This window comes from Cryobacterium tepidiphilum (genome assembly GCF_003716325.1).
Taxonomy (GTDB): domain Bacteria; phylum Actinomycetota; class Actinomycetes; order Actinomycetales; family Microbacteriaceae; genus Cryobacterium; species Cryobacterium tepidiphilum.
The window spans coordinates 1-57671 of record NZ_RDSR01000015.1; the positions used below are offsets into that span (position 1 = coordinate 1).

Genomic DNA, 57671 nt, shown 5'->3' on the forward strand with positions numbered 1-57671 from the left:
AAACCTACGTTGGTGAACATGCCTCAAGTGTAGCAAGGATAGAAGAAGAATGCGAGAGAAGTTCACACAAAGTTGAAGACGTTTTTCGTCGCATCCGTTGTCGACGCGGTTGTTCCCGCGCGCGCGGGCGGGAGGGGCAGGCGGCTCGTGTGCGGGCACCTGGAGTTCAGGCCCACAGGAGCGGGAAGTTCAGAAGCGAAAATCGGGACATGCCGCCGGAGACGCGCAAGTCGGATGGGGCAAGCCTTGAGGGTCACCGGAGTGAGGCCTACTCTGGGCGGCGATGGAGTGGTTCGGCAGCGGCGACTACGAGCTGGCGCGGCAGGTCCTGCAGCGCGGTGTCGCCGCCTGCTACCTGATCGCGTTCATTTCGGCGATCAACCAGTTCCCGGCGCTGCTCGGCGAGCACGGGCTCCTCCCGGCGCCGCGCTTCCTCTCCATCGTGAGCTACAAGCAGTCGCCCAGCCTGTTCCACTGGCGCTACTCCGACCGCCTGCTGCTGGTGCTGTCGTGGGCGGGGCTGGTGCTCGCGGCATCCGTTGTTCTGGGCCTGCCCCAGCTGGCGCCGGCCTGGGTGCCGCTCATCGTCTTCCTGGTGATCTGGGCGATCTACCTGTCGATCGTCAACGTCGGGCAGACGTTCTACTCGTTCGGATGGGAGAGCCTGCTGCTGGAGGCCGGCTTCGTCGTCGCGTTCCTCGGCTCCGACCGGGTGGCCCCGCCGATCACGATCATCATTTTCCTGCGCTGGCTGGTGTTCCGCCTCGAATTCGGGGCGGGCATGATCAAGATGCGCGGCGGTGAGGAATGGCGGGACCTGACCGCCCTGTTCTACCACCACGAGACCCAGCCCATGCCCAATCCGCTGAGCTGGTTCGCGCACCACCTGCCCCGGTGGTTCCACCGCCTCGAGGTCATCGGCAGTCATTTCGCGCAGCTCGTGGTGCCGTTCTTCCTGTTCGCGCCGCAGCCGGTTGCCTCCGTCGCCGCGCTCGTCGTCATCCTCACCCAGCTCTGGCTGGTCGCCACCGGCAACTTCGCCTGGCTCAACTGGATCACCATCGTGCTCGCGTTCGCCGCCATCGACGACAACGCGTTCGGCCTGATCTTCCCGGTCGACGAGGGCGCGGCGCCGGAACAGGCGCCGCTGTGGTTCGTGGTCGTGGTGCTCGCCGCCACCATCTTCCTCCTCGTGCTCAGCTACCGGCCGCTCCTGAACCTCTTCGCCCGCCACCAGCTCATGAACGCGAGCTTCAACCGCTACCACCTCGTCAACGCCTATGGCGCATTCGGCACGGTCACCAAGGAGCGCTTCGAGGTCGAGGTCGAAGGCAGCGACGCCGACAAGCCCGGTGAGGGCGATTGGGTGGCCTACGGGTTTCGCGGCAAGCCCGGCGACCCCAAGCGGATGCCGCCACAGGTCGCGCCCTATCACCTGCGGCTGGACTGGCTCATGTGGTTCCTCGCCCTGGGGTCACCCGACACACGCTGGTTCCAGGTCTTCATCCTCAAGCTCCTGGAGGGTGACCGGAAGACCCTCCGCCTGCTGCGCGTCAATCCATTCCCCGACGCGCCTCCGCGGTGGATCCGGGCGCGGGTGTTCCTTTACCGGTTCTCGACCGCGGAGGAGCGCCGCCGCGACCACGTCTGGTGGGAGCGCACGGAGGTGGGCCTGATCGTCGCCCCGACGTCACTCGGCGGCCAACGCCGACGCTGACGCCCTTGCGACGCGTGCGTACGGGCGTAGCGTCGAGACCCAGAGACCCATAGACCCAGAGACCCAGAGACCCATAGAAACCAGAGACACCGGTCCAGGACCGGGAAGGCAGGAATCATGCGAGCACTCACCTGGCAGGGCACCGGCTCGGTCTCGGTGGAGACCGTCCCCGACCCGGCCATCCTCGAGCCGACCGACGCCATCATCAAGGTCACCTCGACCGCCATCTGCGGATCCGACCTGCACCTCTACGACGTGCTCGGCCCCTTCCTCGACAAGGGCGACATCCTCGGCCACGAACCCATGGGCGTCGTTGTGGAGGTGGGCAGCGCCGTCACCTCCCTCACGATCGGCGACCGGGTGGTCATCCCCTTCAACATCGCCTGCGGCCACTGCTACATGTGCCAGCGCGGACTGCAGTCGCAGTGCGAGACCACGCAGGTCCGCGAGCAGAACAGCGGCGCGGCTCTGTTCGGCTACACGAAGCTCTACGGGCAGGTTCCCGGTGGGCAGGCCGAATTCCTGCGGGTGCCGCTCGCCGACTACAACCACATCCCGGTCGGCCAGGAGTACCCCGACGAACGCTACCTGTTCCTGAGCGACATCCTCCCGACCGCGTGGCAGGGCGTGCAGTACGCGAACGTGCCGGATGGCGGCTCCCTCGGAGTGATCGGGCTCGGGCCCGTCGGCCAGTTCGTCTCCCGCGTCGGCCGGCAGCTCGGGTACGAGGTATTCGCCGTCGACCCGGTGGCCGAACGCCGGGAGATGGCCGAGCGCCACGGTATCCGCACCTTCGACCTGCACGACGACATCGCCACCGAGCTGCGCGACGCCACCGACGGTCGCGGGCCCGACAGCGTCGTGGACGCCGTCGGCATGGAGGCGCACGGCTCACCGGCCGCCGCCTTCGCCCAGGCGGCCGTCAACGTGCTCCCGGATGCCGTGGCCAAGAAAGCCATGAAGACCGCGGGCGTCGACCGGCTGGCCGCGCTGCACACCGCGTTCGACATCGTGCGCCGGGGCGGCACCGTCTCGATCAGCGGCGTCTACGGGGGACAGGCCGACCCGTTCCCCATGCTGCGGCTCTTCGACAAGCAAGTGGCCATCCGCATGGGCCAGTGCAACGTCAAGAACTGGATCGACGACCTGATGCCCTACGTGGAGAACCCGGCGGACCCTCTCGCCATCGACGACCTCGTCACGCACCGCGTGGCGCTCGACGACGCCGCGCGAATGTACGAGATCTTCCAGAAGAAGGAGGACGGCTGCATCAAAGTCGTGCTGAAGCCCGAACTGGACGCCGCCTGATCGGCGGCCCACACCCACCCCTCACCAGCAACCGAAAGGACCACCATGAGTGACATCAACACCGGACGCCCACAGGACCAGCGCGGAATCGGCGTGGACGACCTCCAAGAGAAGGCCGTCGAGCAGGAGACCGTGACCAACGACGCCGTCGCGGGCGAGACCGTGCTGCCCGGCGTCGCACTGGATGACGACGTCGATCTTCGCACCGGCGGCGCCACCGACCAGATCAACCCGCCCGACCGGGTCGAGCCGATCTACGACGAGCACGACCGGCAGACCGAGGAGCCCGTGCAGCTCGGCGACGAGCCGGACGACGACTCCGACAAGGGCTGACGCCCCAGCCGGACGGCTGACGCGACGGACGCCGGGTCAGTGGGCGTGGCCGTGGCCCCGCAGCTTCTCGATGTCGCGGCGTTCCCGCTTCGTGGGACGCCCGGCGCCCCGGTCGCGCACCGGCACCAGCGGAACCTCTTCGCGAGGCGGTGGCGGCGGGGTGTTGTCGACGAAGCACTCCGCGGCCACGGTCGCGCCCACCCGCTTCGTTACCACTCTCGACACCACCACGATGCGGTCGAAGCCGGCTGACCGCACGCGCACCTCGTCGCCCACCCGCACCGACTGTGCGGATTTCGCCCGTTCGCCGTTGACCCGCACGTGGCCCGCCCGGCAGGCGGCCGTGGCGAGAGAGCGGGTCTTGAACAGCCGCACCGCCCACGCCCAGCTGTCGACGCGGGCGGTGGCGGGGGGATCCATGCCACGCGCTTCCATGCCACGACTCTAGGCCACGTACGCCGGCGACTATTCTTGGGAAGTGACCACTGCTTCCGACTACGTCGAATCCCTCCTCGCCTCCTACCCGGACTTCCCGCAGCCGGGCATCCTCTTCCGTGACCTCAACCCGGTCTTCGCCGACGCGGCCGCGTTCCGCAGCATCGTCGACGAGATCATCGACCACTACCGCGGGCAGTTCGACGCGGTCGCCGGCATCGAGGCGCGCGGCTTCCTGCTGGCCGCGGCCCTCGGCTACGCAGCGGATGTCCCGGTGCTGGCCGTGCGCAAAGGAGGCAAGCTCCCGGGAACGGTGCTGACCGAGGAGTACGACCTGGAGTACGGCTCCGCCCGGCTGGAGCTTGAGGTGGGACAGCTTCCCGCCGGCAGCCGCGTGCTCGTGCTCGACGACGTGCTGGCCACCGGCGGCACGGTCGCGGCCACCAACCGGCTCGTCGAGCGCGCCGGCTACCGCCTGGCCGGCGTCGCCGTGGTCGTCGAGCTCTCGGACCTGCAGGGACGCGAGCACATCGGTGACGCCCCGATCCACGCCATCCTCTCGCTCTGACCTGCACGCGAATCGTCAGTAGTGGTCGCTGAAACTCGATCTTTCCGACAACACGTACGGTTTCGCGTGAGGGGAGTGGGGCATGCTGGAGACATGACGGGCAGCGGGGACGCGTGGGTGTACGGCCCTGACGGGCGCAAGTTCTGGGGGCGCTTCGGCGCGGCCGGGCTCCTGGTGCACGACCAGGCCCGCGGCATCCTCCTGCAGCACCGGGCGCTCTGGAGCCACCACGGCGGCACCTGGGGACTCCCCGGCGGCGCCCGCCACCGGCAGGAGAGCGCCGTCGAGGCGGCGCTCCGCGAAGCCTCGGAAGAGGCCGGGGTGCCGCCGGAGGCGGTGGACGTGCGCTTCGAAACCGTGCTCGACCTCGGGTTCTGGTCGTACACGACCGTGGTGGCCGTCGCGACGGCAAGCTTCGACCCGGTGATCAGCGACCCGGAGAGCCTCGACCTGCAGTGGGTGCCCGCCGACATGGTCGACTCCCTGCCGCTGCATCCGGGTTTCGCCGACGCCTGGCCCGCGCTCCGCTCCCGGTTGGGGCGTTAGCGCGTCACTCGCGCACGACCTCGGACGGCGACTTGTCGGGCCGCCACCCGCGCCACGACGGCTGGCGCAGCCGCCCCGAGCCGGTCCATTCGGCGAACTCCACCTCGCCGACGAGCGTCGGCTCCACCCAGTGCGCCTCACGGGCGTCGGCGGCCGGGATGTCGGTGAACGGCGTGGTGCGCGCCCGCAGCCCGGCGAAGCGCTCCCGCATCTCATCGAGGTCGCGGTCCTGGAACCCGGTGCCGACCTTCCCCACGTACCGCAGCCCGTCCGGGCCGGGAATCCCGAGCAGGAGTGAGCCGACCGTCCCCGCGCGGCGGCCGCTCCCGGGCTTCCAGCCCCCCACGACGACCTCCTGCATGAGGTGGTGCTTGATCTTGATCCACGCACCGGAACGCCGGCCGACGCTGTAGTCCGAGTCGCGTTCCTTGGCCAGGACGCCCTCCAGGCCCAGCTGCCTGCTGGTGTCGAACGCGTGCGCGAAGTCGCCGTCGAACGCGGGCGGCACCTGGACGGCCCCCGCCGACGCCACCAGCTCGTCGAGCACGCGGCGCCGCGTGTCGTAGTCCTCCCGCACGCACGGCTCGCCGTCCCGTTCCAGCACGTCGAACACCAGGTACCGCACGGGCGTCTTCCGGGCCGCCGCCCGCACGTCACCGGGCGCCGTGAGCTTCATGCGCGTCTGCAGCAGGCCGAAGTCCGGCCGCCCCGATGGGTCGAGGGCGACGATCTCGCCGTCGAGCACCGCTGAGCGGGCATCGACGTTCGCGAGCAGGTCATCGGCGAGGTCGGGGTACGAGACGGTGACGTCGTTGCCGTTCCGCGTGACGAGGCGCATGCTGCGCCCTCCGGCATCCGTTTCGACATAGGCCAATGCGCGGATGCCGTCCCACTTCATCTCGAACGCCCAGTCGGCGGAGTCGTGCAGGTCGGCCTCGTCGCCCGGGGTGGCGAGCATGGGGGAGTAGCTGCGGCCGGCCGTCGACGAGCCGGTGCGCGGGGGAAGAGCCGGCCGTCGCGCCGGCTCTGCCCGCTGGCCGGCGGCGGGCGGTTTCGCCTCGTGCTCGGGCCGCATCCGGTGGATAAGCCAGTTCTTGGCGTCCTTGCCCTGGCCGCCGGTGTGGATGAGGGCGACGCGGGTGGGGCCGCCGAGACCGCCGCCCTCCCGGCCGTGCAGGGTCGCGATGACCTCGTTCTCGCGCCACTTCTCGAGCTCGTACACGCCGCTGTCCCAGATGGTCACCTCGCCGCCGCCGTACTCGCCGGCGGGTATCGTGCCCTCGAAGCTGCCGTACTCCAGCGGATGGTCCTCGGTCTGCACCGCCAGGTGGTTCTTCTTCACGTCCGTCGGCACACCCCGGGGGAGCGCCCACGAGACGAGCACACCGTCGTGCTCCAGCCGGAAGTCCCAGTGCAGGCGCCGGGCGTGGTGTTCCTGGATCACGAAGCTCTGCCCGGTCGACGCCGCGGGGGCGAGGGCGGGCACCGGCTCCGGCGTCTTCTCGCGGTCACGCTTGCTCCGGTACAGCTCCAGGCGATCCCCGGGGGCGCCGGGGGCGAGGCGGGCAAGCGGATCCGGCCGGTGCGCCATCCGTTCGATCACCTGCTCGTAGTCGAGGTGGGCGAGGCCTGGTTCGGCCAGCTCCTCCCAAGTGCGCGGGACGGCGACCGTGGGGTGCGCCCGTCCGCGCAGCGAGTACGGGGCGATGGTGGTCTTGGCCGCGTTGTTCTGGCTCCAGTCCACCAGCACCTTGCCGGTGCGCAGCTCCTTCTTCATGTCGCTGACGACGAGGTGTTTGTGGTCGGCCTCCAGCGCGCGCGCCAACTCGTGGGCGATGTCCGACACCTGCGTCGACGTGTAGCGGCCGTCGAGGGCGGCGTACAGGTGGATGCCCTTGCTCCCGCTGGTCACCGGCATCGGTTCCAGCCCCATGTCGTGCAGGATCGGCCGTGCAAGCCTCGCCACCTCGGCGCACTCGGGCAGGCCGGCGCCGGTTCCCGGGTCGAGGTCGAGCACCAGCCGGTCGGGGTTGGCCGGGTTGCCGTCGGCCCCGAACCGCCACTGCGGCACGTGGATCTCGAGGGCGGCGATCTGCGCCAGCCAGGTGAGCGTCGCCAGGTCGTTGACCAGCGGATACACGATGGTCCGGTTGGCGTGCCGGATCGTGCCGCGCGCCACCCAGTCCGGGGCCGACTCGTCGAGGTTCTTCTGGAAGAACATGCTCCCCGGCTCCTCAACCGTGCCGACGCCGTGCACCCAGCGCTTGCGCGTGGCCGGCCGCCCGGCAGCGTAGGGGATCAGGAACTCGGCGACGGCGGCGTAGTAGCGCAGCACATCCGACTTCGTCGTGCCCGTCGCCGGATACAGCACCTTGTCGAGGTTGGTGAGCTTGATCCGGTGCCCGTCGACGCTGACGACCTGGCTGCTCTCGACCTGGCTGCTCCGGGAAGGCATGGCACCAGCATGCCCCCTCACCTGCACTTTCGGTACCGCCAGCGGCGTCGAAAGGGCATGGCCGGATACGCCGACATGGTGTCTACTGGGCGTATGAGATCGATCTGGAAGGGCGCCATCACGTTCGGGCTCGTCAACGTGCCGGTGAAGGTCTACAGCGCGACGGAGGACCACGACATCTCGCTGCACCAGGTGCACGACAAAGACGGCGGTCGCATCCGCTACCAGCGCCGCTGCGAGGTGTGCGGCAAGGTCATCACCTACGAGCACATCGACAAGGCGTACGACAACGGCGACAAGACGGTCATTCTCACCGATGAAGACCTCAAGTCACTCCCCGAGGAGCGCAGCCGGGAGATCGAGGTCGTCGAGTTCGTGCCGAGCGACCAGATCGACCCGATCATGTTCGACCGGAGCTACTTCCTGGAGCCGGACAGTAAGTCGTCGAAGGCGTACGTGCTCCTGCGGCGAACCCTGGAGGCGACGGATCGCACGGCGATCGTTCATTTCGCCCTGCGCCAGAAGACGCGCCTAGCCGCGTTGCGGGTGCGCGGCGACGTGCTCATGATCCAGACGCTGCTCTGGAACGACGAGGTGCGGGAGGCGGACTTCCCGTCGCTGGGCGAGGAGGTGCGGGTCTCCGACAAGGAGCTTGAGATGTCCTCGGCCCTCGTCGACTCCTTCGCGTCGGACTTCACGCCCGACGAGTTCCACGACGAGTACCAGGCGGAACTGCGCGCACTCATCGACGCGAAGCTGGAGCAGGGCGACGCCGTCGACACGGAGCAGACCTTCGGCGAGGAGCCCGAGGAGAAGGAGGAGGGCGGTGAGGTCCTCGACCTCATGGAAGCGCTCCGCCGCAGCGTCGAACGCAGCCGCGACGCGAAGAAGGAGGCAGGGCCCGGCACCACGGCGACCGCCGCCAAGGGCACCGCCGCCAAGAGCGCGGCGGCGAAGGGCGCGGCGGCGAAGGGCGCGGCGGCGAAGGGCGCCAAGAAGCCCGCCGCCTCCCGCACGACCACCACGAAGGACGCGGGCGCCGACGAGAGCGCCGAGGCGCAGACGAGGAAGAAGAAGTCCACCGCCTGACGGGTCCGGGCAGACCGCTCCGGATAGACTCAGGGGCTGTGGCGCAGGGAGCGGCAGTGGATGACGAGACGGACCAGTCCGGCGAGCAGGTGAGCTCCCGCATCCTCACCGTTCCCAACGTGCTGAGCGTGTTCCGGCTCCTGCTCATCCCGGTGTTTCTCGTCCTGCTCGTCCAGGGACACGACGCGGCCGCGCTCCTCGTCATCGCCGTCGCCAGCGTCACCGACTTCCTCGACGGGTTCCTCGCTCGCCGGCTCGGCCAGATCACCCGACTCGGCCAGGTCCTCGACCCGGCAGCCGACCGCCTCTACCTCTTTGCGGCGCTCCTCGGCCTCGCCTGGCGAGAGGTGGTCCCGTGGTGGTTCGTGATCATCGTCGTCGCACGCGACGTGTTCATGCTCGCGCTCGGCATCCTGCTCACCAGCGAGGGCTCGGGACCGCTGCCGGTTCGGCGCATCGGCAAGGTGGCCACCTTCTGCCTGTTCTTTTGGTTGCCGCTCGTCATGCTCGCCTACGCGGCACCGGTCGTGGCCTGGGCGGAGCCCCTCGGATGGGTTTTCGGTGTTGTCGGCGCGGTCCTGTACTGGTGGGCCGGAATTATCTACGCTGTTGAGACGGCACGTGTGATCCGCACCCGGCGCGGCGCACTCGGCATCACATCCGATACGCTGGACCACTAGGAGGTTTACGGTGGTTGATTCCCATGAGCAGAACGAGCGTGATCGGCGCGTCACGCCCGAGAAATCGCCCGAGAACACCGACACCACGCTGACGTTCAGCCAGGAGTTCGCCTCGCAGCTCGCCGCGATGGAGAGCTCCGTCTCGGTGGAGGAGCAGGAGGCCATCTCCGCCCTGCCGTCCGGTTCCGCCCTGCTCGTGGTGCGCCGCGGCCCCAATACGGGGGCGCGATTCCTGCTCGATGCCGACGTCACGACCGTCGGCCGCCACCCGGATGCCGACATCTTCCTCGACGACGTCACGGTCTCGCGCCGGCACGCCGAGTTCCTGCGGCACGGCCGCGCATTCGAGGTCAAAGACCTCGGGTCGCTCAACGGCACCTACTTCGACGGCACCCGCATCGACTCGGCGCTCCTGTCGGACGGCGCCGAGGTGCAGGTCGGCAAGTTCCGCCTCACCTTCTACGCCTCGCGGCGCGACCTCAGCCAGCTGGCGAGCGAGTAATGCCGGCGTCCTCCGCCCGGGCTGTCTCGACGGGCGCTGCGCCGCTGCTCAGTATCGGCCAGGTGCTGGCCAGGCTCACCCCGGAGTTCTCGGACCTCACGCCCTCGAAGCTGCGCTTCCTCGAGGAGCAGCGCCTGATCTCGCCGGCGCGCACCGAGTCCGGCTACCGCAAGTTCTGCGCGGCCGATCTCGACCGGCTGCGCCTCATCCTCTCGATGCAGCGGGATCACTATCTGCCGTTGAAGGTCATCCGCTCGTACCTGGAAGAGCTCGACGCCGGCGGGTCGCCGACGCTGCCGGGCGGTGTCACCCCGGGGCCGTCCATGCTGACCGCTGTGCGCCGGTACACGCGTGACGAACTGGTGCGCGAGGCGTCGGCGTCGGCGTCGCTGCTGCACGACGCCATCGCCGCGTCCATCATCCTGCCCGCCGACCACTTCGGCGACGACACCGTCAAGGTGCTGCGGGCGCTCGTGGAGCTGCAGCGCAGCGGCATCGAACCGCGGCACCTGCGCGGCTTCCGGGCCGCCGCCGAGCGCGAGCTGGGGCTCATCGAGAGCGCGCTGGTGCCGCTCGCACGCCGCAAGGACGCCTCCAGCCGGGCGCGCGCCGCGGAGATGGCCGTGGAGATCGCCGGCCAGCTCGAAGTGGTGCGCAGCAGCCTCATCCGCTCGGCCCTCGGCCGTCTGGGCGGCTGAGCGCGTAGAATGGCCGGATACCCGCCGGGCACTCTCCGACACGCCCCCGCAGAGCGTTGATCGGGGGACACGGTATCGATAGCGTGGGGAACGCGGCTGACCCGTGCCGCTTCAAACTTCGGAAGGCGATCGAATGAGTGACGTGACGGCCCACGACGCCTCCCGATACGACAGGGGAATGCTCTTCACCGACGGCATGCCCGAGCTCGACGAGAACGCCGGCTACCGTGGCGCCGTCGCCGCCCGCGCCGCGGGCATCAGCTACCGCCAGCTCGACTACTGGGCCCGCACCGGACTCGTCGAACCGACCGTGCGCGGGGCGGCCGGTTCCGGCTCGCAGCGACTCTACGGCTTCCGCGACATCCTGGTCCTGAAGCTCGTCAAGCGGCTCCTCGACACCGGGATCTCCCTCCAGCAGATCCGCACTGCGGTGAACCAGCTTCGCGAATCCGGAATTCCCGACCTCGCCCAGACCACGCTCATGAGCGACGGCGCGAGCGTTTACCTTTGCACGTCCAACGACGAGGTCATCGACCTCCTGGGGCGCGGCCAGGGCGTCTTCGGCATCGCCGTGGGCAAGGTGCTCCGCGAGGTCGAGACCACGCTCGTCGACCTCGGCACCCAGGTCGTCGACCCGGCCGACGAGCTGGCCGCCCGCCGTACCGCCCGCAAGATTTCCTGACGCACGCTCCGCGCTCCGCGCTCCGCGCTCCGCGCTGTCTGTGCCCGTGAGGGGACACCTTTACCTAGTGTTCCGACGCCTGCACTAGGAGAAGTTGGCACCTCACGCGCGTGAGGGGGACGGCGCGAGGGGGGACGGGGCTACGCCTCGACGGGCTGTTCGGCGTACTCGCCGATACGCCCGGTGCGGAGGATCCGCTCCAGCAGCTGGTCGAAGTAGCGCGCCATCTCCTGTGCACTGTCGCCGGGCCAGACGTGCAGCGGCTTGGCCGCGCCCTGCGCCTGCTGCAGCGAGGTGCGCTCGGGCAGCTGCGGCGACAACACGAGCGGTCCGAACATGTCACGCAACTCCTTGATGCGGAACTGGTGCTCGAGCGACGCCGTGCGCGCCCGGTTCACGATGATGCCAAGGGGCTGAAGGCGGGGGCTCAGGCCACGACGGATCTCCTCGATCGCGCGCAGCGCGCGGTCGGCGGCCGCCACCGAGAACAGGCCGGGCTCCGTGACGACGGTCACCCGGTCGCTCGCCGCCCACGCGGTGCGCGTCAGGGCGTTCAGCGACGGCGCACAGTCGATCAGAACGAGGTCGTATTCCTTCTCCACCGTGGAGAGGGCCTCTTCCATCTTCCAGATGTCGCGGATGCTCGGGTGCGGCCCGTCGAAATTGATCGCCGAGGGGCTGCCGATCATGACATCGATCGTTCCGGCGCGTCCCCGGGTCCACCCGGAGGGGGCGATCGCGGCCCGCACCGTCTTCTCCTTGGGGGAGGCGAGCACGTCCGCGACATTCAGGCGACCGGTCAGGTCGATGTCCATGCCGGTCGAGACATCCGACTGCGGGTCGAGGTCGACGACCAGGGTGCGGATCCCGCGGGCGAAGGCGGCGGACGCCAGACCGAGGGTCACCGTGGTCTTTCCTACGCCTCCTTTGAGGGAGCTCACGCTGAGAACATGCACAAGTAGATACGTTACCTTCACTAGTCTTAGAGAACCTAACCGTTAGCTGTGTGCCGCTCCACGCTCGAAAGGTTCCTATGTTTTCGAAAATCCTCGTTGCCAACCGTGGCGAAATCGCGATCCGCGCCTTCCGGGCCGCTTACGAACTGGGCGCGAAGACCGTCGCCGTGTTCCCCTACGAGGACAGGAACTCCCTGCACCGCCAGAAAGCGGATGAGGCGTACCAGATCGGCGAGCCGGGTCACCCGGTGCGCGCCTACCTCGACGTCTCGGAGATCATCCGGGTCGCGAAGGAGAGCGGCGCCGACGCCATCTACCCCGGCTACGGGTTCCTCTCGGAGAACCCGGAGCTGGCCGAGGCGGCCGCGAAGGCCGGCATCACCTTCATCGGCCCGGGCAAGGGCGTGCTGGAGATGGCCGGCAACAAGGTCACGGCCAAGGAGCACGCGATCGCCGCCGGGGTGCCGGTGCTGAAGTCCACGCCCCCGTCGAAGGACATCGACCTGCTCCTCAGTCAGGCGGATGCGATCGGCTTCCCGATCTTCGCGAAAGCCGTCGCCGGCGGCGGCGGCCGCGGCATGCGCCGCGTCAACTCGAAGGACGAACTGCGCGGATCGCTCGAAGAGGCGATGCGCGAAGCGCAGAGCGCCTTCGGCGACTCGACGATGTTCCTCGAGCAGGCGGTCCTGCGACCCCGGCACATCGAGGTGCAGGTGCTCGCGGATGCGACCGGCGAGACGGTGCACCTCTTCGAGCGTGACTGCTCCGTACAGCGCCGCCACCAGAAGGTCATCGAGATCGCGCCGGCCCCGAACCTCTCCGACGAGATCCGCCAGCGCCTGTACCGCGACGCCGTCGCCTTCGCACGGTCTATCGGCTACGTGAACGCCGGCACGGTCGAGTTCCTGCTCGACACCGCCGGTGAGCGCGCCGGGCAGCACGTGTTCATCGAGATGAACCCGCGCATCCAGGTCGAGCACACGGTCACCGAAGAGGTGACCGACGTGGACCTGGTCCAGTCCCAGATCCGCATCGCAGCGGGGGAGACCCTGGCCGACCTGGGCCTTGGCCAGGACGACATCAAGCTGCGCGGCGCGGCCCTGCAGTGCCGCATCACGACGGAGGACCCCACCGCCGGGTTCCGGCCCGACACCGGGCGCATCACCACCTACCGCTCGCCCGGCGGCGCCGGCATCCGCCTCGACGGTGGAACAATCAACCCGGGCGCGCAGATCAGCCCGCACTTCGACTCCATGCTGGCCAAGCTCACCTGCCGCGGCCGTGACTTCGCCGCCGCCGTGCGCCGGTCGCGCCGTGCGCTGGCGGAGTTCCGCATCCGCGGCGTCTCCACCAACATCGCCTTCCTCCAGGCGGTGCTCGAGGACCCGGACTTCGAAAGCGGCAACCTCAGCACCTCGTTCATCGACGAGCGGCCGCAGCTGCTCTGGGGGCACGAATCCCGGGACCGCGGCACCAAGGTGCTGAACTGGCTCGCCGACGTCACCGTCAACCAGCCCAACGGCGCCGCCGTGACGACCGTGCAACCGAGCGCGAAGCTGCCCGCCGTCGACCTCAGCCAACCGGCGCCCGCGGGCTCACGGCAGCGCCTGCTGGAGCTCGGTCCGAAGGGGTTCGCCGACGCCCTGCGGGCGCAGACGGCGCTTGCCGTCACCGACACGACCTTCCGCGACGCCCACCAGTCGCTGCTCGCGACCCGGGTGCGCACCCGCGACCTCGTGAACGTCGCCCCCTACGTCGCCCGGCTCACCCCGCAGCTGCTCTCGGTCGAGGCCTGGGGCGGCGCCACCTACGACGTCGCGCTCCGCTTCCTCGGGGAGGACCCGTGGGAGCGCCTGGCCGCGCTGCGCGCCGCCCTGCCCAACGTCAACATCCAGATGTTGCTGCGCGGTCGCAACACCGTCGGCTACACGCCGTATCCCACCGAGGTGACCGACGCCTTCGTGCGCGAGGCGGCGGCGACCGGCGTCGACATCTTCCGCATCTTCGACGCCCTGAACGACGTGTCGCAGATGCGGCCGGCCATCGACGCGGTGCTCGCGACGGGGACCGCCGTGGCCGAGGTGGCCGTCTGCTACACCGGCGACCTGCTCGACCCCGCCGAGGACCTCTACACGCTCGACTACTACCTCGGCCTCGCCGAGCAGATCGTCGACGCCGGCGCGCACATCCTGGCGATCAAGGACATGGCGGGCCTCTTGCGGCCCGCCGCAGCCGAGAAGCTCGTGGCCGCGTTCCGCGACCGATTCGACCTCCCCGTGCACGTGCACACGCACGACACCGCCGGCGGCCAGCTCGCCACCCTGCTGGCGGCCAGCCGCGCCGGCGCCGACGCGGTCGACGTGGCCAGCGCCGCGATGTCGGGCACGACGAGCCAGCCGTCGGAGTCAGCGCTCGTGGCGGCGCTCGCGCACACCGAGCGCGACACCGGGATCCCGCTGCAGAACGTGCTCGACCTCGAGCCCTACTGGGAGGCCGTCCGCACGGTCTACAAGCCCTTCGAGTCGAGCCTCCCCGGCCCCACCGGCCGGGTGTACAAGCACGAGATCCCCGGCGGCCAGCTCTCCAACCTCCGCACCCAGGCGGTGGCCCTCGGCCTCGCCGACCACTTCGAACTCATCGAAGACATGTACGCGGAGGCGAACCGCATCCTGGGCCGGGTCCCCAAGGTGACGCCGTCGTCGAAGGTCGTCGGCGACCTCGCGCTGTACCTCGCCGCGGTGGAGGCGGATCCGAAGGACTTCGAGGAGAACCCGGGCAAGTACGACGTCCCCGACTCCGTCGTGGGCTTCATGGCCGGTGAGCTGGGCGACCTGCCCGGCGGATGGCCCGAGCCCTTCCGCAGCAAGGTCCTCGAAGGCCGCACGGTGCGCACCGGCGTGACGGAGATCACCGCCGAGGAACGCGCCGCCCTCGACGGCGACAGCGCTGGTCGGCGCCGCATGCTCAACCATTTGCTGTTCCCCGCGCCCACCCGCCAGTTCGAGCAGTCGCGCGAGCTGTTCGGAGACCTGTCGGTGCTCGACACCATCGACTACCTCTACGGGTTGCGGCAGGGTGACGAGCACGTCGTCGAGATCGCGAAGGGTGTGCGGCTGTACGTGGGCCTGGAGGCCATCGGCGAGGCCGACGACAAGGGCATGCGCACGGTCATGACGATCCTCAACGGGCAGCTGCGCCCGGTGTTCGTGCGTGACCGCAGCATCGCCGTCGAGACCAAGGCGGCCGAGAAAGCGGATGCGAACCAGCCCGGTCAGGTCGCCGCGCCGTTCTCCGGGGTGGTCACCCTGCAGGTGCAGGAGGGCGACGCCGTCACGGCCGGCCAGAGCGTCGCATCCATTGAAGCCATGAAGATGGAGGCGGCCATCACCTCGCCTGTCAACGGAACCATCGAGCGCCTCGCCATCCCGAAGACCCAGCAGGTCGACGCGGGCGACCTGCTCGTGGTCGTCCGGCCGCGCTAGGCATGCCAAGGCCCGAACACGAGGAGATCACACCGGTGACCGAGAAGCCCACGGGCGAGAAGAACCCGCAGCCGGGTGTGCTGTCGGAGGACGACGAGTACAACGGCGAGCTTCCGCCGCAGGCCGACCTGCCCGCCGCCCTCCCGGAGAGCCTCACCGGGGCGATCGTCATGCCCACGCACCCGGTGGCGGCCCGCCGTGCCGGCTCGGCTGTGGCATCCGTCGTGCAGAGCGACACGGCACCGGCGCTCACGAGCTCCGTCGAGATCGACACCACGGCGATCGCGCCGTCGGTCGCCCTGACGGAGGCGGCGTCGGCCGCGGAGAGTGCGGCCAGGCGGGGACGGGCGCGCCCGATGCGCCTCGGCGACCCGGAGACATCCGCCATGCTCACGGCGGACCGCCTGCTCGAGGTGAACCGCAAGACCCGGCGGCCGCCGCGCGGCGGCTGGAACCGGTTCGTCTACAGCAGCACCTTCCACCTCGTGAACCGCGGCGACTCGGCGAAGGTGCGGGCGAAGCTCGAACTCGATGAACGCATCCAGAAGCACTTCGAGGGCGGCACGCGCTTCGTGCCGGTGCTCACCCGCAAGGGCGGGGTCGGCAAGACCACGGTCACCACGCTCCTTGGCATGGCCCTCGCCGACGCGCGCAACGACCGGGTCATGGCCGTGGACGCCAACCCCGACCGCGGCACCCTGGCCGAGCGCATCGGCGCCCGCAGCGACGCGACCGTGCGCGACGTCGTCTCCAAGGCGCCATCCATCGGCGGCTTCACCGACTTCTCCGCGTTCGTGTCGCGTGACGCGACCCGCCTCGACGTGCTCGCCTCCGACAGCGACCCGATGCTCTCCGAGGCCTTCGACGAGAACGACTACAACGTCGTCGCCGACCTCGCGTCGCGCTACTACTCGCTCGTGCTCACCGACTGTGGCACGGGCATCGTGCACTCCGTCATGCGGGCGACCCTGCAGCGCGCCGACTCGATCGTGATCGTCTCCGGCGGCAGCGTCGACGAGGCTCGGCTCGCCTCCGAGACGCTCACCTGGCTCGACGCCAACGGATACGGTGAGCTGGTTTCGAACGCGGTGGTTGCCCTCAACACGGCGACGCAGGGCACGAACCTGGTCAAGCTCGAGGAGATCGAGGCGCACTTCCACTCCCGCGTGCGGCAGATTGTGCGCATCCCATACGACCCGCTGCTGGCCGCCGGCAGCGTGGTGACCTGGTCGGAACTGAAGCCGCTGACCCGTTTCGCCGCGCGCACCCTCGCCGCCCTCGTGGCCGAGGGACTGCCCGCAACCCGCAGCCTCTGACCCGCTCCCGCACAGAACAGGAACACCCGTGCCCGAACGCCCGATCCGCCTCTTCGGCGACCCGGTCCTGAAGACCGTCTCCGACCCGATCGCGACCATCGACGACCGGGTCCGCCACCTCGTCGACGATCTCCTCGACAGTGTGCGGCTCCCGGGGCGCGCGGGCGTGGCGGCGGCACAGATCGGCGTCAACCTGCGCGCGTTCAGCTACAACGTCGACGGCGACGTCGGCTACATCCTGAACCCCGTCCTCGTCGAATTGTCGGGGGAGCCTGAGCTGGTTGACGAGGGCTGCCTGTCGGTGCCCGGTCTCTGGTATCCGACCCGGCGGTATCCGTTCGCCCGGGCGACCGGAATCGACCTCGACGGCGCGGCCATCGAGGTCTCGGGCACGGGCGTGATGGCGCAGGCGCTGCAGCACGAGACCGACCACCTCGACGGGCTGCTCTACCTGGACCGGCTCGACAAGGAGAACCGCCGATCCGCGATGAAAGAGGTGCGCGAGTCGGACTGGTTCTGACCCGCACGCCGGTGGGCAGCGGATGCCGCACGCGGCTTATTCGCGGATCGAGATGCCCTCGGTCACCGGCGACCCCTGGTACATGCTCTCGATCTCGGGGGCGAAGTCGCGCAGGATGATGTTGCGCTTGATGCTGAGCTTGGGCGTCAGGTGGCCGCTGGCTTCGGTGAGCTCGGTGGCCAGGATGACGAACTTGCGGATCGACTCCGCCCGGGAGACGCGCTGGTTCGCGGCGTCGACGGCGCGCTGCACCTCGGCGCGCACGGCCGGGTTCTCGGCGGCCTCGGCCAGCGACATGCCGGCGTCCTCGCGGTTGTTGTTGAGCCACACGGGCAGCATCTCGGGATCCAGTGTGACGAGGGCGGCGATGAAGGGCTTCTGGTCGCCGACCACGACGACCTGCCCGATGAGCGGGTTGGAGCGGATCGGGTCCTCGAGGGCCGCAGGCGCGACGTTCTTGCCCGCGGCGGTGACGATGATCTCCTTCTTCCGACCGGTGATGGTAAGGAAGCCGTCGTCGTCGAACGCGCCGATGTCACCGGTCTTGAACCAGCCGTCATCGAACGCGGCCGCCGTCGCATCCGGGTTGTTCCAATACTCCTTGAAGACGTCGACGCCCTTGATCTCGACCTCGCCGTCGTCCATGACGCGCACCGAGACGCCGGGCAGGGGCGGTCCGACGGTGCCGATCTTCGACTCGCCCGGCCGGTTCACCGTGGCGGGGGCGGTGGATTCGGTGAGGCCGTACCCCTCGAGGATCTCGATGCCGAGGCTGTGGAAGAAGTGACCGAGGTGGGCGCCGAGCGGAGCGGAGCCGGACACGGCGTACCGCACATTGCCGCCGAGGGCGTCGCGGAGCTTGCGGTAGACGAGCTTGTCGAACAGGGCGAACTTCAGCCGGTTCGACAGCGGCAGGGCCTCACCGGCGGCGCGGGCGCGGGAGTGTTCGACGGCGACAGCGGCCGCGGCCCGGAAGATGCGGCCCTTGCCGGCCGCCTCCGCCTTCTGTTCCGACGAGTTGTACACCTTCTCGAAGACGCGCGGCACGGCCAGCAGGAACGTCGGCTTGAACGAGCCGAGGGAGGGCAACAGCTGCTTCGTGTCGGGCTGGTGACCCACCCGCACACCGGCGTGCACGCACAACACGGCGATGAAGCGGGCGAAGACGTGGGCGAGGGTGATGAACAGGAGGGTCGAGGCGCCGCGCTCGTCCTGGAGCACCAAACGCAGCCCGATGGCGGAGTTGGCCGCCGTCTCGACGAAGTTCGCGTGGGTGAGCACGCAGCCCTTGGGCTTGCCCGTCGACCCTGAGGTGTAGATGAGGGTCGCGATGTCGTCGCCGCCCGCGAGCCGGCGTCGCCGTTCGATCTCGGCGTCGGACACGTCGCGGCCCTGCGCCACGAGCTTGTCGAGGTCGCCCAGGTCGATCTGCCACACGTTCCGCACGGCGGGGAGTTCCGGGTGCACCTCGTCGAAGCGCGAGAAGTGCTCCGGCGTCTCCACGATCATGCCCGTGGCGCCGGAGTCGCTGAGGCTCCAGTGGATCTGGCTGGGGGAGTTGGTCTCGTAGACCGGCACCAGGATCGCGCCCGCGAACCACACCGCGAAGTCGATGAGCGTCCACTCGTACCGGGTCTTGCAGACCAGGCCGATTTTCTCCCCGGGTTCGATGCCGGCGGCGACGAGGCCCTTGGCCAGGGCCACCACCTGGTCGTAGAACTCCCGGGTGGTCACCGGGTCCCAGCCTCCCGCACGCGGCACCGAGAACAGCACGAGGTCGGGGGACTCGGCGAGACGGTCTACCAGCAGGTCGGTGACGTTGGCGTCCGGGCGGGGCGCGACCACGGCGGGTGCGTCGATCTGTTTCACGGCGACTCCTTCGGTACCGAGGGGTGTGCTGGCTCGAGGTGTCGCACCGCAAGCGGGCTGTCCCGGACGGCAAACTCGTTTACTACACTCTAGAGGGTGCAGGCAGCCGGTTCCGGTGTTGTCCGCCGTGTCCGTGTTCCCTCCACCGTGACGAAAGGCGCCGCTGTGCATGCCATAGGAATCGACATCGGCGGCACCAAGATCGCCGGTGCCCTCGTCGACGACGACGGCACCATCATCCGTGCCGACCGGCAGCCGAGCCCGGCCACCGACCCCGGGCAGATCGAGGACGTCGTCGTGGCCATGGTCACGGCCCTCGCCGAGGGCGAGGACGTGACCGGGGTGGGCGTTGCGGCAGCAGGGTTCATCGACGCCGCCGGCTCCACCGTCTACTACGCGCCCAACATCAACTGGCGCAACGAACCGTTCAAGGACAAGCTCGAGGCGCGCCTGCCGTTTCCCGTGGTCATCGAGAACGACGCCAACGCGGCCGGCTGGGCGGAGTTCCGTTTCGGCGCCGGCCGCGACGCCACCGACATGGTGATGCTCACCATCGGCACGGGCGTCGGCGGCGCCGTCGTCGCCGACGGCACGCTGCTCCGGGGCGGTTTCGGCTCCGGGGGCGAGCTGGGGCACCTGCGCCTGGTTCCCGGCGGCCTGCCCTGCGGATGCGGCGCCCACGGCTGCCTGGAACAGTACGGCTCCGGCCGCGCCCTGCTCCGCATCGCCGGTGAACTGGCGGATGCCGGCGGCATCGGCCTGCCCCTCGCCGCCGCGCGCGACGCGTCGGGCACGCTCACCGGCGCCGAGGTCGGCCGGCTCATCATGGAAGGCGACCAGGGCGCCGTGTCCGCGCTCCGCCAGCTGGGAGCCGCGCTCGGGCAGGCGGCCGCCAGCCTCGGCGCGGTGCTCGACCCGCAGCTGTTCGTCATCGGCGGGGGAGTGGCCGACGCCGGCGACCTGCTGCTCGATCCGATTCGGCAGGCCTACCTCGAGCACCTTCCCGCGCGGGGGTACCACCCGGAGGCGCGCTTCGCCATCGCCGAGCTCGTCAACGACGCCGGCGTCGTGGGCGCCGCCGACCTCGCCCGGGTGCACGCTGCGAAGCGCCTGTCCCCGGCATCCCACTGACGACCGGCAAGGAGCAACGATGTTCTACTGGCTGATGAAGAACATTGTCGTCGGGCCGTTGCTGCTGGGGGTTTTCCGGCCGTGGGTGATCGGGCTCGAGAACATCCCGAAAACGGGCGGCGTCATTCTCGCGAGCAACCACCTGTCGTTCATCGACTCGATCTTCCTGCCGCTCGTGGTGCGCCGCCGCGTCGCGTTCCTCGCCAAGAGCGAGTACTTCACCGGCACCGGCCTGAAGGGATGGGCGACCCGCCAGTTCTTCAAGGCCACCGGGCAGCTGCCGATCGACCGCTCCGGCGGACGCGCCTCGGAGGACTCGCTCAACACGGGCCTCCGCGTGCTCGGCGGAGGCGGCATCCTCGGCATCTATCCGGAGGGGACGAGGAGCCCGGACGCCCGCATGTACCGGGGCCGCACCGGAGTCGCGCGCATGGTGCTCGAGGCCGGCGTCCCCATCGTCCCGGTCGCGATGATCGACACCGAGAAGGCCATGCCCACCGGCACCCGGGTGCCGAAGGTGCGCCGCATCGGCATCATCATCGGCGAGCCGCTCGACTTCAGCCGGTTCGACGGGATGGAGGGCGACCGGTTCGTGCTGCGCGCGATCACCGATGAACTCATGTACGAGCTGCAGCGGCTGAGCCACCAGGACTACGTCGACGTGTACGCGTCGAGCGTCAAGGAGAAGCGCGCGAACCTTTCGCGATAAGCTGCCACAGTCGTGTTCCAAGCGATCACCGATAAGCGAACACCGACACGAGAACACCGACACCTGCCGAGCATCGGCGCTCGCCCGGCGGCACCCGGCCGCCCGGCTCCCGCGCGGCCTTCGCGCGCCCCGGATAGTGACAAACAGGAAGAAGCCCAGTGGTAGACCCCACCGAACCAGTCGTGGCCGCAGACGAGTCTGTGATTGCCGGCCTGGACTATTGGCGCACCCTTCCTATCAAGCAGCAGCCCGACTGGACCGACACGGATGCCGTGGCCGCCGCATCCGCTGAACTGTCGGCCCTGCCGCCGCTCGTCTTCGCCGGCGAGGTCGACATCCTGCGCAACCGGCTCGCCCAGGCGGCCCGCGGTGAGGCGTTCCTCCTGCAGGGCGGCGACTGCGCCGAGACCTTCGCGGGGGCCACGGCCGACCAGATCCGCGCCCGCGTGAAGACCGTGCTGCAGATGGCCGTCGTGCTCACCTACGGCGCGTCCATGCCCGTGGTCAAGATGGGGCGGATGGCGGGGCAGTTCGCCAAGCCCAGGTCCAGCGATTTCGAGACCCGCGGCGACGTCACGCTCCCCGCGTACCGCGGCGACATCGTGAACGGCTACGACTTCACCCCCGACTCCCGGCAGGCCGATCCGTCGCGCCTGGTGAAGGGGTACCACACGGCGGCGTCGACCCTGAACCTCATCCGCGCCTTCACGCAGGGCGGGTTCGCCGACCTGCGGCAGGTGCACAGCTGGAACCAGGGCTTCGCGGCAAACCCGGCGAACCAGCGCTACGAGAAGCTCGCCAAGGAGATCGACCGCGCGATCAAGTTCATGATCGCCTGCGGCGCCGACTTCGACGCCATGAAGCGCACCGAGTTCTACACCAGCCATGAGGGCCTCCTCATGGACTACGAGCGGCCGATGACCCGCATCGACTCGCGCACCGGCACGCCGTACAACACGTCGGCGCACTTCATCTGGATCGGGGAGCGCACCCGGGACCTCGACGGGGCCCACGTCGACTTCCTGTCGCGCGTGCGCAACCCGATCGGTGTGAAGCTCGGCCCGACCACGAGCACCGACGACATGCTTCGGCTGGTCGACGCGCTCGACCCGCACCGCGAGCCGGGCCGGCTCACGTTCATCACCCGCATGGGCGCCGGCAAGATCCGCGACGCCCTGCCCCCGCTCCTGGAAGCGATCAAGGGCAGCGACGCGCAGCCGCTGTGGGTCACCGACCCCATGCACGGCAACGGGCTGACCACTCCGACCGGATACAAGACGCGCCGGTTCGATGACGTGGTCGACGAGGTCAAGGGCTTCTTCGAAGCGCACCGGGCGGCGGGAACGCACCCCGGCGGCATCCATGTCGAGCTCACCGGCGACGACGTGACCGAGTGCCTGGGCGGCTCGGAGCACATCGACGAGGCCACCCTCGCGACCCGGTACGAGTCGCTGTGCGACCCGCGCCTGAACCACATGCAGTCACTGGAGCTCGCGTTCCTCGTGGCCGGGGAGCTCGCCGCCCGCTAGGCCCGCCTGCGCCGCATCGACCGTGCGCGGCCGTGCTGGCTGCGGGAAACTCGGGCGGCGGGTCAGAACGACGGAGTCAGCGACACCGTGCTGCCCGGCGGCGCGAGCGTGCCGGCGGCGGGGTCCTGCGACTGCACCTTGAGCAGCGGCGCGACCGCGTCGGCGCCGGGGTTGTAGGTGAGCGTGAACCCGAGGTCCGTCAGCTTCTTCTTGCCGTCGTTCCAGGGCAGGCCAACGACGTTCGGCACCTCCACGGGCTCCGGACCCTTCGAGACCGTGAGCACGAAGGTGTCGCCCTCGTGCACCGCGCCGTCCTCGAGGTGGTGGGCGGAGATGACGCTGCCCGCCGGGATCTCGGCGTCGTACTGTTCGTCGCCCGACTGCGCCTTCAGCTTCACATCGTCGAGGATCGAAATCGCGTCGTCGACGGTCTCACCGGTCACGTCGGGCACGGCGCCGAGCGACACCAGCAAGTTGATCTTGAGGTCGATGAAGTAGCTGCCGCCGCCGGAGATCTCGCTGTCGTCGCTGGCGCGGTACGCGGCGAGCACGACGTTCTTGTCGGCGTCGTCGCTGAACTGGGTCTGCATGCTCCCGACCTGCGCGTGGGAGGCGACGATGGCCTTCTTCGCCGCGTCGACGCTCAACCCCGCGAGCTTCGGCAGCGTGATCGGCTGCGGTCCCTGCGAGATGTTCAGGGTGACGGCGCTGCCCTTGGGCACGTGAGCGCCCGGCCCCGGCTCCGTGTCGACCACGTGCCCCTTTTCGACCGTGCTGCTGAACGCCTTGCCCGCTTTCGCGGTGAGACCCTGCTCGGTGAGCCGGGCACTGGCCTGGTCGAGGGTGAGCGAGGCCAGTTTCGGCACCAGCACCTCCGAGCCGGGGCCGCTGCCGAAATACCAGCCGGCCCCGCCGATCGCGGCCGTCACAAGCAGGATGAGGGCGATCAGCCAGTACCCCGAGCGCCGGCGCCGGCGCGAGCGGGCGGCCAGGAGCACGCTGCTCTCCGGGAGATCGGGCTGCTCCGCCGTATCGGAGGGCACCAGGGCGGCCGGTGCCAGTCCGAACACCTGGGTGGCGGCGTCGGCGTCGACGGATGCCGTGGGCTGGCCGAGTCCCGACGGCAACACCATGGTGTGCGCCAGGCCGTTCGCACCCGTGCCGCGCGCGCCGGATTCGACCTCGCGCAGCCGCTGCAGCATCACGCCGGCGTCGCGCGGGCGGTCTTCGGGATCGCGTGCCGTCGCCCACCGCACGAGCTCGTCGAGCTCGTGCGGCGTCGACGGAACCCGGCTGCTCGGCGGCGGCACGGTGTCGTTGGCGTGCTGGTAGGCGATCTGCATCGGCGCATCGCCCACGTAGGGGTGGTCGCCGGTGAGCATCTCGAACAACATGATGCCGAGGGCGTAGATGTCGCTGCGCGCATCCGCGATGCCCCTGGTGATCAACTCGGGGGAGAGGTAGGCGATGGTGCCGAGGAGCGCCTGCCCGGTCGCCGTGTTGTTGCTCGCCGCGCGGGCGAGACCGAAGTCGCCGAGCTTGATGCGGCCGTCGTCGGCCAGCAGCACGTTCTCGGGCTTGAGGTCGCGGTGCACGATGCCGGCCCGGTGCGCCGCGGCGAGGCCGCTCAGTATGGCCTCGAGGATGTCGACGGCCTGCTCCGGCGTGAGCTTGCCGTAGTCCTTCAGCAGGTCACGCAGGGTGATGCCCGGCAGGTACTCCATCACGAGGTACGCCATGTCGGCGTCCTGGCCCTGGTCGAAGACGTTGACGACGTTGGGGTGCGCGAGCCGGGCGGCCGACCGGGCCTCCTGCACGAAACGGCTCTTGAACGCCTGGTCGTCGGCGAGGTGACCGTGCATGACCTTGATCGCGACCCGGCGTTCCAACCGGAGGTCGGTGGCCAGGTACACGGTGGCCATGCCGCCGCGCGCGATGCGGGAGCGCACCTGATAACGGCCGTCGATCAGACGGCCGATCATCGCATCGGTGGAGCTCTCAGTCACCCGTAGAGTCTAAGGATCGCGGCGGCCCACAGCGGACCCAACACTCTGATTGCCCGGTTTCGTGACCAAGTCGGGATGCATGCGGCCTAACCCAGTTCCTCCAGCCAGCGTCTCGCCGAGGCCTCCCACTTGGCGTAGTGGTTCGGGAAGGCCGAGATCTGCACCGCCTGGGCGGCGTCGTTGACGCTCATCGATTCCCAGCCGTCGATGTCGAAGAGGCCCCTGGTGGTTTTCGTGCCCGGGCGGCCGGCGCCCTGGAAGAAGGCGCGGGTGGCATACGTCGCGTCCATGACCTGGTCGGGTGATCCCCACCCGGTCGAGGGTCGCTGCTGGAACAGTCCGAGCGAGTCGCGGTCGCCGTGGTCAAGGTTCAGCAGCCCCGACTCCTGGGCGGCCGTGGCCAGCGCCACCACGAGCGCCGCGTCGTCGGCCCCGACCTCCCGGCCGACCGCGATGATGGTGCGGGCGTTCTCGCGCATCTCGTCGGTCAGGGCCTCGGCGGGAACCGACGAGGGCAGCGGCGCCGCGGATTCGGCCGCGGCCGTCACGCCGTCCGGCACGATGATCGACTGGCCCGGGAAGATCGTGCTCGACTCGTCCAGTCCGTTGGCGGCCAGCACGGCGGCGGTCGAGACGCCGTAGGCGTCGGCGATGCCGCTCACGGTATCGCCGGAGGCGACCGTGTGCGTGACGCCCGCACCGGCCGCCGCCGGCGCCGCGACGGGTTCGGGGGCCGCGTCGGCGAGCACCAGCGTCTGGCCGGGGAAGATCAGCGTCGACCAGCCCAGGCCGTTCATCGCGAGAACGGATGCCGTCGGCAGGCCGAAGCGGGCCGCCACGTCGGCGACGGTGTCGCCCTCGACAACGGTGTACGTGTGTGGGGCGGGTGCGCTCTGCGCCGCGCGCTTCGTGAGCGCGCCCCGGCCGGACTGGTCCTTGGCCTTCGCCGGCTTCTTCGTCGCGGCCTGTGCCTCCGCGGGAGCGGCCGGGTGCAGCACCATGGCGACCGCGCTCACGAGCGCCAGCGGCAGGGCGAGCGCCATCCGTCGGCGGCGGGAGGTGCCACGCGCCGGGCGAGGGGAGCCCGCTTCCGTGTCGGCGGCGGGGCTGGTGGCGGACGATTCGGAGGGTGACATGAGCAGTCCCTGTGAGTTCGTGGACGGACTCGGGTTCGGGCACAGCCTAACCCGAACCCTCCCGACCGGCCCGGAGGCGCATCGATTCGCCCCGGGTGTTTTGCTGAACCCCTCCGGCATGGCACTCTTAATGCCGTGACCGACGCGTTTGATGAGCATCAGTGGCTGACCATTCCCGACCTCGTTGAGCGCCTCGGCATCTCCCAGGGCCGGGTGCGACGCCTCATCGAAGACAAGCACCTCCTCGCGGTACGCCGAAACGGCGTGCTCGCGGTGCCCGAGATCTTCCTCGACGGCGCCGAGCCGCTCGGCGAACTGCGTGGCACGGTCTTCGTGCTCGGCGACGACGGCTTCACCGATGACGAGGCGATGCGCTGGCTGCTCGAGGTCGACGACGTGCTCGGGGTCGCCCCGATCGACGCCCTGCGCGCCGGGCGCAAGACCGAGGTGCGTCGCGTCGCCCAGGCCCTGGCCTAAGCGGCCCTCAGGCTGTGCGGCGGGTCACCGTCACGGCGAGGTCGCGTAGCTCCGTGCGCGCATCCGCCAGCAGCGGGGCATCCGTGATCGCCGACAGCGCCTCGGCGACGTAATCGGAGATCATCCCCTCGACCTGGTCGACCGCGCCGCTTCGGCGGATGAGCTGCTGCAACGCGGCGATCTGCGCGTCGCTGAGTCCGGGGTCGCCGAGGCCTGCGTCGAGCTGCGTCCGTTCGGCCTGGTCCAGTCCCTGCCGGGCGAGTGCGACGAGGACCGTTCGCTTTCCCTCGCGGATGTCGTCGCCGCTCGGCTTGCCGGTCACCTCGCTGTCGCCGAAGACACCGAGAACGTCGTCGCGGAGCTGGTAGGCGATGCCGAGCGGCAGCCCGAACCGGCGGAGCGCCTCGAGCTGCTCGCTGTCGGCGCCGGAGAGGGCCGCACCGATCACGAGCGGCGCCTGCACGCTGTACTTCGCCGATTTGAACGTGATGACGCGGAGCGCCCGCCCGAACAGCTCCGATTCCGGCTGCACCAGCCAGGCACGCTCTTCCAGGATGTCGAGGTACTGGCCCGCGGTCACCTCGGTGCGCATCGCGTTGAACAGCGTCCGCGTGCGCCGTGCCGACGCCCGGTCGGCGAGCCGGTCCAGTCCTTCGTCGAGGAGCTCGTCACTCCAGCCGAGCAGCAGGTCGCCGAGCAGGATACCGGCGGCGCGCCCGTATTCGGGGCCGTTCCCGGCCCATCCGCTCGCCTCGTGGATGCCCTCGAAGAGCCGGTGCGCGGATGCGCCGCCTCGGCGGGTGTCTGAGTTGTCGATGATGTCGTCGTGGACGAGGGCGGCGGCATGGAACACCTCGAGCGCCGTGGCACAGGAGACGGTGGCGGCCAGCGCGTCGCCCTCCTGCTCGGCGATGCTGCGCGCTCCCCAGTAGCAGAACTGCGCGCGGAACCGTTTGCCACCGCTGAGAAACTGCCGAGAGAACTCTGACAGGGGGACAAGGTCGGAGCCGATCGCGGCGAGAATTGGTTCGCGTGCGGTGAGGAACTCGTCGATGCGGGAACGAACCAGGTCCACCAGGGGAGTGCTTTCAGCCACGCGCCTAGCCTAGCTATGGCAGCAGGACTAGAATCAGATGTGATCTGCTCGATCCCGTAATGGAGGGAATGAGATGCCACTTTCGGAGCAGGAGCAGCGACTCCTCGATGAGATGGAGCGCAGTCTCTATCACAATGACGCCGATTTCGTGGCGACGGTGGGCGCCACGCGCTTGCGACCCAACTACCGCTCGATCGCCGTGGGCGTTCTGGTCGCAGTCGTCGGCATCGCCGCCTTGATCGCCGGCGTCGCACTGCAACAGCTGTGGCTCGGCATCCTCGGTTTCGTGGTGATGTTCGGGGGCGTGCTCATTGCGTTGAGTCCCGCCAAGACGATCCGCACCGTGTCGAAGTCGCGTGCCGGTCGCTCCGGAACGAAGCAGGGTTTCATGGACCGGTTGAACGACCGCTGGGACCGTCGCCAGGACGAGCAGCACTAGACCCTCCACCTTCCTCCACCAGAAAAGGGTTGATCTTCGGATCGGCCCTTTTTTCATGCCCGCGCATGCCCGCCCGTGACAGCGGATGGCCGGCGAGGCGGGGCGTGGGGCCCGTGAGGTGCGGAGAATGCGCCTTCTCGGGCGCCGGAACGGCTCCCGCGGGGCACTCCGCGACCCCTCCGATTCCCTCCACCAGCGACTGCCGCGTCTTTTCAAGGCAATTGCCCAGTATTTTCTCGCGAAAACGGCTCTTTTCGGGCTCCGGTGGTGCATAGTGGAGTAAAGTGGAGCAGAATTCAGCCGCGTGGAGCGAAAGGGGGCGTGCATGTTCCTCGGGACCTATGCCCCCAAGCTCGACGAGAAGGGGCGCATCATCCTTCCGGCGAAGTTCCGCGACGAACTCTCCACGGGCGTCGTGATGACACGCGGCCAGGAACGCTGCATCTACGTGTTCGGCAATCGGGAGTTCGAAGAGATGCACGAGAAGATCCGGCAGGCGCCGATCACGAGCAAGCAGGGCCGGGACTACCTTCGCGTGCTGCTCTCCGGTGCCTCGTCGGAGACCCCCGACAAGCAGAACCGGGTCACCATCCCCGCCAACCTCCGCGAATACGCCGGCCTCGACCGCGAGCTCACGGTCATCGGCGCGGGCAGCCGCGTGGAGATCTGGGACAGCGAAGCCTGGGAGGCCTACCTGGCCGAGCAGGAGACCGCATTCGCCAACACCGCCGAGGAGGTGATCCCGGGACTCTTCTAGTCCCTGTCGCCTGACTCCCAGCCGTTCAGAGCCCTGGCGCACTTCCCCGGTGCCAGGTCGAATGGATGGGGATCAGGAAACAGGGCCAGGCCCGTCACCATGAACCACAATGACATCCACACCCCGGTGCTCCTCGAGCGTTGCCTCGAGCTGCTCGCCCCCGCGGTCGAGAAGCCCGGCGCCGTCCTCGTCGACGCCACCCTCGGCATGGCCGGCCACGCCGAGGCGTTCCTCGAGCGCTTCCCCGACCTCACCCTCGTTGGCCTCGACCGCGACCTCGAGGCACTCGCCATCGCCCGCGAACGGCTGAAGCCCTTCGCCGGCCGCGTGCACTTCGTGCACACCGTCTACAACGGCATCGACGACGCGCTCGCCCAGCTCGGCATCGACGAGGTCCAGGGTGTGCTCTTCGACCTCGGCGTCTCGTCGCTCCAGCTCGACCGGGTCGAGCGCGGCTTCTCGTACTCGAAGGACGCGCCACTCGACATGCGCATGGACGACACGTCCGAGCTCACCGCCGAGCAGATCCTCGCCGACTACAGCGAACACGACCTCCGGCGCATCTTCCGCGACTACGGCGAGGAGAAGCTGGCCGCCCGCTACGCCCGCGCTATCGTCGCCGCCCGTGAAACGGAGCGGCTGGTGCGCTCCGGACGCCTCGTCGAGATCATCACCGCCGCCACCCCCGTCGCCGTGCAGCGCGCCGGCCACCCCGCCAAACGGGTGTTCCAGGCGCTGCGCATCGAGGTGAACCAGGAACTGGCCGTGCTGGAGGAAGCGATCCCCGCCGCACTCGACGCTGTCGCGGTCGGCGGCCGGATCGTCGTGATGGCCTACCAGTCGCTCGAAGACCGCATCGTCAAGCGGATGCTCGCCGCCGCGTCGGGCTCCTCGGCTCCCGCCGGGCTTCCGGTGGAGCTGCCCGAGCACCGCCCGCTGTTCAGGCTGCTGGTGCGGGGCGCGGAACTGGCCAGTGACGAAGAGAAATCGCGCAACCCGCGCGCCACCCCCGTGCGGCTCCGTGCGGCAGAACGACTCAGGAGGGCAGAATGAGCGACAATCTCGCACGCGTGATGAGGCCGAGCTGGCTGGGGGACGCCGCACCCGCCGAGCCCGAGCGCCGCCACATCGAAATCGTCACCTCCCGACAGCAGCGCCGCGCGCGCCCGAAGGTCATGTACGCCGTCACCGCGGTCGCGGGCATCGGTGCCATCGTGGTCGCCCAGCTGCTGCTGAGCGTGGGCATCTCGCAGGGCGCGTACACCCTCTCGACCCTCGCGTCCCAGAAGGTCGAGCTCGGGCGCACCGCCGCCAGCATCAACGAGGACCTGGTTCGCCTGTCCTCCCCGCAGAGCCTCGCCGCCAACGCCGCCGCGCTCGGCATGGTCACCAACGCGAACCCGGTGTACCTGCGGCTCTCCGACGGCGCGGTCCTCGGCGCCCCCGCCGCCGCCGAGGAAGACGGCTCCACGGCCCTCGTGCCGAACTCGCTGCTGGCCGGCGCCCCGCTCGTCACCGCCGCCCAGCGCGCAGCGGATGCCGCGAGCACCGGCGTGGCCGCGGCCGGGACCGCGAAGACTTCGGTAGCTTCTCCCGTAGCACCAGCAGCGGCCGGCGCGGAGGACGGACTGCCGTCGCCCACCACACGATAGTCAGGCGGTAGCCGCCAGGTAAGGATCCACGTGTCGCACCACCCCACAGGCAGCACGGCGACCTCCGGGCACGCCGGCCCGCGCGGCCGGTCGGGCAGGCGCCGCATCGCCGTCACCATCAGCACGCTCGTGCTCATCATCGCGCTGTTCGTGGTCAAGCTCGTCGACATCCAGGTCGTGCGCGCCGACACCCTCAACGCCCAGTCGCTCGGCAACCGCTCGGTCGAAGACACCCTCTACGGCTCCCGCGGCGATATCCTCGCCGCCGACGGCAGCATGCTGGCGGGCGCCGTCATGCGCTACGACGTGACCCTCTCGCCCAAGAACGCGGCTCCGTGGAAGCGCACCGTGAACGGCACGGAGACCACCGTCACCGTGCCAGAGGCCGCGGCCGAGATCGGCGCGATCGTCGGGCAGAGCCAGGCGCAGGTGCTCGCCATCATCTCCGATGCCCTCGCCGACAACCCGGAGTCCGACTTCGCGTTCGTCGCGAAGCAGGTCGACGTCGACGCCTTCCGGGCCCTCGACAAGCTCGCCGTGCCCTGGCTGTACTTCAAGGCGCACCCGAGCCGCGTGTACCCGAACGGGGCCGTCGCCGGCAACCTCGTCGGATTCGTGTCCTCCTCGGGCAAGGCGCAGGCGGGCCTCGAACTCGGGCAGGACGCCTGCCTCGCCGGTGAGAACGGTACGGCGGTGTACGAGCGCGGCGGCGACGGCGTTCCCATCCCGGGCAGCAGCGTCACGACGAAGCCGGCCGAGGACGGCGGGGACGTTCTCACGACCATCGACTCGGACCTGCAGTGGTACGTGCAGGAGACGCTGGCCACCCAGGCGCAGGCGACCGGGGCCGCGTGGGGAACGGTCGTCGTGCAGGAGGCGAAGACCGGCAAGCTGCTGGCCGTCGCCGACTATCCGACCGTCGACCCGAACAACGTGGGAGCGGCCGACGCGGAGGACCGCGGATCGCGCGCGTTCACGGCCTCGTTCGAACCCGGCTCGACCTTCAAGGCCCTGACCGCGGCATCCGTCATCGACGCCGGCGCGGCCACCCCCCGCAGCCAGGTCGTCGCCCCGTATCGCTACCTTCCGCCCAACGGCGCGAACATCAACGACAGCGAGGAGCATGAGAACGAGAACCTCACCCTCACCGGCGTGCTCATCGAATCCTCCAACACCGGCATGTCCAAGTTCGGCGAGAAGCTCACCGACAAGCAGCGCTTCGACTACATGACCCGGTTCGGCGTCGGTTCGAAGTCCGAGGTCGGCTTCCCGTCGGAGGACCCGGGGATCCTGCACCCTTACAAGGAATGGGACCCGCAGACCAAGTACGCCACCACGTTCGGCCAGGGCCTCACCACCACGGCCATCCAGATCGCGAGCATCTACCAGACCATCGCCAACGACGGCGTGCGGATGCCGGTGCAGCTGGTCGAGGGCTGCCGGGCCCCGGACGGCACGCTCACCGAGGTGCCGTCGACGAAGGGCACCCGGGTGATCTCCGCCGAGGCGGCCCACCAGACCAGCGACATCCTGGAGAACGTCTACGCCCACGCCTGGCTCCGCGACGTCTGGAAGATCCCCGGCTACCGGGTGGCCTCGAAGACCGGTACCGCACAGATGCCCGACGGCCACGGCGGCTACTCGCACGGCTACCTGGTCTCGGTGTCGGGCTACGCCCCGGCCGACGACCCGGAATTCGTCGTGTCGGTGAGTCTCGCAGATCCTGTTAAAATGAATTCGTCTGCGGCCTCGGCTCCGATCTTCCAGAAGGTCATGAGCCAGGTGTTGAAGAAGTACCGGGCAGTTCCCTCGGGGACAGCAGCGCCTGTCCTCCCTGCCACCTGGTAAGGCTGTTACCTGGCGAGGCTGTGTTCCTCCAAAGAAAGTGAATTTGTGACCGATTTGGTGGCTTCGGCTCTCCGTCCTCAGCATCCGGTCCCTCGATCTCTGTCCGAGCTGGCCCGGGAATTCGATCTCGAACTGCGCGGTGACATCGACGGCCTCGAGGTGACGGGTGTCAGCCTCAGCTCGGCGACCGTGCAGCCCGGCGACCTCTACGTCGGCGTGCCCGGCCGCCGCAGCCATGGTGCCGCCTACGCCGCCGCCGCCGCCGAGGCGGGAGCCGTAGCCGTGCTCACCGACGACGCCGGCGCCACGCTCGCCGCGGAGAGCGGCCTCCCCGTGCTGGTCACCCCCGACGCGCGCGCGGCACTCGGCGCGGTCGCCGCCTGGATCTACCGCACCGACGAGTTCGCCGCCACCCTGTTCGCCGTCACCGGCACCAACGGCAAGACCAGCGTCGTCTACCTGCTCTTCGCCATCCTCCGCCAGCTCGGCGTCGTCGCGGGCCTCACCTCCACGGCGGAGCGGCGCATCGGCGACGAAGCCGTCACGAGCTCCCTGACCACCCCCGAGGCCAGCGAACTCCACGCCCTCCTGGCCCGCATGCGGGAAGCCGAGGTGCGCGCGGTCGGCATCGAGGTGTCTGCACAGGCGCTCACGCGGCACCGCGTCGACGGGCTGGTGTTCGACGTCGCCGGCTTCACCAACCTCAGCCATGACCACCTCGACGACTACGAGAACATGGACGAGTACTTCCGCTCCAAGCTCGAGCTGTTCCAGCCCGATCGCTCCCGCCGCGGCGTCGTGACCGTCGACTCCGCGTGGGGGCGCCGCGTCGTCGACGAATGCCGCATCCCGGTCACCACCCTCACCACGCGCGCCACCGAGGAGGCCGACTGGCGCATGACGGTGCTGGAGGAGCGCGCCTCGTACACCGAGTTCCTCCTGGAGGGGCCGGAGAACAAGCGGCTCCAGACCCGGGTGCCGCTGCTCGGCTGGTACATGGCCGCCAACGCCGCGCTGGCGATCGTCATGCTCGTCGAGTCCGGCTACGACCTCGAAGCCATCGCCCACACGCTCGACCGCGACGGCGGAATCCAGGCGTATGTGCCCGGCCGCGCCGAGCGGATCTCCGGTGAGCACGGCCCGCTCGTCTACATCGACTACGGGCACAGCCCCGACGCCTTCCTCAACACCCTGGAGGCCGTCCGCGCGGTCGCCGAGGGCCGCGTGATCATGGTCTTCGGCGCCGACGGCGACCGCGACACGACCAAGCGCGCCGACATGGGCGCCATCGCGGCCCGAGGAGCCGACGTGGTGGTCGTCACCGACTTCCACCCGCGTTACGAAGACCCCGCGGCCATCCGCGCCACCCTGCTGGCGGCGGCGCGGGAAGCGGTCCCCGACGGGGAGTTCCACGAGGTGCCCGACCCGCGCGCGGCGTTCCGCATGGCGCTGTCGCTCGCCAAGGAGGGCGACGTGATCCTCTACGCCGGCCCCGGCCACGAGGACTACCACGAGGTCGCGGGGGTCAAGATCCCCTACTCCGCCCGCGAGGACTCCCGCCAGGCGCTGCGCGAAGCCGGGTGGCTGTCATGATCGCCCTGACCCTCTCCGAGATCGCCGGCGTCACGGGCGGCTCGCTCCGGCCCGGCGGCGGCCGCGACGCGGCATCCGTCGTCGACGGCGTGGTGACCACCGACTCGCGTGAGATCACAGCCGGCGGCATCTTCGTGGCCAAGCCGGGCGAGGTGACCGACGGCCACCTGTTCGCACCCGCAGCGGTCGACCAGGGCGCAGCGCTGCTCATCGTCGAACGCGAGCTCGACCTGCCCGTCGCGCAGGTCGTGGTGTCCGACGCTGTCGCCGCTCTCGGCGCCCTCGCCACCCTGGTGGTCGCCCGGGTGCGTGCGCTCGGCCGGCTGAAGGTCGTCGGCATCACCGGCTCGAACGGCAAGACCACGACGAAGAACCTGCTGCGGGCCGTGCTCGAGCGGGTCGGACCCACGGTGGCGCCCCGCGCCTCGTTCAACAACGAGGTCGGTGCTCCCGTCACCATGCTGCAGCTCACCGAGGACACCCGGTTCCTGGTGGCCGAGATGGGCGCGAGCGGCATCGGGGAGATCGCCCGGCTGGTGCGGATGGCCCGCCCCGACATCGGCATCGTGCTCAAGGTCGGCCTGGCCCACGCCGGTGAATTCGGCGGCATCGAGGGCACCGTCCGGGCCAAGACCGAGATGGTCACCGACCTCGAGCCAACGGATGTCGCGGTGCTGAACGCCGACGACCCGCGCGTCGCCGGCATGGCGGCACACACCCGCGCCCGCGTGCTCTGGTTCGGCCACGGCGCCGACGCGGCCGTGCGCGCCACCGACGTGACCGTCTCCGCCGCCGGGACCGGGTTCACGCTGCACCTGGCCTCCGGGCAGAGCCGGCCCGTCGTCTTCCGCGTGCTCGGCGAGCACCACGTCATGAACGCCCTCGCGGCGGCCGCCGCGGCCGAGGAGCTCGGCGTGCCGATCGACGACATCGTCTCCGCGCTCGAATCCGTGCAGACCGCCGAGCGCGGGCGCATGGAGGTGCTCGGCCGAGCCGACGGCGTCACCGTCATCAACGACGCCTACAACGCCAGCCCCGACTCGATGATGGCGGCGCTGAAGACCCTCGCCCAGATCGCGCGCCCCGGCCAGCGCACCATCGCCGTTCTCGGCGAGATGAGCGAACTCGGCGAGTTCTCCGGCGAGGAACACGACCGCATCGGGCTGCTCGCCGTGCGCCTCAACATCGCGCAGGTCGTCGTGGTCGGCCGCGGCGCCCGGCGCATGCACATCAGCACCATCAACGAGGGATCGTGGGACGGCGAGTCGGCCTACGTCGACACCGCCGACGAGGCGTTCGAGCTCGTCACCGCCACCGCGCGCCCGGGCGACATCGTGCTCGTCAAGTCATCGAACGCCGCGGGCCTGATGGCCCTCGGCGACCGCCTGGGGGAGTCCTTCTCGTGAAAGCACTCCTCATCGCCGGCGCCATGTCGCTGGTCTTCACCCTGGTCCTGACACCCCTGTTCATCAGGTTGTTCCACCGCCTCGGCTGGGGCCAGTTCATCCGCGACGACGGACCCGAGAGCCACCACGCCAAGCGCGGCACCGCCACCATGGGCGGCATCATCATCATCCTCGGCACCGTGGTGAGCTACTTCACGGCCATGCTCATCGCCGACGAACCGATCCCGCCGTCGCCGCTGCTCGTGCTGTTCATGATGGTCGGACTCGGCATCGTCGGCTTCATCGACGATTTCCTGAAGACCCGCAACCAGCGCAGTCTCGGCCTCGGCGGCTGGGCGAAGGTCCTCGGGCAGGTCATCGTCGCCGGCGGGTTCGCCTGGCTGTCGCTGCAGTTCCCCAACGAGGCCGGGCAGACGCCCGCATCCACGCACATCTCGTTCATCCGCGACCTGCCGCTCGACTTCATGCGCCTCGGCACCGTCGTCGGCAGCGTGCTGTTCATCATCTGGATCTGCCTCATCGTGACGGGCACGTCCAACGGCGTCAACGTCACCGACGGCCTCGACGGCCTCGCCACCGGCTCATCGATCCTCGCGATCGGGTCGTTCGTCGTGATCGGCTTCTGGCAGTACAACCAGTCGCTGCCCGGTGGAGTGAACCCGGTGGACCTGTACCGGGCGTACGACGTGCGCGACCCGCTCGACCTCGCGATCGTGGCCGCCGCCATCGTCGGCGGTCTCATCGGGTTCCTCTGGTGGAACACCCCGCCGGCGCGGATCTTCCTCGGCGACACCGGCTCGCTCGGAATCGGCGGCGCACTCGCGGCCCTCGCCGTGCTCAGCCACACGGAGCTCCTCCTGGTGCTCATCGGCGGCCTGTTCGTCATCGAGACCGGCTCCGTCATCGTGCAGCGCGCGTACTTCAAGGTCACCCGCGGCAAGCGCATCTTCCTGATGAGTCCCATCCATCATCATTTCGAGCTCAAGGGCTGGGCGGAGGTGACCGTCGTGGTGCGGTTCTGGATCATCGGCGGGCTGCTCGTGGCCGCCGGCGTCGGTTCGTTCTACCTCGAGTGGCTGTCGAGCAGGCCATGACACGGCTCGATACGCTCACCAGCTGGCACGCGGACTGGACGGGCCTGCGCGTCGCCGTCCTCGGGCTCGGCGTCACCGGCTTCGCCGCGGCCGACACCCTCACCGAGCTCGGCGCCGACGTCCTCGTCGTCGCCGCAGACGCCCCCGACGAACGCGCCACGCTCCTCGACGTGATCGGCGCGCGCCTGGTGCAGGGCGACCTCCGCAGCATCCCCGATGAGCTTCGCGCCCACCGCCCGGAGCTCGTCATCGTGTCGCCGGGCTTCCACCCCGACCACCCGCTGCTGCAGTGGGCGGCCGCGGAACACGTGCCGGTGTGGGGAGACGTGGAACTCGCCTGGCGCCTCCGCGACAAGGTGGGGGAGCCGGCCGAGTGGGTGCTCGTGACGGGCACCAACGGCAAGACCACCACCGTGCAGCTCACGGCCACCCTGCTGGCCGCCGCCGGCAAGCGGGTCGCGCCGTGCGGCAACATCGGCATCCCCGTCCTCGACGCCATCCGCGACCCGCAGGGCTGGGACGTCCTCGTCGTCGAGCTCTCCAGCTACCAGCTGCATCACCTGCCGCGCACCGGCCCCGGCTCGCTCCGGCCCTGGGCCAGCGTCTGCCTCAATCTCGCCGACGACCACATCGACTGGCACGGCTCGGCAAAGGCCTACCGCGACGCCAAGGCCACCGTCTACGCCAACACCCGCATCGCCTGCGTGTACAACAAAGCGGATGCCGCGACCGAGGAGATGGTGCGGGAGGCCGACGTGCAGGACGGTGCCCGCGCGATCGGCTTCGGCCTCGGTACGCCGGGGCCCAGCGACTTCGGCGTGGTCGACGGGATCCTCTGCGACCGCGCGTTCCTGGATGAGCGCCGCGACATGGCCCTCGAGCTCATCACCCTCGAGGAACTGCACGCCGTCGGGCTGTCCGCCCCGCACATCGTCGCCAACATCCTCGCCGCCAGCGCCCTCGCCCGTTCGTTCGGCGTCGAACCGCGCGTCATCCGTGCCGCCCTGCTCGAGTTCAGCCTCGACGCGCACCGCATCCAGGTGGTCGGCGCCGCACGCGGCATCCGCTGGATCGACGATTCCAAGGCCACCAACCCGCACGCCGCAGACGCGTCGCTCCGCGCGTTCGACAGCGTCGTCTGGCTGGTGGGCGGCTTGCTCAAGGGTGTCGACATCGACGACCTCGTGCGCACCCACGTCAGGCGCCTCCGCGCCGTGGTCATCATCGGCGTCGACCGGGCCGCATTGCGTGACGCATTCGCGCGACACGCGCCCGGGCTGCCGGTATTCGAGATCGACGCGGATGACACTGAACAGGTGATGCCGCAGGCCGTCGGCCGCGCGGCGGAGGTGGCCCTGGACGGGGACGTCGTGTTGCTCGCACCGGCGGCCGCCTCGATGGACCAGTTCGAGAGCTACGTGGAACGCGGCCGGTTGTTCACCGAAGCCGTGCAGGACTATTTGGGAGGTGAGGCGGATGACGACGAGTCCGCCTCGGGTGGGGGCGCCTAAGCTCCCCGCATCCGCCACCGGAGCCGACGAGACGGCCGCCGTGGGCTCGGCCAGGATCAACCTCGGCAAGGTCTTCACGAGCGAATCGGCGAACTTCTTCCTGCTGCTCGGCACGACGCTGTTCCTCGTGGTGTTCGGGCTGGTCATGGTGCTGTCGTCGTCCTCGGTCGACTCCTACCTCGAGGACGCGGGCTTCTTCGGAGGCCTCCTGAAGCAGGGATTCTTCGCCATCCTCGGTGTCCCGCTGATGCTCGTGATCAGCCGGATGCCGCTGACGTTCTGGCAGCGCATCGCCTGGCCGGCGTTGCTGGCCGCCGACTTCCTGCAGTGCCTCGTGGTGTTCACGCCGCTCGGCATCGAGGTCGCCGGCAACACCAACTGGCTCTCCATCGCCGGATTCCAGTTCCAGCCGTCGGAGATGATCAAGATGGCGCTCGTCATCTGGCTCGGCATGATCCTCGCGCTCAAGCAGAACAAGCTCGAGGACTGGCGGCACGTGTTCATCCCCGTCTTCGGCGTCGGCGGTGGCTCGGTCATGCTCGTCATGATCGGCGGCGACCTCGGCACCGTCATGATCATGGCCGGCATCCTCTTCGGCGCGCTGTTCTTCGCCGGGGTGCGGCTGCGGCTCCTCGCCGCCCCGCTCGCGATCGGCGTCATCGGCGCCGGGCTCATGGCCCTCTCCAGCTCCAACCGCATGACCCGCATCCTGAGCTTCCTCGGCACGGGCTGCGACGAGATCGACGGCACCATCTCGGCGGCGTGCTGGCAGCCGCTGCACGGCACCTGGGCATTGGCCAACGGCGGCATCTTCGGTGTGGGCCTCGGCAACTCCAAGGCGAAGTGGTCCTGGCTGCCCGCCGCCGACAACGACTACATCTTCGCCATCATCGGCGAGGAGCTGGGCCTCATCGGCTGCATCGTCGTGCTCCTGCTCTTCGTCATCCTCGCGATCGCGTTCATCCGCGTCCTGCGGTCCTCGGCGAGCGTCCAGGTTCAGGTGACGACCGCGAGCGTCATGGTGTGGATCATCGGGCAGGCGCTCGTGAACATCGCCGTGGTGCTCGGCGTGTTCCCCGTGCTCGGCGTTCCGCTCCCGCTCATCTCCGCCGGCGGCACAGCGCTGCTCACGACGCTGGTGGCGATCGGCATCGTGCTGTCGTTCGCCCGCGAGCCCCGCCGGGCCGCCGACACCCCGAGGGCGGATGCGTCGTGACCACCTACCTGCTCGCCGGCGGGGGGACCGCCGGCCATGTGAATCCGCTGCTCGCCACGGCCGACTACCTCACCGCGCGCGAGAAGGATGCGACGGTGCTGGTCCTCGGCACCGCCGAGGGCCTCGAATCCCGGCTGGTGCCCGAGCGCGGCTATGAGCTCCTGGTGATCCCGCGCCTGCCGTTCCCGCGCCGGCCGGGCCGCCAGGCCGTGAGCTTCCTGCCGCGATTCAACCGCACGGTCCGCCAGGTCGAGCAGGTCATCCGCTCGCGCAGCATCGACGTCGTGGTGGGCTTCGGCGGATACGTGTCGACGCCCGCCTACCTCGCCGCACGCCGCGCCGGGGTTCCCATCGTCATCCACGAGGCGAACGCCAAGCCAGGGCTCGCCAACCGGCTGGGCGCCCGCTACACCGGCCACGTCGGCGTCGCCTTCCACCACACGCCGATCCGGAACGCCACCTTCGTGGGCATGCCGCTCCGCCGGGAGATCGAGCAGCTCGACCGGGTCGCCGCCCGCCCGGTGGGCGAGGCCTTCTTCGGGTTGTCGGCCGAGCGCCCGACGCTCCTCGTGACCGGGGGCTCGCTCGGTGCCAGGCGGCTGAACGCCACCCTCGTCGCATCGGCCGAAGCCGTCATCGACGCCGGCTGGCAGGTGCTGCACATCACCGGCAGCAACTCCGAGGTCACCGACCCCGGCCTGCCGGACTACCACATGATCTCCTACTGCGACCGGATGGACCTCGCCCTCGCCGCGGCGGACTTCGCGGTCTCCCGGGCCGGGGCGGCGACCGTGAGCGAACTCAGCGCTCTCGGCATCCCCGCCGTCTACGTTCCCTACCCGGTGGGCAACGGCGAGCAGCGATTCAACACGGCCGACGTGGTCGGCGCCGGCGGCGGCCTCGTCGTCGACGACGCGGACTTCCTCCCCGTCTGGGTGGGTGCCGAACTCCTGCCCCTCCTCGCCGACCGCGCCGGCGTGGCCGGGATGGCGCGCCGTGCGGCGTCGGTCGGCGTGCTCGACGGGTCGGCCAGGATGGCGAGCCTGATCCGGCAGGCAGCGGGCAGCGCGTAACCTTGTCAGGACACGTTCGGGGTAGCCCCGGGCGTGCCAGAGAACGCACGCACCGACCACGAAAGAAGGCCTTGTGATCAAGCCCGACCTGGACCTGGCCGTCCCCGACGACCTCGGTACCGTGCACTTCGTCGGGATCGGCGGCTCCGGAATGAGCGGGATCGCGCGGCTGTTCCTCGCCGCCGGCCACACCATCACCGGCTCCGACGTGCGCGAGTCCTCGAACACCGAGGCCCTGCGCGAGCTCGGCGTTCCCATCGCCATCGGGCACGATGCGGCGAACGTCGGCGACGCCGACACCCTCGTCGTCACGGGGGCACTCTGGCAGGACAACCCCGAGTACCAGCTCGCCCTGCAACGCGGCCTGCCCGTGCTGCACCGCTCCCAGGCGCTGGCCTGGCTCATCAAGCAGCACCGCCTCGTTGCGGTGGCGGGCGCGCACGGAAAGACCACCTCCACGGGCATGATCGTCACCGGGCTCCTGGGTCTCGGCCAGGACCCGAGCTTCGTCAACGGCGGTGTCATCGAATCCCTGGGCGTCAGCGCCGCTGCTGGCTCAGACGACCTCTTCGTCGTCGAAGCGGACGAGTCCGACGGCTCCTTCCTGCTGTACAACACCGCCGTGGCGCTCATCACCAACGTCGACCCCGATCACCTCGACCACTACGGCTCGCTCGAGGCGTTCCAGGCCGCGTTCGTCGACTTCGCGCGCGACGCGACCGAGCTCGTGGTCGTCTCCTCCGACGACGCCGGGGCACGACGCGTCACCGACCTGCTGCAGGCCGGGCACACCGGACAGCACACGCAGCGCGTCGTCACGTTCGGCGAGGATCCCGGCGCGGACGTTCAGGTGCACTCGGTCGTCACCGACGGTCCCGTGAGCTTCTCGGTGCGCTGGGAGGGCCGGGACTACACGGCGACGCTCCGCGTTCCCGGCCGCCACAACGCCATCAACGCCGCGGGCGCCTTCGCCGTGCTCGTCGGGCTCGGTTTCGACCCGGCGGCGTCGCTCGAGGCCATTGCGGCCTTCGGCGGCACCCAGCGTCGGTTCGAGCTGCACGGCATCGTCGGTGGAGTGAGCGTGTACGACGACTACGCGCACCACCCGACCGAGGTGGCCGCCGCCCTGGCCGCAGCACGCAGCGTCGTCGGCTCGGGCCGAATCATCGCCGTGCACCAGCCGCACCTGTACAGCCGCACCCGGCTCTTCGCCACCGAGTTCGCGCACACCCTCGAGGAGTACGCCGATGAGACCGTGGTGCTCGACGTCTACGGTGCCCGGGAAGACCCGGAACCGGGCGTGACCGGCGAACTCGTCTCCACCCGGTTCGCCGACCCCGCGCACGTGGCCTTCGTTCCCGACTGGCAGGCGGCCGCCGACCACGTGGCGGAGATCAGCCGGGAGGGCGACTTCGTGATCACGCTCGGCTGCGGCGACGTGTACCGCATCGTCCCGCAGCTGCTGGAGTCGCTCGAACGGGTCCGCGGATGACGGCGTCATGAGGCGGCCGCAGGCCTTCACGCCGCCGCCGGCACCCCCCGTGCCTCCGCCGGCATCGCCCCCGCGGGATCGGACCCGTCAGGCACCAACGCCGCGCCCCTCCCGCAACGACCCCATCACCGAACCCATCGCCGTGCAGGCCGCGACGCCGCCCGTTACCGAGCGGGAGCACGAACCCAGTGCGCCGCCCCTTTATGTGCCGGCGGATGCGGGCGCGGATGCCGACACCGGCGTCGACGCCGACGCGGACGGCGACGCGGACGGCCCCTCGTCCCGACGGCCGGCGCTCGCAGCGGTGGCAGCCCGCCGGCAGCTCCGCGCCGCCCGCCGGGCACGCAAAAAGTACGAGCGCGAGGAGGTGCGCCGCTTCACCTGGCGCTCACGTCGGCGCCGGCGGGCCTGGCTGGCCGCGCTGGGTGTGGTGGCGGCCCTGGCCGCGTTCGTTCTCGTGGGCGTGTACTCGCCCGTCATGGCCCTCCGCCAGGTGCAGGTCGTGGGGGCCGAGCGGCTCCCCGCCGACAAGGTGGAGGCGGCGCTGGCCGACCAGCTCGGCACGCCGCTGCCGCTCATCGACTCTGCCGAGGTCAAGAGCGCCCTCGCCCCGTTCACCATCATCCAGAGCTTCCGCACCGAGAGCCGGCCCCCGCACACGCTCGTGGTGCGCCTGGTCGAACGGGAGCCGGTGGGCGTCATCGCGCGCGGTTCCCGCTTCGACCTCGTCGACGCCGCCGGCGTCGTCATCGAGACCTCGGCGAAACGACCCGACGGCTACCCGAAACTGGTCGCCGGCGACACGGACGGCGCCGGGTTCCGTGCGGCCACGGCCGTGGTCCGGGCCCTGCCCGACGGCATCCGCGGCACGCTGCGCGAGGTGCACGCCGGCACCGCCGACGACGTCACACTGACCCTCTCCGGCGGCGCCCGGGTGGTCTGGGGGAGCGCGGAGCGGTCCGACGACAAGGCCGCCGTGCTCACCGCGCTCATGGTGTCGCACCCCGCGGGGAGCGTCGACGAATACGACGTGACCTCGCCCGACAGCCCCGTCATCCGCTGACCCCGCCGGTCACCCCTCCCGCCGAGACGGACCCTTCCGGTCGAAACCGCCAGGCGCGCCTGTCAGTCTCGGCCGCAGGTGTGCGTCTCGGCGACGAACGGCAGGGCCGGCGAGCGGCACAGGCGCGTGCGGGCACACCCGTTTGGGGCATTTCTCTCCGACACGCGGGCGCGCCTCCCCAAGGCACTGGCTGCGCGACCTACCTTCGGAATCAGGAATTGCATACTCAGCATAACTTTAACCCTCGACTATAGGTTTAGAGTTCCACCCGGAGGCCGACGTGTCAACAAATCAGAACTACCTCGCCGTCATCAAGGTTGTCGGCATCGGCGGCGGCGGCGTCAACGCCGTCAACCGCATGATCGAACTCGGACTCCGCGGTGTGGAGTTCATTGCCATCAACACGGATGCCCAGGCGCTGCTGATGAGCGACGCCGACGTCAAGCTCGACGTGGGTCGTGACCTCACCCGCGGCCTCGGCGCCGGCGCCGACCCCGAGGTGGGCCGCCGCGCCGCGGAAGACCACGCCGAGGAGATCGAGGAAGCGCTCGCCGGCGCCGACATGGTCTTCGTCACGGCCGGTGAGGGTGGCGGCACGGGAACCGGCGGCGCTCCCGTCGTGGCGCGCATCGCCAAGTCGATCGGTGCGCTCACCATCGGTGTCGTCACCAAGCCGTTCGGCTTCGAGGGCAAGCGGCGCCAGATGCAGGCCGAGACGGGTGTGGCCACCCTCAAGAACGAGGTCGACACCCTCATCGTCGTGCCGAACGACCGGCTCCTCGAGATCAGCGACCGCGGCATCAGCATGCTCGAGGCGTTCTCCACCGCCGACCAGGTGCTCCTCGCCGGTGTCCAGGGCATCACCGACCTCATCACCACCCCGGGCCTCATCAACCTCGACTTCGCCGACGTCAAGTCGGTCATGCAGGGCGCCGGCTCCGCCCTCATGGGCATCGGCTCGTCCCGCGGCGCGGACCGTGCCATCAAGGCCGCCGAACTGGCCGTCGCGTCGCCGCTGCTCGAGGCATCCATCGACGGCGCGCACGGCGTGCTGCTGTCGATCCAGGGCGGCTCGAACCTCGGCATCTTCGAGATCAACGACGCCGCGCGCCTGGTGCAGGAAGCCGTGCACGCCGAGGCCAACATCATCTTCGGTGCCGTCATCGACGACACGCTGGGCGACGAGGTGCGTGTCACCGTCATCGCCGCCGGGTTCGACGGCGGCGAACCGGGGGCAAAGCCGGCCGAGGTGCGCCGGGGCGACCTGGTCAGCGCCGGCATCGCGGCCGCGACGGCGAGCACGGCGACAGCGGATGCCGCCGGCGGCTTCGGCACGCCCGACGGGTCATCCTCGTGGCAGTCGGAGTCCCTCGCGGCCGACGCCATCGTCGCCGACCCCGCCTTCGACGACGAGTCCGACGACCTGGACATCCCAGACTTCCTGAAGTGAGCAGCCTCGCCGAGCGGCTCGCCGACACGCGGGCGTCGGTGGCCGACGCGGCACGCGCCGCGGGCCGTGACCCCGGCGAGATCACCACGATCGTCGTGACCAAGTTCCACCCGGTTTCGATGATCCGTGAACTCGCCGGGCTCGGCGTGCGCGACTTCGGTGAGAACCGCCACCAGGAGGCCCAGGCCAAGGCGGCCCAGCTCGACGACCCGAGCCTCACCTGGCACTTCGTGGGCCAGCTGCAGGGCAAGAAGGCGCGGCAGGTGCGCGCATACGCCGACGTTATCCACTCCGTCGACCGAGAACCGCTCGTGCGCGCGCTGTCGTCCGACTCCTCCAGCGTCGACTGCTTCATCCAGGTCAACCTCACCGACGATCCCGACCGCGGGGGAGTCGACCCGGCCGGCCTCGAGGCGCTGGCCGAGAGCGCGCTCGCCGCGCCGGGCCTCCGACTGCTGGGCCTCATGGCCGTCGCCCCGCTCGGTGCGCCGCCCCGGCCGGCCTTCGCGCGGGTGCGTGAGCTCTCGGAACGGCTGGCCCGGATCGCGCCGGAGGCTACCGGGCTGTCGATGGGGATGTCGCAGGACTATGCCGACGCCATCGCCGAGGGCGCGACACACCTGCGAATCGGTACGGCAATCACCGGCAAACGCCCAGGCATTCAATAACCTAGGGCTCAGAAGCATCACCAACACGGAGGTCCTGATGTCCAACCCGCTCAAGAAAACCATGGTCTACCTGGGTCTGGCAGACGAAGAGCTGGAATACGAGGCGCACGCCGCGCCCGGAGCCGCCGCAGCCCCCGAGCGCAGCTTCCCCGAGCGTGCGACGAACTCGTCCGCCCGCACCAACTCGCAACCGGCGCCGGTCACCCCGCTGCACAGGGTCGCGACTCCCAGAAATGTGGCCGCTTCAGAAATGAACGAAATCCTCACCGTCCACCCGCGGCAGTACCGCGACGCGCAGGCGATCGCCGAGTCCTTCCGTGACGGCATCCCCGTCATCATCAACCTCTCCCAGATGAGCGACGGCGACGCCCGCCGCCTCATCGACTTCGCCAGCGGGCTGTCACAGGGCCTCTCCGGCAAGATCGAGCGGGTCACGGCCAAGGTGTTCCTGCTGTCGCCGTCGCACGTGGCCATCTCCGGCGAGTCGGCGGAGGGTGACAGCGACAGCGAGGCATCCTTCTTCGGCCAGTCCTGACCCGGGGCGTGTTCCTGATCTCGCTGGTGGCAGGCGTGCTGTACTACGCCCTGCTGCTGTACTTCTTCACAATGTGGGCACGGTTCATCCTCGACCTGGTGCAGTCCGTCAACCGGCACTGGCGGCCGCACGGCGCCGGCCTCGTCGCGGCCTCGGCCGTCTACGGGCTGACCGACCCGCCCATCCGCTTCTTCCGCCGGCTCCTGCCGCCCCTTCGCCTGGGACCGATCGCTTTCGACTTCGGTTGGAGCCTCACCATGCTCGGCTGCATCATCGCCATGTCGATCGTCGGCGCCATCCCCGAATGGGTCGCCCGCGCGATGTGATCGATGCGGTGAGGCGCACGAGGATGAGCCGCGTGGCATGTATCCTTGAGCGGTGACGCTGAAGGGCCATTCACGGTGTGGCACGCGCCCACTTCACCGGTTCCAGCACACGCAATCACTATTCACAACTCGAGTTCTAAGGGTGGGAAGCCATGGCGCTAACTCCGGAAGATGTAGTCAACAAGAGATTCCAGTCGACAAAGTTCCGTGAGGGCTACGACCAGGACGAGGTGGATGACTTCCTCGACGAGGTCGTCGTCGAACTGCGCCGCCTGAACCAGGAGAATGAAGAACTGCGGGCCCAGCTCGCGGGCGGCAACGGTGCCCCCGCAAAGGCCGCCGCCCCGGCAGAGCCCAAGCCCGCCGTCAAGGCCGCCCCGGCCGCTCCCGCCCCCGCGCCCGTCGTCGCTGCCCCCGCCACCCCGGCCGTGGACGACGAGACCGCCGGCACCACGAACCTCCTGCAGCTGGCTCGCCGCCTGCACGAGGAGCACGTGAAGGAAGGCTCGGAGAAGCGCGACGCGCTCGTCGCCGAAGGCCACGCCACCGCAGCGCGCCTCGTGGCCGAGGCCGAGGCGAAGCAGCGCCAGCAGCTCAACGAGCTCGACAAGGAGCGCTCGGTCCTCGAGAAGAAGATCGACGAACTGCGCACCTTCGAGCGTGAGTACCGCCAGAAGCTGAAGAGCTACATCGAGGGCCAGCTCCACGAGCTCGAGTCCGAGTCCCCGGTCGGTGCCGGCGCCTCCGCCGCCTCGAAGCCCAGCTTCCAGGGCTTTGGAGCGTAGGGCCAGGTCGAAGCCCCGCACGAGTGCGCTGGTCCTCCTCGGCCTGGTGGCCCTGGGCGTCTACGCGCTCGACCAGGTGACCAAATACCTGGTGGCCACCCGGCTGGTCGAAGGTGACGTGGTCCGGGTTCTGGGTGATGTGCTGCAACTGCACTTCGTTCGGAACCCGGGCGCCGCGTTCTCCCTGGCCAGCGGCGTGACCTGGATCTTCTCCCTCATCGCGACGGGCGTCGTGGTGTTCATCATCTGGTTCGCCCGTCGCATCCGCTCGCTCGCCTGGTCGGCCGTGTTCGGCCTCCTGCTCGGTGGCGTGCTCGGCAACCTCACCGACCGGTTCGTGCGGGAGCCCAGCTTTGGGCTCGGCCACGTCGTGGACTTCATCTCGACGCCCTGGCTGATCCCGGCGATCTACAACGTCGCCGACATGTGCATCGTCGCGAGCATGATCATCTTCATGATCCTCACCATCCGCGGCACCGGCCTCGACGGGCGGCGCGTCAGCGGCAAGCTGGCCGAGGAGCACCGACCGGCACCGGACGACCGGGAAACGGCCTGACATGGAGACCCGCTCGCTGCCGCTTCCCGACGGGCTCGCGGGTGTGCGGGTCGACGCCGGTATCGGCAAGCTCCTGGGCTTCTCCCGCAGCTTCGCGGCGGAGGTGGCCGAGGCCGGCGGCGTGACCCTGGACGGTGCCGTCGTCGGCAAGTCCGACCGCTTGCGCGCCGGCGCCTGGCTCGAGGTCAGCTGGCAGCCCAAGGAGGAGGTGCGGATCGTCCCCACCCATGTGCCCGACCTCGGCATCGTGTACGACGACGACGACATCGTCGTGGTCGACAAGCCCGCGGGGGTCGCCGCCCACCCGAGCACGGGCTGGACCGGTCCCACCGTCGTCGGTGCGCTGGCGGCCGCGGGGTACCGCATCTCGACCTCGGGAGCGGCGGAGCGGGCCGGCGTCGTGCACCGCCTGGACGCGGGCACGAGCGGCCTCATGGTGGTGGCCAAGTCCGAACCGGCCTACACCGCGCTCAAGCGCGCCTTCCACGACCGCGAGGTGGAGAAGATCTACCACACCGTCGTCCAGGGCCACCCCGACCCCCTGGCGGGCACCATCGACGCCCCCGTCGGCCGACACCCGCGGTCGGACTGGAAGTTCGCGGTCATCGCTGACGGCAAGCACGCCGTCACCCACTACGAGACGCTGGAGGCCTTCCCCTCCGCGTCGCTGCTGGAGGTGCACCTGGAGACGGGGCGCACCCACCAGATCCGGGTGCACATGGCCGCCCAGCGGCATCCGTGCGTCGGCGACGCCATGTACGGGGCCGACCCGACGATCTCGGCCAGGCTCGGCCTCACCCGGCAATGGCTGCACGCCCGCCAGCTGGCCTTCACCCACCCGGCCTCGGGGGAGTGGGTCACCTTCACCTCGGACTATCCCGAGGATCTCGCCCACGCGCTGGCGGTCCTGCGCGATGTCGCCGGCGCCGTTTAAGCTGCGGCTTAAGCTAGTTGTTCACCACCACCCCCCAGCAGTTCCGGAGCAGTCGTGTCGCAGCAGAGTGATTCGTTCGTACACCTTCACGTGCACAGCGAGTACTCCATGCTCGACGGCGCCGCCCGGGTCAAGCCACTGGTCGAGGCGGCCGCCGAGCAGGGGATGCCCGCCGTCGCCGTGACCGACCACGGTAACGTCTTCGGGGCGTTCGACTTCTGGAAGACGGCGACGGATGCCGGCGTCAAGCCGATCATCGGCACCGAGGCGTACATCACCCCCGGCACGCACCGGAGTGACAAGACCCGCGTGCGCTGGGGCTCGGCCGGCGACGGCCGCGACGACGTCGGCGGCAGCGGCGCGTATACGCACATGACCCTGTTGTCGGAGACCACGGCCGGCATGCACAACCTCTTCCGGCTCTCCTCCCGGGCGTCGCTCGAGGGGTACTACTTCAAACCCCGCATGGACCGGGAGCTCCTCGCGCAGTACGCCGGGGGCCTCATCGCCACCACCGGCTGCGCCGGTGGTGAGGTGCAGACCCGGCTGCGGCTCGGCCAGTACGACGAGGCGAAGAAGGCCGCCGCGGAGTTCCGCGACATCTTCGGAGCGGGCAACTACTTCTGCGAGGTCATGGACCACGGCATCGACGTTGAGCGCCGCACCATGAGCGACCTGCTGCGGCTCGCCAAGGAGCTCGACCTGCCGCTGGTGGCCACCAACGACCTGCACTACACGCACGCGCACGACGCCACCGCGCACGCGGCGCTGCTGTGCGTGCAGTCGGCGTCGACCCTCGACGACCCGAACCGGTTCAAGTTCGACTCCGACGAGTTCTACCTCAAGTCCGCCAGCCAGATGCGCCACCTCTTCCGCGACAACCCCGAAGCCTGCGACAACACCCTGCTCATCGCTGAGCGGTGCGACGTCGCGTTCAACACGCAGGCGAACTACATGCCGCGCTTCCCGGTGCCCGACGGGGAGAGCGAGGAGACCTGGTTCATCAAGGAGGTCGAGGCCGGCCTGGTGCGCCGTTACCCGAACGGGTTCTCCGACGCCGTGCGCAAGCAGGCGGACTACGAGGTCGGCGTCATCACCCAGATGGGCTTCCCGGGGTACTTCCTCGTGGTCGCCGACTTCATCAACTGGTCCAAGCGCAACGGCATCCGCGTCGGCCCCGGCCGCGGCTCCGGCGCCGGCTCCATGGCCGCGTACGCGATGGGCATCACCGACCTCGACCCGCTCCAGCACGGCCTCATCTTCGAGCGGTTCCTCAACCCCGACCGTGTCTCCATGCCGGACTTCGACGTGGACTTCGACGAGCGCCGGCGCGGCGAGGTCATCCGCTACGTCACCGAGAAGTACGGCGACGAGCGGGTCGCCCAGATCGTCACCTACGGCACCATCAAGGCCAAGCAGGCGCTCAAGGACTCCTCCCGCGTGCTGGGCTTCCCGTTCGGCATGGGCGACAAGCTCACCAAGGCGATGCCGCCGGCGATCATGGGCAAGGACGTGCCGCTCACGGGCATGTTCGACAAGGACCACCCGCGGTACCGCGAGGCCGGCGACTTCCGCGCGGTGATCGAGTCGGACCCCGAGGCGCGCACCGTCTTCGACACGGCGCTCGGCATCGAGAACCTGAAGCGGCAGTGGGGCGTGCATGCCGCCGGCGTCATCATGTCCAGCGACCCGCTCATCGACATCATCCCGATCATGAAGCGGGAGCAGGACGGCCAGATCGTCACCCAGTTCGACTACCCGGCCTGTGAGTCGCTGGGCCTGATCAAGATGGACTTCCTGGGGCTCCGGAACCTCACGATCATCGACGACGCGCTCGACAACATCCAGATGAACCGCGGCCACCGGCCGGTGCTGGAAGACCTCGCACTCGACGACCCGCTCGCCTACGAACTCCTCGCCCGCGGCGACACCCTCGGCGTCTTCCAGCTCGACGGCGGCCCCATGCGCTCGCTGCTGCGGCTGATGAAGCCCGACAACTTCGAGGACATCTCCGCCGTCATCGCCCTGTACCGGCCGGGCCCCATGGGCGCGAACTCGCACACCAACTACGCGCTGCGGAAGACCGGGCAGCAGCAAATCGTCGCGATCCACCCGGAGCTCGAGGAACCGCTCTCCGAGATCATCGGCAACACCTACGGCCTGATCGTCTACCAGGAGCAGGTCATGTCGATCGCGCAGAAGCTGGCGGGCTTCTCGCTCGGGCAGGCGGACCTGCTGCGGCGCGCGATGGGCAAGAAGAAGAAGTCCGAACTCGACAAGCAGTTCGAGGGCTTCTCCGGCGGCATGAAGGCCAATGGCTACTCGGATGCCGCGATCAAGACCATCTGGGACATCCTGCTGCCGTTCTCCGACTACGCATTCAACAAGGCGCACTCGGCGGCGTACGGCGTGCTGTCCTACTGGACCGCCTACCTCAAGGCCCACTACCCGGCCGAGTACATGGCCGCGCTCCTCACCAGCGTCGGCGACGCCCGCGACAAGCTCGCGCTGTACCTCAACGAGTGCCGGCGCATGGGCATCAAGGTGCTGCCGCCAGACGTGAACGAGTCGATCGGCTTCTTCGCGGCCGTCGGCACCGACATCCGCTTCGGGCTCGGCGCCGTGCGCAACGTCGGCTTCAACGTCGTCGACGCCATCCGCAGCGCCCGCGACGAGAAGGGGCGGTTCGAGTCGTTCCACGACTTCCTCGCGAAGGTGCCCCTGCAGGTGGCGAACAAGCGCACCGTCGAGTCGCTGATCAAGGCCGGCGCGTTCGACTCGCTCGGCGCGACCCGGCGCGCCATGGTCGAGGTCCACGAGGGCGCGGTGGAGTCTGCCGTCAAGATCAAGCGCGACGAGGAGCACGGCAACGTCGGATTCGACTTCGACAGCCTGTTCGACGACCCGCAGGCGGGCGAGAAGGTGCCCGACCGGCCGGAATGGTCGAAGAAGGAGAAACTGGCCTTCGAGCGCGACATGCTCGGGCTCTACGTGTCGGACCATCCGCTGGCCGGCCTCGAGATCCCGCTCGCGAAACACGCCAGCACCGCCATCGCCGACCTGATCGCCTCCGAGCAGACGCAGGACGGCGACACGGTCACCATCGCGGGTCTCATCACGAGCGTGCAGCACCGGGTGGCCAAGAAATCCGGCAACCAGTACGGCATGATCCAGGTCGAGGACTTCGGCGGCGAGATCACCGCCATGTTCATGGGCAAGGCCTATCAGGAGTTCTCCCCGGCGCTCATCAACGACTCGATCGTGGTGGTGCGCGGGCGCGTGAGCATGCGCGACGACGGCATGAACCTGCACGCGTACAGCCTGTTCGCCCCGGAGCTCGGGCAGGGGACCGAGGCGGGGCCGCTGTCGATCGTAATGCCCGAGGCGCGCGCGACCACCGACACGGTCACGGCACTCGGCGACGTGCTGATCCGGCACCAGGGTGAGTCCGAGGTGCGGCTCAAGCTGGTGAAGGGCAACGCGGCCCGCGTGTTCGAGCTGCCCTACCGGGTGGGCGTGAGCGCCGACCTGTTCGGGGAGTTGAAGAGCCTGCTGGGCCCGTTCTGCCTGGCCTGACGCCGCGATGACCGACCGCGCACGGCACGCCGACCACCGCACGGAACGACTGCTGCTGCGGCGGCCGGTTGTCGATGACATCGGCGTGCTCTTCGAGATCCACGCCGACCCGGCCACGAACCGCTTCGACCCGAGCCGGCAGATGACCACAGTCGACCAGGCCGCCGCCCAGTTCCGCGACGGGGACCAGCATTGGCGAGCACACGGATTCGGTTACTGGGTGGTGAGCCGGGCAACGGATGCCGCGGGCCCGGTGATCGGCTTCGCCGGCGCACCGCCCTGAAGGTCGGCGTCGCACGCCGCCCCGACCTCGACAAGCCCGGCGAGGCGAGCGTGTTCGCACTCGGCTGGGACTAGGGGAGCGCGTCACCCGCGACGGTCGTTCCCGGCGCCCGGTAGGTGCGCTCGTGGTACAGGAGCGCCTCGTCGTCGTCGCCGAGTCCGCCGCCCTCGATCTGCACGACGACCACGGCGTTGTTGTGCACGCTCACGCGCTCGATGATGCGCCCCACCATCCACGAGGTGACGCCATCGAGCACCGGGATCCCGTAGGGACCCGGATGCCAGTGCTCGCCGACGAAGCGTTGCTCCGCCGGCCCCGACAGGATCTCGGCCAGCCGGCGGTTCCGCACACCGAGCATGTGGATGATGACGTGGTCGTTCTCCACGATCGCCGGCCAGCTGCTCGCCGTGCGGGCCATGTTGAAGGTCGCCAGCGGGGGAACCGCCGCCAGGGAGGCCAGCGAGGTCGCGGTGAAGCCCACGGGCGTGCCATCCGCTTTCAGCGACGTGATCGCCGCGACCCCGGCGGCGTGGCGACGGAAGGCGCGCTTGAACGCGGCGAGGTCCGGCGGGCCGTCCTGCGGGACGGCGGGAACCTGGGGAACGAAACTGTCACTCATGGGCGTCATTCATCCGGTGGGAAGTCATCCCCGCCAGACTATTCCAGCTGCGCACGCCGGATAGGCTGGTGCCGATGATCCAGACGATTGACCAGCGCGGCACACGCCTCGGCCTCGCCGACCTCCTGGCCGCCATTCCTCGAGCCGCAACCGACGTGAGCGTGGCGAGCGAGGTCGCCGCCGGGCTCATCGACGACGTGCGCGCCCGGGGGGAGGCCGCCCTGCTCGACCAGGCCGAACGGCTCGATCGCGCCCGGCCCACGGCTGTGCGGGTGCCCGCGGCCGACATCGAGCAGGCCGTCGCGGACCTCGATCCGGCCGTGCGCGCCGCGGTCCTCGAGACGATCCGGCGGGTGCGCGCGGCCAGCGCCGCCCAGGTGCCGCCCACGGTGACCACCACCATCGCCGACGGCGGCCGGATCACGCAGCGCTGGCAGCCGATAGCCCGGGTGGGCCTCTACGTACCCGGCGGCAAGGCCGTCTACCCGTCGAGCGTGGTCATGAACGTCGTCCCGGCCCAGGTCGCCGGGGTGCGCTCGATCGCCCTGGCGTCCCCGCCGCAGCAGCACTTCGACGGACGCGTGCACCCGACCATCCTCGCGGTGGCCGGGCTGCTCGGCATCGACGAGATCTACGCCATGGGCGGCGCCGGAGCCGTCGGGGCCTTCGCGTACGGGGTGCCCGGCATCGGGCTGGACCCGGTGCAGCTCATCACGGGCCCGGGGAACGTCTATGTCGCCGCGGCCAAACGGCTGGTGCGCGGCGTGACCGGGATCGACGCGGAAGCCGGGCCGACCGACATCCTCGTGATCGCCGACGACAGCGCAGACCCGGACCTCGTCGCCGCCGACCTGGTGAGCCAGGCCGAGCACGACGAGCTCGCCGCAGCTGTGCTGGTGACCCCGTCGCCCGCGCTCGCCCGCGCCGTCGAAGAGCGGCTCGGCCGGCTCGCGGCATCCACCACGCACACCGACCGGGTGAGCGCGGCCCTCAGCGGCAACCAGTCCGCCATCGTGCTGGTCGACGACCTCGACCAGGCGGCGGCGTTCAGCAACGCCTTCGGCCCCGAGCACCTCGAGATCCAGACCGAGTCACCGGATGCCGTCCTCGCCCTGATCGAGAACGCCGGCGCGATCTTCCTCGGCCCGCATTCACCGGTGAGCCTCGGCGACTACTCGGCGGGCTCGAACCACGTACTCCCCACCGGCGGCCAGGCCCGGTTCTCGTCGGGCCTCGGCGCATACACGTTCCTGCGCCCGCAGCAGGTGGTGCAGTACAGCCGGGAGGCCCTGCTCGAGGTCGCCGCGAACATCGACGTGCTCTCCACGGCCGAGGCGCTCCCCGCGCACGGCGACGCCGTGAAGGCCCGGTTCGCCGCCGAGCGTTCCTAGCCTCGCCGATCCCGCGTCCGGCCCCTCACTCGGGTGGTGCGCCGCGGCGCGGCGGCAGCGGGACGCGACAGCGCAGCCACCCAGTAGGCTGGAGGCACGATGTTCTGCCCGTTCTGCCGCCATCCTGACTCCCGCGTCGTCGATTCCCGCACGAGCGACGACGGCTTGTCGATCCGGCGTCGCCGGCAGTGCCCCGAGTGCGGTCGCCGCTTCAGCACCACCGAGACGGCGAGCCTCAACATCATCAAGCGCAGCGGCGTCGTTGAGCCGTTCAGCCGCGAGAAGATCGTGGCCGGCGTGCGGAAGGCCTGCCAGGGGCGTCCGGTGAGCGACGCCGACCTGGCCATGCTCGCGCAGAAGGTCGAGGAGACCATCCGGCAGACCGGGGCGTCGCAGGTCGACGCGAACGACATCGGCCTGGCGATCCTGCCGCCGCTGCGTGACCTCGACGAGATCGCCTACCTGCGGTTCGCCAGCGTGTACCAGGGGTTCGATTCGCTCGACGACTTCGAGAGCGCCATCCGCACCCTCCGCGATGAGCACGAACGCGGCATCCGCCACGTCGCCGGTTCCGCCGGCGACGACGACATCGCCCCCGAAGAACGCTGAGGCCCGTGTACCCGCTGTTGTTCCGCTTCGTGCTGTCCCGGCTCGATCCCGAGCTCGCCCACCACCTCGCGTTCGGGGTGATCCGCGCGCTGCCGCGCCTCGGCCTCGGGCGGCTGGCCCGCGCGTTCACCGAGCCCCGCACCGACCTCTCCGTCGAGACCCTCGGCCTGCGGTTCCGCACCCCGTTCGGCCTTGCCGCCGGGTTCGACAAGGACGGAAAGGGAGTGATCGGCCTCGGCGACCTCGGCTTCGGCCACGTGGAGGTGGGCACCCTCACCGCCGTCGCGCAGCCGGGCAATCCCAAGCCGCGACTGTTCCGCCTGGTGCGCGACCGTGCCGTCATCAACCGCATGGGGTTCAACAACGGCGGCGCCTCGGCGGCCGTGCCACGCCTGGTGCGCGACCGCGCGGCCCGCCGCCGGCCGGTGATCGGCATCAACATCGGCAAGAGCCGGGTCGTCGCCGTGGAAGACGCCACCGCGGACTACCTCACGAGCGCCACCGAGCTCGCGCCGCTGGCCGACTACCTGGTCGTGAACGTCAGCTCGCCGAACACCCCCGGGCTCCGCGGGCTCCAGGAGATCGACCAGCTGGCGCCGCTGCTCTCGGCGGTCAAGGGGGCGGCAGGGTCCACCCCGCTCCTCGTGAAGATCGCGCCCGACCTCGGTGACGGCGAGGTCGACCGGATCGCGCAGCTCGTCGTCGAGCTCGGCCTCGATGGCATCATCGCGACCAACACGACGCTCTCCCGGTCGGGGCTCGAAACGGATGCCGCCACCGTCGCCTCGTGCGGGGCCGGCGGCCTCTCCGGTGCGCCGCTCCACGAGCGCTCCCTCGCCGTGCTGAGGCTCATCCGCAAGCACGTTCCCGCCGAACTCTGCGTCATCTCCGTCGGCGGCGTGGAAACCGCCGAGCAGGTGGCGGAACGGCTGCACGCCGGCGCCACGCTCGTGCAGGGATACACGGCGTTCCTCTACCGCGGGCCGCTCTGGGCGCGCCAGGTCAACCGGGGCCTCGACCGCCTGCTGCAGGCATCCGCCTGACCGGCACCTCGCTGACGCAGGCGACGCGCGCGCTCAGAGCAGGCCGTGTCCCCGCAGCTGCTCAAGGAGACTCGCACCGTCGGGACCGTAGACCCACGGCGCCAGCGGGGTGCCGCGTGCCTCGTCCTTCGAGCGGCCACCGGCCAGCACCGCCTCACCCGCGGAGAGCTGGCGAATGGCGACCGCGCCGACGTTGTCGGGATGGGCGGACTGGAACTCGCTGTAGATGGCCTCGTCGTGCTGGCCGTCGTCCCCGACGAGGATCCAGCGGATGCCGGGAAACTCCGCCGCGAGGCGCACCAGGTTCTCGCGCTTGTGGTCGCTGCCGCTTCGGAACCACCGGTCGTGCGTCGGGCCCCAGTCGGTGAGCAGGAGCGCACCGGCCGGGTACAGGTTGCGGGACAGGAACCGGGTGAGGGTGGGCGCGACGTTCCAGGCGCCGGTCGACAGGTAGATGACGGGAGCGCCGGGCGTCGCGGCCGCGAGGCGTTCCAGCAGCACCGCCATCCCCGGAGTGGGGACCCGCGCGTGTTCATCGAGCACGAAGGTGTTCCAGGCGGCGAGCAACGGACGCGGCAGGGCGGTGACCATGACCGTGTCGTCCACGTCGGACACGATCCCGGCCGACACTTCCGGCCCGACGACGAACACGGGGGCTTCCACTTCCTCGGAGCCCTCCGCCCGCAGGCGCGCGACATGCCAGCCGGGCTGCAGCGCGACGGGGATGACGGCGTCGACGACGCCCCCGCGGTCGGCGTGGACCTCGTGCACCTGGCCGTCCACCTCGATGCGTACGGTGACGTGATTGACGGGGACGCTCGTGAAGCTCCGCCACCCGCGGATGCTCGGTTCGTGGCCCTTCTTCACCCGCTCGCCGGGCTTGGCCGGTTTGGTGAGGAGCACCCGGCAGAGCACGCGAAGCCACGTGGTGGACCCGTACCCGGGATACGGCACGACCACGGGAATGTGGCCGCGGCGCCGGGCGAAACGTTCCCGCACCTCGTGCAGCCAGTCCTCGGCGCGGGCCGCCCGGTGCATGAGCCGCGCCGGCGCCGCGTCTTCCGCGGACGCATCGGTGGGCTTGGGCATCGTCCCAGTCTGTCATGCCTGCACGCGGACGACCGGACCCGCACCGCGGGTGGCCCCCGAGCGGGGCACGGGAAGCGCGGCGGGCGCGACGGCCACAGCCCCTACACTAGTCACGGACCTTCAAGGAGGAAATGTGTCGTTTGACGACCCTTTTGTGCGCGACGGTGAGTCCGGTGGACCCCAGATCCGCACCGAACCCGTCCAGCAGCGAAGCGCCGATCGGTTGAGCGCACTGCTCGACGCGGCCGCGAGCGCGGTGGACGAAGTGGGATTCGACCGGATCACCACCGCCATGATCGCGGAACGTGCCGGCGCATCCATCGGCACGGTGTACCGCTACTACCCCGACCGCGTTGCGGTGCTGCAGGGGCTGCGCGAGCGTGCCGTGCAGCGGTTCCGCGCCAAGGTCGCGGAGGAGCTGTCGGACCGGAAGCCCACCAACTGGTGGGACGCCGTTGACTGCTCGGTGTCGGCGTTCATCACGCTGTACCGCACCGAGCCGGGCTTCCGCATCCTGCACTTCGTCGACCGGGAACGCGCGCCGATCGACGGGTCTGCCGACATCGAATCCGGGTACTTCGCTGCCCGCATGGCCGACATCCTCGCTGAGGAGTTCGGGCTCCCGCACGGGCCGGAACTGAACTTCCGCCTCGAGATCGCGGTCGAGATGGCCGACGCGCTGCTGTCCCGCGCGTTCTACTCCGACCCGCAGGGCGACCAGCGGTTCATCGACGAGGCACGCAGCGTCGTGCACAATTACCTCGTGGGGTACTACGGCACCCCGGCGGATGTCGACGAGGCCTCCGGAGACGGAACGGCCGACTCGGCGTGAGCCGACGCGGAGGGGGTGACAGGCGCACGTGATCGAATTCCGTCATGTGACCAAGCGCTTCCCCGGCGGCACCGTCGCCGTCGAAGACTTCAGCCTGGTGCTTCCCTCCCGCAAGACGACCGTGTTCGCCGGGTCATCCGGCTCGGGCAAGACCACCCTGCTGCGCATGATCAACCGGATGGTCGACCCGACCGAGGGCTCGATCGAGATCGACGGTGTCGACGTGGCCACGGTCGACCCGGTCAAGCTGCGCCGCAGCATCGGCTACGTCATGCAGAGCTCGGGTCTGCTGCCGCACCGCACCGTCGTCGACAACGTCGCCACTGTCCCGCTCCTGCGCCGGGTGCCCCGGCGGCAGGCGCGAACCGACGCCCTCGCGCTGCTGGACACCGTGGGTCTGGACCGGGCGCTCGCCGACCGGTACCCCAGCCAGCTCTCCGGCGGCCAGCAGCAGCGGGTCGGCGTCGCACGCGGCCTCGCGGTCGACCCGAACATCCTCCTCATGGACGAGCCGTTCGGCGCCGTCGACCCGATCGTGCGCTCCGAACTGCAGCAGGAGCTGCTGCGGTTGAAGCGCGAGCTGCACAAGAC

At 69.8% G+C, this 57671-nt stretch carries 53 protein-coding genes (1 of these 53 running past the window's edge); 44 read left to right on the top strand and 9 right to left on the bottom strand.

The features are described from left to right. Positions 1 to 283: 283 nt before the first annotated feature. The 3 genes from EEJ31_RS09495 (at position 284) to EEJ31_RS09505 (ending at position 3358) form a co-directional block, all read left to right on the top strand. Positions 284 to 1717: a lipase maturation factor family protein gene (locus EEJ31_RS09495; RefSeq protein WP_123046068.1), complete on the top strand. Its 1434-nt coding sequence runs from the start codon at positions 284 to 286 to the stop codon at positions 1715 to 1717. 117 nt (positions 1718 to 1834) lie between these two features. Beyond that, a complete protein-coding gene (locus EEJ31_RS09500; RefSeq protein WP_123046069.1) occupies positions 1835 to 3025 on the top strand; it encodes a zinc-dependent alcohol dehydrogenase in 1191 nt (396 codons plus the stop codon). Between the two features lie 45 nt (positions 3026 to 3070). Beyond that, positions 3071 to 3358, top strand: coding sequence for a hypothetical protein (locus EEJ31_RS09505; RefSeq protein ID WP_199727321.1), 288 nt, complete (start codon positions 3071 to 3073; stop codon positions 3356 to 3358). 36 nt (positions 3359 to 3394) lie between these two features. On the opposite strand, the gene EEJ31_RS09510 is transcribed toward EEJ31_RS09505, so the two are convergent. Then, on the bottom strand, positions 3395 to 3793 hold the full coding sequence (locus EEJ31_RS09510) for an RNA-binding S4 domain-containing protein (RefSeq protein ID WP_123046070.1): 399 nt from the start codon (positions 3791 to 3793) through the stop codon (positions 3395 to 3397). A gap of 43 nt (positions 3794 to 3836) precedes the next feature. On the opposite strand from EEJ31_RS09510, the gene EEJ31_RS09515 reads away from it, so the two are divergent. Continuing rightward, on the top strand, positions 3837 to 4361 hold the full coding sequence (locus EEJ31_RS09515; RefSeq protein ID WP_123046071.1) for an adenine phosphoribosyltransferase: 525 nt from the start codon (positions 3837 to 3839) through the stop codon (positions 4359 to 4361). 93 nt (positions 4362 to 4454) lie between these two features. Continuing rightward, positions 4455 to 4907, top strand: a complete 453-nt coding sequence (locus EEJ31_RS09520; RefSeq protein ID WP_123046072.1) for an NUDIX domain-containing protein — start codon at positions 4455 to 4457, stop codon at positions 4905 to 4907. 4 nt (positions 4908 to 4911) lie between these two features. Here EEJ31_RS09520 and EEJ31_RS09525 read toward each other — a convergent pair whose 3' ends face one another. Further along, the gene (locus EEJ31_RS09525; protein WP_123046073.1) at positions 4912 to 7362 is read right to left on the bottom strand and encodes an ATP-dependent DNA ligase; all 2451 of its coding nucleotides are present in this window, start codon (positions 7360 to 7362) and stop codon (positions 4912 to 4914) included. A gap of 93 nt (positions 7363 to 7455) precedes the next feature. On the opposite strand from EEJ31_RS09525, the gene ku reads away from it, so the two are divergent. The 5 genes from ku (at position 7456) to EEJ31_RS09550 (ending at position 11013) form a co-directional block, all read left to right on the top strand. Beyond that, complete coding sequence (ku, locus tag EEJ31_RS09530; protein ID WP_123046074.1) at positions 7456 to 8451, top strand: non-homologous end joining protein Ku; 996 nt, start codon at positions 7456 to 7458, stop codon at positions 8449 to 8451. Positions 8452 to 8507: 56 nt separating this feature from the next. After that, positions 8508 to 9131, top strand: a complete 624-nt coding sequence (locus EEJ31_RS09535) for a CDP-alcohol phosphatidyltransferase family protein (RefSeq protein ID WP_233563832.1) — start codon at positions 8508 to 8510, stop codon at positions 9129 to 9131. 10 nt (positions 9132 to 9141) lie between these two features. Next, the gene (locus EEJ31_RS09540) at positions 9142 to 9633 is read left to right on the top strand and encodes an FHA domain-containing protein (protein ID WP_407643230.1); all 492 of its coding nucleotides are present in this window, start codon (positions 9142 to 9144) and stop codon (positions 9631 to 9633) included. Beyond that, positions 9633 to 10331, top strand: coding sequence for a transcriptional regulator FtsR (gene ftsR / locus EEJ31_RS09545; protein WP_123046075.1), 699 nt, complete (start codon positions 9633 to 9635; stop codon positions 10329 to 10331). Before EEJ31_RS09540 ends, ftsR begins: the two co-directional genes overlap by 1 nt. A gap of 133 nt (positions 10332 to 10464) precedes the next feature. Continuing rightward, positions 10465 to 11013 (top strand): MerR family transcriptional regulator, encoded by a 549-nt coding sequence (locus EEJ31_RS09550; protein WP_123046076.1) that lies wholly within the window; start codon positions 10465 to 10467, stop codon positions 11011 to 11013. Positions 11014 to 11153: 140 nt separating this feature from the next. Here EEJ31_RS09550 and EEJ31_RS09555 read toward each other — a convergent pair whose 3' ends face one another. Beyond that, positions 11154 to 11969, bottom strand: coding sequence for a ParA family protein (locus EEJ31_RS09555; RefSeq protein ID WP_123046077.1), 816 nt, complete (start codon positions 11967 to 11969; stop codon positions 11154 to 11156). A gap of 77 nt (positions 11970 to 12046) precedes the next feature. On the opposite strand from EEJ31_RS09555, the gene EEJ31_RS09560 reads away from it, so the two are divergent. Genes EEJ31_RS09560 through EEJ31_RS09570 form a run of 3 tightly spaced genes read left to right on the top strand, consistent with a single transcriptional unit; the run spans position 12047 to position 17287 of the window. Further along, positions 12047 to 15451 carry a pyruvate carboxylase gene (locus EEJ31_RS09560; protein ID WP_123046078.1) on the top strand — a complete coding sequence of 1135 codons (3405 nt, stop codon included), beginning with the start codon at positions 12047 to 12049 and terminating at the stop codon, positions 15449 to 15451. A gap of 2 nt (positions 15452 to 15453) precedes the next feature. Continuing rightward, on the top strand, positions 15454 to 16767 hold the full coding sequence (locus tag EEJ31_RS09565; protein WP_123046079.1) for a MinD/ParA family ATP-binding protein: 1314 nt from the start codon (positions 15454 to 15456) through the stop codon (positions 16765 to 16767). Between the two features lie 28 nt (positions 16768 to 16795). Further along, positions 16796 to 17287, top strand: coding sequence for a peptide deformylase (locus EEJ31_RS09570; protein ID WP_123046080.1), 492 nt, complete (start codon positions 16796 to 16798; stop codon positions 17285 to 17287). Between the two features lie 36 nt (positions 17288 to 17323). On the opposite strand, the gene EEJ31_RS09575 is transcribed toward EEJ31_RS09570, so the two are convergent. After that, positions 17324 to 19156, bottom strand: coding sequence for an AMP-dependent synthetase/ligase (locus EEJ31_RS09575; protein ID WP_123046081.1), 1833 nt, complete (start codon positions 19154 to 19156; stop codon positions 17324 to 17326). 165 nt (positions 19157 to 19321) lie between these two features. Between EEJ31_RS09575 and EEJ31_RS09580 the strand changes: the two genes are divergently transcribed. From EEJ31_RS09580 to EEJ31_RS09590, 3 genes are all read left to right on the top strand, one after another. After that, positions 19322 to 20287 carry an ROK family glucokinase gene (locus EEJ31_RS09580; protein WP_123046082.1) on the top strand — a complete coding sequence of 322 codons (966 nt, stop codon included), beginning with the start codon at positions 19322 to 19324 and terminating at the stop codon, positions 20285 to 20287. A 19-nt stretch (positions 20288 to 20306) separates the two neighbouring features. Continuing rightward, complete coding sequence (locus EEJ31_RS09585; RefSeq protein WP_123046083.1) at positions 20307 to 20996, top strand: lysophospholipid acyltransferase family protein; 690 nt, start codon at positions 20307 to 20309, stop codon at positions 20994 to 20996. 158 nt (positions 20997 to 21154) lie between these two features. After that, positions 21155 to 22525, top strand: a complete 1371-nt coding sequence (locus tag EEJ31_RS09590) for a class II 3-deoxy-7-phosphoheptulonate synthase (RefSeq protein ID WP_407643231.1) — start codon at positions 21155 to 21157, stop codon at positions 22523 to 22525. A 62-nt stretch (positions 22526 to 22587) separates the two neighbouring features. Here the strand turns inward: EEJ31_RS09590 and pknB are convergent, their stop codons facing one another. Both pknB and EEJ31_RS09600 read right to left on the bottom strand, forming a co-directional pair. Beyond that, entirely contained in the window at positions 22588 to 24531 is a 1944-nt protein-coding gene (gene pknB, locus EEJ31_RS09595) for a Stk1 family PASTA domain-containing Ser/Thr kinase (RefSeq protein ID WP_123046084.1), read from the bottom strand. Between the two features lie 86 nt (positions 24532 to 24617). After that, a complete protein-coding gene (locus tag EEJ31_RS09600) occupies positions 24618 to 25667 on the bottom strand; it encodes a LysM peptidoglycan-binding domain-containing protein (protein WP_233563833.1) in 1050 nt (349 codons plus the stop codon). Positions 25668 to 25802: 135 nt separating this feature from the next. Between EEJ31_RS09600 and EEJ31_RS09605 the strand changes: the two genes are divergently transcribed. Further along, positions 25803 to 26144 (top strand): Rv2175c family DNA-binding protein, encoded by a 342-nt coding sequence (locus EEJ31_RS09605; RefSeq protein ID WP_123046086.1) that lies wholly within the window; start codon positions 25803 to 25805, stop codon positions 26142 to 26144. Positions 26145 to 26151: 7 nt separating this feature from the next. Here the strand turns inward: EEJ31_RS09605 and EEJ31_RS09610 are convergent, their stop codons facing one another. After that, positions 26152 to 27240, bottom strand: coding sequence for a polyprenyl synthetase family protein (locus EEJ31_RS09610; protein WP_123046087.1), 1089 nt, complete (start codon positions 27238 to 27240; stop codon positions 26152 to 26154). Positions 27241 to 27313: 73 nt separating this feature from the next. Here EEJ31_RS09610 and EEJ31_RS09615 point away from each other — a divergent pair, with 73 nt between their 5' ends. The 22 genes from EEJ31_RS09615 to EEJ31_RS09720 all read left to right on the top strand — a co-directional run bounded on the left by EEJ31_RS09615 (position 27314) and on the right by EEJ31_RS09720 (position 51497). Continuing rightward, complete coding sequence (locus EEJ31_RS09615) at positions 27314 to 27679, top strand: DUF3040 domain-containing protein (RefSeq protein WP_123046088.1); 366 nt, start codon at positions 27314 to 27316, stop codon at positions 27677 to 27679. A 325-nt stretch (positions 27680 to 28004) separates the two neighbouring features. Next, positions 28005 to 28436, top strand: coding sequence for a division/cell wall cluster transcriptional repressor MraZ (gene mraZ, locus EEJ31_RS09620; RefSeq protein WP_123046089.1), 432 nt, complete (start codon positions 28005 to 28007; stop codon positions 28434 to 28436). Positions 28437 to 28535: 99 nt separating this feature from the next. Continuing rightward, entirely contained in the window at positions 28536 to 29489 is a 954-nt protein-coding gene (rsmH, locus tag EEJ31_RS09625) for a 16S rRNA (cytosine(1402)-N(4))-methyltransferase RsmH (protein ID WP_123046090.1), read from the top strand. Further along, complete coding sequence (locus EEJ31_RS09630; protein ID WP_123046091.1) at positions 29486 to 30088, top strand: hypothetical protein; 603 nt, start codon at positions 29486 to 29488, stop codon at positions 30086 to 30088. The genes rsmH and EEJ31_RS09630 overlap by 4 nt, the downstream gene beginning before the upstream one ends. Positions 30089 to 30118: 30 nt before the next feature. Then, positions 30119 to 31936 carry a peptidoglycan D,D-transpeptidase FtsI family protein gene (locus EEJ31_RS09635; RefSeq protein WP_233563834.1) on the top strand — a complete coding sequence of 606 codons (1818 nt, stop codon included), beginning with the start codon at positions 30119 to 30121 and terminating at the stop codon, positions 31934 to 31936. A 45-nt stretch (positions 31937 to 31981) separates the two neighbouring features. Next, positions 31982 to 33529: a Mur ligase family protein gene (locus EEJ31_RS09640; protein WP_123046092.1), complete on the top strand. Its 1548-nt coding sequence runs from the start codon at positions 31982 to 31984 to the stop codon at positions 33527 to 33529. Beyond that, positions 33526 to 34935 carry a UDP-N-acetylmuramoyl-tripeptide--D-alanyl-D-alanine ligase gene (locus EEJ31_RS09645; protein WP_123046093.1) on the top strand — a complete coding sequence of 470 codons (1410 nt, stop codon included), beginning with the start codon at positions 33526 to 33528 and terminating at the stop codon, positions 34933 to 34935. The genes EEJ31_RS09640 and EEJ31_RS09645 overlap by 4 nt, the downstream gene beginning before the upstream one ends. Then, on the top strand, positions 34932 to 36029 hold the full coding sequence (gene mraY, locus EEJ31_RS09650; RefSeq protein ID WP_123046094.1) for a phospho-N-acetylmuramoyl-pentapeptide-transferase: 1098 nt from the start codon (positions 34932 to 34934) through the stop codon (positions 36027 to 36029). The genes EEJ31_RS09645 and mraY overlap by 4 nt, the downstream gene beginning before the upstream one ends. After that, positions 36026 to 37540, top strand: coding sequence for a UDP-N-acetylmuramoyl-L-alanine--D-glutamate ligase (murD, locus tag EEJ31_RS09655; RefSeq protein ID WP_123046126.1), 1515 nt, complete (start codon positions 36026 to 36028; stop codon positions 37538 to 37540). The genes mraY and murD overlap by 4 nt, the downstream gene beginning before the upstream one ends. Continuing rightward, complete coding sequence (gene ftsW, locus EEJ31_RS09660; RefSeq protein WP_123046095.1) at positions 37506 to 38756, top strand: putative lipid II flippase FtsW; 1251 nt, start codon at positions 37506 to 37508, stop codon at positions 38754 to 38756. The genes murD and ftsW overlap by 35 nt, the downstream gene beginning before the upstream one ends. Continuing rightward, positions 38753 to 39829, top strand: coding sequence for a UDP-N-acetylglucosamine--N-acetylmuramyl-(pentapeptide) pyrophosphoryl-undecaprenol N-acetylglucosamine transferase (locus tag EEJ31_RS09665; RefSeq protein WP_123046096.1), 1077 nt, complete (start codon positions 38753 to 38755; stop codon positions 39827 to 39829). The genes ftsW and EEJ31_RS09665 overlap by 4 nt, the downstream gene beginning before the upstream one ends. Positions 39830 to 39902: 73 nt before the next feature. Further along, positions 39903 to 41321, top strand: coding sequence for a UDP-N-acetylmuramate--L-alanine ligase (murC, locus tag EEJ31_RS09670; protein WP_123046097.1), 1419 nt, complete (start codon positions 39903 to 39905; stop codon positions 41319 to 41321). 7 nt (positions 41322 to 41328) lie between these two features. Further along, on the top strand, positions 41329 to 42384 hold the full coding sequence (locus tag EEJ31_RS09675) for an FtsQ-type POTRA domain-containing protein (protein WP_123046098.1): 1056 nt from the start codon (positions 41329 to 41331) through the stop codon (positions 42382 to 42384). A 280-nt stretch (positions 42385 to 42664) separates the two neighbouring features. Continuing rightward, the gene (ftsZ, locus tag EEJ31_RS09680; RefSeq protein WP_123046099.1) at positions 42665 to 43834 is read left to right on the top strand and encodes a cell division protein FtsZ; all 1170 of its coding nucleotides are present in this window, start codon (positions 42665 to 42667) and stop codon (positions 43832 to 43834) included. Continuing rightward, positions 43831 to 44502, top strand: a complete 672-nt coding sequence (locus tag EEJ31_RS09685; protein ID WP_123046100.1) for a YggS family pyridoxal phosphate-dependent enzyme — start codon at positions 43831 to 43833, stop codon at positions 44500 to 44502. Before ftsZ ends, EEJ31_RS09685 begins: the two co-directional genes overlap by 4 nt. Positions 44503 to 44539: 37 nt before the next feature. Further along, positions 44540 to 45037 carry a cell division protein SepF gene (locus EEJ31_RS09690; protein ID WP_123046101.1) on the top strand — a complete coding sequence of 166 codons (498 nt, stop codon included), beginning with the start codon at positions 44540 to 44542 and terminating at the stop codon, positions 45035 to 45037. A gap of 8 nt (positions 45038 to 45045) precedes the next feature. After that, positions 45046 to 45363, top strand: coding sequence for a YggT family protein (locus EEJ31_RS09695; RefSeq protein ID WP_123046102.1), 318 nt, complete (start codon positions 45046 to 45048; stop codon positions 45361 to 45363). A 152-nt stretch (positions 45364 to 45515) separates the two neighbouring features. Beyond that, complete coding sequence (locus tag EEJ31_RS09700; protein WP_123046103.1) at positions 45516 to 46148, top strand: DivIVA domain-containing protein; 633 nt, start codon at positions 45516 to 45518, stop codon at positions 46146 to 46148. Further along, complete coding sequence (gene lspA / locus EEJ31_RS09705; protein ID WP_233563835.1) at positions 46138 to 46704, top strand: signal peptidase II; 567 nt, start codon at positions 46138 to 46140, stop codon at positions 46702 to 46704. The genes EEJ31_RS09700 and lspA overlap by 11 nt, the downstream gene beginning before the upstream one ends. A 1-nt stretch (position 46705) precedes the next feature. Further along, positions 46706 to 47638 (top strand): RluA family pseudouridine synthase, encoded by a 933-nt coding sequence (locus EEJ31_RS09710; RefSeq protein ID WP_123046104.1) that lies wholly within the window; start codon positions 46706 to 46708, stop codon positions 47636 to 47638. Positions 47639 to 47746: 108 nt separating this feature from the next. Next, complete coding sequence (gene dnaE, locus EEJ31_RS09715) at positions 47747 to 51214, top strand: DNA polymerase III subunit alpha (protein WP_123046128.1); 3468 nt, start codon at positions 47747 to 47749, stop codon at positions 51212 to 51214. Positions 51215 to 51221: 7 nt separating this feature from the next. Beyond that, positions 51222 to 51497 carry a GNAT family N-acetyltransferase gene (locus EEJ31_RS09720; RefSeq protein ID WP_123046105.1) on the top strand — a complete coding sequence of 92 codons (276 nt, stop codon included), beginning with the start codon at positions 51222 to 51224 and terminating at the stop codon, positions 51495 to 51497. Between the two features lie 70 nt (positions 51498 to 51567). On the opposite strand, the gene EEJ31_RS09725 is transcribed toward EEJ31_RS09720, so the two are convergent. Further along, a complete protein-coding gene (locus tag EEJ31_RS09725; protein WP_123046106.1) occupies positions 51568 to 52116 on the bottom strand; it encodes a flavin reductase family protein in 549 nt (182 codons plus the stop codon). A gap of 74 nt (positions 52117 to 52190) precedes the next feature. Here EEJ31_RS09725 and hisD point away from each other — a divergent pair, with 74 nt between their 5' ends. From hisD to EEJ31_RS09740, 3 genes are all read left to right on the top strand, one after another. Beyond that, positions 52191 to 53507 (top strand): histidinol dehydrogenase, encoded by a 1317-nt coding sequence (hisD, locus tag EEJ31_RS09730; RefSeq protein ID WP_123046107.1) that lies wholly within the window; start codon positions 52191 to 52193, stop codon positions 53505 to 53507. A 99-nt stretch (positions 53508 to 53606) separates the two neighbouring features. Next, positions 53607 to 54116 (top strand): transcriptional regulator NrdR, encoded by a 510-nt coding sequence (gene nrdR, locus EEJ31_RS09735; protein WP_123046108.1) that lies wholly within the window; start codon positions 53607 to 53609, stop codon positions 54114 to 54116. A 5-nt stretch (positions 54117 to 54121) separates the two neighbouring features. After that, positions 54122 to 55159, top strand: a complete 1038-nt coding sequence (locus EEJ31_RS09740) for a quinone-dependent dihydroorotate dehydrogenase (RefSeq protein WP_123046109.1) — start codon at positions 54122 to 54124, stop codon at positions 55157 to 55159. 33 nt (positions 55160 to 55192) lie between these two features. On the opposite strand, the gene EEJ31_RS09745 is transcribed toward EEJ31_RS09740, so the two are convergent. Beyond that, the gene (locus EEJ31_RS09745) at positions 55193 to 56248 is read right to left on the bottom strand and encodes an App1 family protein (RefSeq protein WP_233563836.1); all 1056 of its coding nucleotides are present in this window, start codon (positions 56246 to 56248) and stop codon (positions 55193 to 55195) included. 133 nt (positions 56249 to 56381) lie between these two features. On the opposite strand from EEJ31_RS09745, the gene EEJ31_RS09750 reads away from it, so the two are divergent. Continuing rightward, complete coding sequence (locus EEJ31_RS09750) at positions 56382 to 57080, top strand: TetR/AcrR family transcriptional regulator (RefSeq protein WP_233563837.1); 699 nt, start codon at positions 56382 to 56384, stop codon at positions 57078 to 57080. Positions 57081 to 57108: 28 nt separating this feature from the next. Further along, positions 57109 to 57671: the 5' portion of an ABC transporter ATP-binding protein gene (locus EEJ31_RS09755; protein WP_123046112.1), read on the top strand. 280 nt of this gene lie beyond the right edge of the window; 563 of the gene's 843 nt are visible here — the first part of the coding sequence; the start codon lies at positions 57109 to 57111; the stop codon falls past the right edge of the window.

What these genes read in the sequence shown, in the direction of transcription:
- EEJ31_RS09495 (WP_123046068.1), top strand. Translation starts at nt 284, where the DNA reads ATGGAGTGGTTCGGCAGCGGCGACTACGAGCTGGCGCGGCAGGTCCTG.
- EEJ31_RS09500 (WP_123046069.1), top strand. Translation starts at nt 1,835, where the DNA reads ATGCGAGCACTCACCTGGCAGGGCACCGGCTCGGTCTCGGTGGAGACC.
- EEJ31_RS09505 (WP_199727321.1), top strand. Translation starts at nt 3,071, where the DNA reads ATGAGTGACATCAACACCGGACGCCCACAGGACCAGCGCGGAATCGGC.
- EEJ31_RS09510 (WP_123046070.1), bottom strand. Translation starts at nt 3,793, where the DNA reads ATGGAAGCGCGTGGCATGGATCCCCCCGCCACCGCCCGCGTCGACAGC.
- EEJ31_RS09520 (WP_123046072.1), top strand. Translation starts at nt 4,455, where the DNA reads ATGACGGGCAGCGGGGACGCGTGGGTGTACGGCCCTGACGGGCGCAAG.
- EEJ31_RS09525 (WP_123046073.1), bottom strand. Translation starts at nt 7,362, where the DNA reads ATGCCTTCCCGGAGCAGCCAGGTCGAGAGCAGCCAGGTCGTCAGCGTC.
- ku (WP_123046074.1), top strand. Translation starts at nt 7,456, where the DNA reads ATGAGATCGATCTGGAAGGGCGCCATCACGTTCGGGCTCGTCAACGTG.
- ftsR (WP_123046075.1), top strand. Translation starts at nt 9,633, where the DNA reads ATGCCGGCGTCCTCCGCCCGGGCTGTCTCGACGGGCGCTGCGCCGCTG.
- EEJ31_RS09550 (WP_123046076.1), top strand. Translation starts at nt 10,465, where the DNA reads ATGAGTGACGTGACGGCCCACGACGCCTCCCGATACGACAGGGGAATG.
- EEJ31_RS09560 (WP_123046078.1), top strand. Translation starts at nt 12,047, where the DNA reads ATGTTTTCGAAAATCCTCGTTGCCAACCGTGGCGAAATCGCGATCCGC.
- EEJ31_RS09565 (WP_123046079.1), top strand. Translation starts at nt 15,454, where the DNA reads ATGCCAAGGCCCGAACACGAGGAGATCACACCGGTGACCGAGAAGCCC.
- EEJ31_RS09585 (WP_123046083.1), top strand. Translation starts at nt 20,307, where the DNA reads ATGTTCTACTGGCTGATGAAGAACATTGTCGTCGGGCCGTTGCTGCTG.
- EEJ31_RS09600 (WP_233563833.1), bottom strand. Translation starts at nt 25,667, where the DNA reads ATGTCACCCTCCGAATCGTCCGCCACCAGCCCCGCCGCCGACACGGAA.
- EEJ31_RS09615 (WP_123046088.1), top strand. Translation starts at nt 27,314, where the DNA reads ATGCCACTTTCGGAGCAGGAGCAGCGACTCCTCGATGAGATGGAGCGC.
- mraZ (WP_123046089.1), top strand. Translation starts at nt 28,005, where the DNA reads ATGTTCCTCGGGACCTATGCCCCCAAGCTCGACGAGAAGGGGCGCATC.
- rsmH (WP_123046090.1), top strand. Translation starts at nt 28,536, where the DNA reads ATGAACCACAATGACATCCACACCCCGGTGCTCCTCGAGCGTTGCCTC.
- EEJ31_RS09630 (WP_123046091.1), top strand. Translation starts at nt 29,486, where the DNA reads ATGAGCGACAATCTCGCACGCGTGATGAGGCCGAGCTGGCTGGGGGAC.
- EEJ31_RS09645 (WP_123046093.1), top strand. Translation starts at nt 33,526, where the DNA reads ATGATCGCCCTGACCCTCTCCGAGATCGCCGGCGTCACGGGCGGCTCG.
- murD (WP_123046126.1), top strand. Translation starts at nt 36,026, where the DNA reads ATGACACGGCTCGATACGCTCACCAGCTGGCACGCGGACTGGACGGGC.
- ftsW (WP_123046095.1), top strand. Translation starts at nt 37,506, where the DNA reads ATGACGACGAGTCCGCCTCGGGTGGGGGCGCCTAAGCTCCCCGCATCC.
- EEJ31_RS09675 (WP_123046098.1), top strand. Translation starts at nt 41,329, where the DNA reads ATGAGGCGGCCGCAGGCCTTCACGCCGCCGCCGGCACCCCCCGTGCCT.
- EEJ31_RS09690 (WP_123046101.1), top strand. Translation starts at nt 44,540, where the DNA reads ATGTCCAACCCGCTCAAGAAAACCATGGTCTACCTGGGTCTGGCAGAC.
- EEJ31_RS09700 (WP_123046103.1), top strand. Translation starts at nt 45,516, where the DNA reads ATGGCGCTAACTCCGGAAGATGTAGTCAACAAGAGATTCCAGTCGACA.
- EEJ31_RS09710 (WP_123046104.1), top strand. Translation starts at nt 46,706, where the DNA reads ATGGAGACCCGCTCGCTGCCGCTTCCCGACGGGCTCGCGGGTGTGCGG.
- dnaE (WP_123046128.1), top strand. Translation starts at nt 47,747, where the DNA reads ATGCTCGACGGCGCCGCCCGGGTCAAGCCACTGGTCGAGGCGGCCGCC.
- EEJ31_RS09720 (WP_123046105.1), top strand. Translation starts at nt 51,222, where the DNA reads ATGACCGACCGCGCACGGCACGCCGACCACCGCACGGAACGACTGCTG.
- EEJ31_RS09725 (WP_123046106.1), bottom strand. Translation starts at nt 52,116, where the DNA reads ATGAGTGACAGTTTCGTTCCCCAGGTTCCCGCCGTCCCGCAGGACGGC.
- hisD (WP_123046107.1), top strand. Translation starts at nt 52,191, where the DNA reads ATGATCCAGACGATTGACCAGCGCGGCACACGCCTCGGCCTCGCCGAC.
- nrdR (WP_123046108.1), top strand. Translation starts at nt 53,607, where the DNA reads ATGTTCTGCCCGTTCTGCCGCCATCCTGACTCCCGCGTCGTCGATTCC.
- EEJ31_RS09745 (WP_233563836.1), bottom strand. Translation starts at nt 56,248, where the DNA reads ATGCCCAAGCCCACCGATGCGTCCGCGGAAGACGCGGCGCCGGCGCGG.